We start from the raw sequence: 57671 nt of genomic DNA on the forward strand, positions 1-57671 counted from the left end.
CTTCCGGTTTTGAAAATAATCTGCCAGAAAGATAAGTTGAGCAACAGTTCTACTAATATTTACTTTTGCCATTTCCGGTTTGATAGCCTCTTCTAAAGGCATAGGACTGGGAACAATGGAATAAATCCCCTGAAAACCCGCTTGATTCAAGATTTCGGTATCTTTTACACTACCTGCCACTACAACTACGGGGATTGATTGTTTCCGAGCTTCTTCGAGAACACCCGAGGGTACTTTTCCCATCAAAGATTGTTGATCTACACATCCTTCTCCAGTGATAATTAAATCGGCTCCTTTAATTCTTTCACTGAAATTTAATGTTTGAAGTAATAACTCAATTCCGGGTTTCAATTCAGCATTCATAAATGCAAGAAAAGCTCCTCCCAAACCTCCGGCAGCTCCTGCACCCGGCACATGAACTATTTTTCTTCCGGTTGTCGATTCAATGATTTCAGACAAAGAGTGCATTCCCCTATCCAACTCTTCAATCATTGCATTATCCGCTCCTTTCTGACGGGCAAAGATATGTGCGGCTCCTTGTGGACCATAAAAAGGATTGCGAACATCACAGGCTATAGTAAAATGAGCATTTCTTAAAGCCGGGTGAAAAGAAGAGCAATCGATAGAGGCTACTTGGTTCATGATCTTCCCACCGGTTCCTAAAGCTTTTCCACAATCATTCACCAAACGAATCCCCAAAGCTTGTAACATACCAAGCCCGGCATCGTTAGTAGCACTCCCACCAATACCTATGATAAATTTCCTACATCCGTGATCCAAAGCATCTAAAATCAATTCTCCTGTTCCGAAAGTAGTGGTCAGCATAGGATTTCGTTCCGACTCCCTTAATAAAGGCAGTCCGTTTACAGCAGCCATTTCAATCAAAGCTGTCTCTCCATCTCCCGAAATTCCGTAATAAGTCTTTATTTGACGCATCAGAGGATCGTTTGCCAAAACCTCTCGATAAGTACCATGAGTAGCTTCAACTAAGATTTCCAAGATACCTTCACCTCCGTCGGCTATCGGAAAACGGATCACGTCACAATCCGGACAAATTTTCTTAATTCCTTCTTCGGCAGCTTGCTCTACCTCGGCAGATGACAGACAGCCTTTAAAAGAATCCATAGCAACTACTACTTTCTTCATATCTTTTCAAATTAACTGTGACAAATATATCGAGAAACAGGAAGTTTACCTACCTTTGCAGCCAATTTTTCAGGAACATTTCAAAAAGAAATAGGTATTATGGCACAAAATCAAGAACAACCTGTCGGAAAAATTACATTTTCCATTTTAATAGCGTTGAGTCTTTCACATTGTCTCAATGATTTGTTGCAATCCGTCCTCTCAGCGTCCTATCCATTATTCAAAGATGATTTGTCGCTTAGTTTTGCCCAGATCGGTCTGATTACATTGGTTTATCAGTTATCTGCATCCGTATTTCAGCCAATTACCGGGATCATTTTCGATAAACATCCTATAGCTTGGTCATTACCCATCGGAATGAGTTTCACTATGGTTGGATTAGTCAGTCTGGCTTTTGCTACTAATCTTCATTGGATATTACTTTCGGTGTTCTTAATTGGGATTGGCTCTTCAGTTCTGCATCCTGAAGCATCTCGTATTACCTTTTTGGCTTCGGGTGGAAAACGTGGACTTGCACAATCTTTGTTTCAGGTAGGCGGTAATTTTGGTGGCTCGTTAGGTCCTTTGTTAGTAGCCCTACTTGTCGCACCTTATGGAAGACAACATATTGCAATCTTTGCTTTTGTTGCGTTGGCTGCTATTGGAGTGATGTATCCCATTTGTAAATGGTACAAATCTTACCTGACGCGTATGAAGACACAAACTATCAGCGTCAGAAATACAATGAAACTTCCCTTGCCTATGGACAAGACAGCTATTTCCATTGGTATATTGCTGATATTGATCTTTTCGAAGTATATTTATATGGCAAGCTTGACGAGTTTTTATACTTTCTACCTGATTCACAAATTTAATGTAACCGTACAAGAGTCACAGCTATATTTATTTATATTTCTGTTCGCCACAGCTATCGGAACATTAGTAGGAGGACCTTTAGGAGACCGTATCGGTCGGAAATATGTTATTTGGGCTTCTATTTTAGGCGCAGCCCCATTTAGTTTACTAATGCCACACGCCGGTCTGGAATGGACCATTATTCTCAGTTTCTGTGTGGGATTAACTCTTTCTTCAGCTTTTCCTGCTATTCTGTTATATGCACAAGAGTTACTTCCCACAAAGCTCGGACTGATTTCAGGGCTTTTCTTTGGATTTGCCTTCGGAGTAGCCGGTGTTGCTTCGGCTGTATTGGGAAACATGGCGGATCATTATGGTATAGAAGCTGTTTATAATGTAGTTGCTTATATGCCATTATTAGGATTAGTCACTTGGTTCTTACCGAATTTAAAGAAAAAGCAAAAGATATAATCTATTTTCAATTAAGTACTTATTTATCAATATCTAATAAAACTTCATAAGTCATATTAGGTTTAAAATCCGGATTATAAATAATAAGGAAATTCTCATCCACCGCTGTTTTCCAGTTTTGGCCGGCGGCTAAACGAGGATTCTTCAAACGTTCAAGGAAGAAATAACTGAAGGGTAAATCCAGCACATGCTCTTCTTTAAACTTATCGCCTTTCATACGCTCCAAACTAAAATTTTCGTTTGTTTTAATCGTGACAATACACTTCTTACCTTTTACTTTAGACATCACAGTAAAATCAGTTTCACCCGGAACTTCCTGCAAGCGAACTTCCCACTTCGGATCACCATAATAAGCCAAAACATCCCGATCATGCCAGAACCCAATTTGATCTTGTGTCGGTTTTTGTCCGTTCATTGCCTCTGATATCCTCTTTCCTGCAACAGAAAATTCACTTCCGGAAAAAGTAGGATAGTTTTCCTTTATCAGAGAAGGATACCATTGGTATTGCTGGTACAAGAAATCCTGTTGATTCATGTATATAGCCTCTGCTAACGTATAACGCCCCGGATTGGTTACCCAATACTTCAAACCACCCCAACCGTTACGTCCATGCCAAGTGGTCACCACGTAGCCGATCATTGTGGCTGCATTAGCACTATTCATCCAGGCAATAGCCATACTCTCTTTAGTGTTGTTCACGTTTCCGATCAAGCAATTACCCACAGCAAAATACACTTTCCGTTTTCCACTCTCTTTCAAATCCCAAGTTGTATTGGTAAAATGATCCAAAGCGTACAATTTTCCATTTTTTGCCATAAGATTTCCCAATGAAAATGGCATTTCCAAGTTTCTCTCTGTTGCATGAGCAGCGGTCAAGATTAAATCCGGATTATATTCAGCATAAATATCCGTGAATTTTTTCAATACAGTCTTCGGGTCAATCTCATAAGTCTGTATCTCCGCATCTCTACCTTTCTTTTCTCCCCACAAACCGGAAGAATGATCGTCCACCCAAGCATAATTATTAAACCACTTGGCACTATTCAACTCCATAATAGTAGCCACCGCATCCTTAATAAACAAGGGTTCGGTACTATTATTTACCATCTTCATAGCCACATCGGCATCATAACCCGTGATAATTCCCCATATAAAATCAGCAAAAATGTCATCATCCACTTCACGACTCATTTGATGCATATCAATCACATAATCCCGTCCTAAGTTTTCTGGCTTCTCAACAATAGCCACGTAACGCGGGTGCACACGCTGAAGATTAGCTAAACTTTCCCGGGGAGCTTTCTCGTAAAACAAAACCTCTGCATGATGCTTTTTCTGTAAAGCATTTACTACTTGCATCCAAGCTATATCATTCTGTACATCTTTGGAGGCTAACACTACATACTCATTTCGGGTATTACCGTTTCCGTTCTTTTTTTTGGCACTCAACGGTATCACTGAAATCATTAAACACAATAAAATTGATAATCGGTAAACCTGTTTCATCTTACAATATATTATATAAAATACAAAAAGAGTCTAAGCGTAATTAACAACACAGTAAATTGCTATTTACATAATCAGACATCGGGAAATTCTACGCAATATAGGCAGAACTTTTGATACGTTCGTTACCAAGTTGAAGATTTGCTTCCTTTTCACCTTTTGGACGATAGATAGCAGGAAGGTTGATAGTCTTGCCCTAAGGTATAAGTTACTGAAGTAACATAAGGATTCCATGTCTTCCATCCATTAGTAGTTTGCCAACAAAGATATAAATATATCTTATACTTTACTCATTTTGATAGACAGTAATATGAAAAAATAGCCGGTATGCGTCATCCCGACGTATACCGGCCCACAAGTTAAGGTCAAAGTCAAAAAATCAAGAGAGCTATTTAAATATTCGGGTTAGCATTTGTTTCCTTATCCGGAATGGCATACAAATAGTAAGTGCTATTTGGAGTAAATGGTTTTTTGTTAGGGAACTTAAGGAACCAATGTCCCAACGGATTACGTTTAGCAAAAGTACCGTCTTCCTGCAAACAATCAACCTGGGTCTTTTGTACTTCTTCCGATAGAGCAGTACGTTCTACTGCTTGCTGTGTACGAAGTACATCAGTAATGCCAAATCCTTCTCCCCAAAGTTCACGACGACGTTCCATCAGAATTTCTTTGATCACATCGTTTTCGGATTTACCGGTCAGATCGTAATCACCTACTCCACGTGCTTGGCGCAATGCATTCAACGGTATGATAGCTTGCTGCAATGCTACTCCGTCACGAACTTTTGCTTCCGCTTCTATCAGATACATTTCAGCAGCACGCATCAGTACGATATCAGCTGTATCATCTGCGCGCATTTGAAATTTCTTATATCCCAAGTAACCTTCACGCATCCATTGAAACAGGGGTAGACGAATATCTCCCTCCGTAAATGTATCTTTCAAATGAGGATCTGCCATAAAACTACTATATCCACCAACATATATCGGATCTAAATACAAAAAGTTATAACTCGCATCCGATTGAGAAGGAATCTGCGGAAACCCCCATATCCATTCCTTATTGGATACGTTATTAAAACCTCCATATTCAGCCGTAGTTGTCATTAACGAATATCCTTCGCGGGCAGCTTCCGCCGCTTTTGCAGCTTCTCCCCATTGTCCGGTCAATAAATAAGCACGAGCTAAAAGCCCATTGATGACTGCCGTATTGGGTTTAAACTTCTGAATATCGCCACCACGAGCATAATTCTTGAGATAATCTTGCGCCAGATTCAAATCGTCAAAGATACGCTGATACACTTGTGCTACAGATGACTTTCCTTTTGGCACTGAGGTATAGGTATTAGGTTCTGTATAAATAGGAACGCAAGAAGCGTCTTTATCCTTCAGATAAGTAAACTGATAATGTTGCACCAAATGCAAATAACAAAATGCCCGCAAAACCAGTGCTTGTCCTTGTGACTGTCGGAGTTTTTCCGAGTCACCTTTTATAGAAATAGCTATATTACAGTTATCAATCGTCTTATACATCAGATACCAGGCAAATGCAGTTCTATTGTTGGAAGGAATTGCCACATCATTAAACTGGTATGAAGAATTGAAACCGTATTTCGGACGGGAAACAACATCACTCGCCATCATATCATCCTGACATTGAAGGGCGCGATAACCAACATTGGCAAGCGTACTGGTATATTCAAACAAGTTATACCATGCACCATTAAAAAGCGCTTCTGCATTTCCCGGAACAGGAACTTTATCAGAATCTACCGCATCTGTAGGGTCTGTATTCAAGAAACTACTGCTGCAACTCGTCACCAGAAAGAGTCCGGCAACCGCTGCCAAAATGGATTTTATTTTTATCTTTTTCATCATTTATATTGCATTTAAAAAGAAACATTAATACCACCGGAAATGGTTCGCATAGCCGGATAGCGGTAATAAGTGATACCTGTAATTCCCTGTTCAGGGTCTAATCCCTGATTCCGATGAATCGTGAATAGATTATCTCCTTGTACATATACCTGCACTTCTCCTAAAGCAAGTCTGTTAATCCATTGTTTGGGCAATGTATAAGAAAGTGTCAGATTCTTTAGACGCATATAGGAGTTATTCTGCAAGAAACGAGTAGAAGTCGAATTCCAATTGTTAGAAGTTGTACTCAAAGCCGGCACATCTGTATATTGGTTTTCAGGAGTCCACCGCCTTAGAATTTCTGTAGACCAATCACGTCCTTCCAAACTACCATTGTGTAGAATCATTGTTATATCACGATTGTAGATATATCCACCAATGCTATATGCAAAGACTGCCGAAAGATCAATACCTTTCCATGAAAGTGAAGTATTGAACCCACCATATACTTTTGGGAGCGAAGATTTATTAATGTAATAATCACTTGCTTTAGAATAATCGTTGGTAGTAGTACGACCTATTACATTATCATTGGCGTCTTTAAGATTTTGATACCACAATGGATCTCCGTTTTCGGGATTCACTCCCGCCCACTCTTTCATATAGAAGTCATAAACCGAACGACCTACTTGCAATTTATTCACTCCGCTTTGAGGCATATCCTTCAATGGAAGTTCAGTTACCTTGTTCTTATAGTGAGTCAAATTTATACCGAGCTTCCAAACCCAACCGTTTTGATTGATAATGGTTCCATTCAGTACCAATTCAATACCAGTATTTTTCAACGCTCCCACATTCTCATCAATCGTGTTATATCCCAGAGAAGGTGCTATCGGGCGGGCATATAACAAATCTTTCGAACGTCGTTGAAAAAAATCAAACGACCCTGAGAAACGGTTGTTGAACAGAGAAAAGTCAAGACCTAAATTAAAGTTCAGGTTAGTCTCCCATTTCAAGTTAGGAGTTGCCATACGACTTGAAACCAGCGCATTCTCACCCAGATTTGAAACAATTGCATAAAGTCCTTTGCTTGCATAATACGTACCCAGATTATCATTACCCTGTGCACCATAACTCATTTTTAAAGTTAATGCAGACAACCAGTCGGTAGTAGCTAACATAAAACTCTCACGGTCTATACGCCAGGATGCACCTAATGACCAGAAGTTACCCCAACGTGTTCCAGGGGCAAACCGGGAAGAACCGTCGCGGCGGTAAGAAGCCGAGAAGAAATATTTATTCTGATAATCATATAATAACTGTGACAGATAACCTACCAATGCGTAATCTATGCGATACCCCGACCCTCCTGTCAGTTGAGAACCAACTACCAATTCCGGCATATCAGGTTGTGACATTTTTGAACGGGAAGCTGTCAGTTCATCATAACGATAAGAATAGGCTTCCATTCCCGCCAGAATATTGAAATGATGATCACCAATCGTTTTATCGTAAGTGGCAATATTATTCCAAGTCCAGGAGAAAGTCCTCGAATTAAGGCGACTTGCTCCACCACCGTTTATGGCTGCGGGACCCAATTTGATATTCGTATAATCTAATGTATTATAGTTGATCAAATCGAAGTTGAAACTCGTCTTGAACTTCAGTCCTTCGATAATAGTTGCTTCCAGAAACGTACGACCGGAGAATTCATCTTTCATCCGTTCGGACTTATCCGTTGGTAATGTAGCTGGTAAGTTCCAGTTTGCCATGGATCCTGAAGGACGATATGAACCGAAATCATAAATATGATCACCTTTTTCATCCAACCGATAGCTTCCGTCAGCATTTCTTTCATAAATAGGATAAAAACCGGGCATCGTACGTCCCGCAGTAATCACATTACTGGTTTTGGAGTCTGAAGATACCGGATAATTTTGCATCGAATGGGCAAAACTTAAGTTAATACCCCCCTTCAACCAAGAAGTCATTTCACTTGTTACATTGGAACGCAAATTGAAACGTTGATAACCGGATTCGAGTGCAATACCTTTATCATTCAGATATCCTGCCGAGAAAAAGTATTGATTGGATTTACCACCACCGGACACGCTCAAATTCAGCTCCGTTCGAAGAGCCTGTTGCTCCATGGCATCACTCCAACTGGAATTCCACAACGGACGTGCACCATTCACTAGTTTACCATCTGTACCGACAGGTTGAGAATATTGCGGACCATAAGGATTCGGACCGTCTCCCATCAACTTGGTAACCAAATCTTTGGAAGCCTGTATAGCTGCAGTTGCAAGGGTATAATCGGAACTACTAGCATATTGATTTCTAAGTGCCTCCCAATATAGTTCAAAATATTGATTAGTACTGACACGGTCGTAATCACGGACAGCACGATTGGAACCTCCCAAAGTAGCTTTTATCTTTACTGTTGGTTTAGACTCCTGCTGACCTTGTTTCGTTGTGATAATAATTACACCGTTAGCACCACGCGAACCATACAAAGCAGCAGAGGCAGCATCTTTCAATACTGTCATAGAAGCTATATCATCGGGATTAATAGAATTGACACTACCATCGAACGGAACCCCATCTACTACATATAGCGGAGCACTGGAAGCATTGATAGAACCGATACCGCGAATACGGATCTCTGCGTCGGTACCCGGCTGACCGCTGGCTGCACTAGCCTGCACCCCGGATACTGTCCCCTCAAGTACACGTGAGATACTTGAAGTTTGGAGTTTTTCAATTTCTCCGGCTTTCATCATTGAAGCCGCTCCTGTAAAACTATACTTTTTGGCCGTAGCGTATGCTACCACCATCACTTCGTCCAGCTCTTTGCTTTCCGCTTCCATAGTAACATTAATCGTGTTTCGGCGGTCCACTGCTTGTTCAACAGTTCTCAAACCGACAAATCGAAATATCAATGTTCCATTCGCCGGAACTTCAATTGAATATTTTCCATCAATATTGGTGATTGTACCGGTAGAAGCACCTTTTACTTGCACAGAAACCCCCGGTAAAGGTTCACCGTCAGAGCTAACCGTACCCGTTACACGTCTTTCTTGCTGTACTCCCGCATATACTATATTTCCCGCACAGAGCAAAAGAAACACTATTAATAGACGTAAATAGATTCTCATAATTTTGTGGTTTAGGATTTATTTGCTTGCTGTAACTAACAGTGCAGTTAAGTTTTTTGTTTAGGAAACAAAACATTTTTTAGATGATTATTAGCATAAATCCAAGAAAGGTCGTACTTTCGTAAAACGAATTAAGCCCAACTGGCAAAAAGAATCACATGATAAAACGGTTTGTTCTTTATCTTTTTCTATTTATGTCGTTCTCCCTACAGGCTCAGACTGAGAGGAAGGATACACTTGTCTGCAACAGTGAACAAACAGATACCATCCCTGCCAAATTCGGAACTATTAAAAGAGTTATCAAGAAGTTCCTGAATTTGAGTGATTTTGATACAATTTATATCAGTCCTAATCGTTACAATTACGCACTAATGGTCACTCATTTCAGTAATTTCGAATATTATTCCGTCACCAGCAATCAGCCTCATCCGCAGAAACTGAGTTTCTCACCCAATCCTCACAATAAGATCGGACTTTACTTCGGTTGGCGATGGATTTTTCTTGGGTGGTCTTTCGACGTAGATGATATCTATCGGGAGACAAAGCGTAAGAATAAAGGGACTGAATTCGACCTGAGTCTTTATAGTTCCAAATTTGGTGTGGATATCTTCTACCGCCGTACGGGTAACAATTATAAAATTCATAAAATTAAAGGATTCCCGCAAGAAATTCCAACAAACTATACAGCCAACTTTAATGGAATGACAATGGATATAAAAGGATTGAATCTATACTATATATTTAATAATCGCAGATTCTCCTATCCGGCAGCTTTCAGTCAATCAACCAATCAACGTCTTAACGCTGGTTCATTCATTGCCGGTTTTTCAATCTCCAAGCACAATCTGGATTTTGAATATACACAACTGCCGGAAATTCTTCAAAAGTATATGAACTCCGGAATGAAAGTACAAAAAATTAAATATACAAATGCCAACATCAGTTTCGGCTACGCCTACAACTGGGTCTTTGCACGTAACTGCCTGGCTTGTCTTTCTCTCACTCCTGCCATTGCTTATAAAGCATCCGACGTAGATGCAGAAGTCCGCGAAGGAAAAAAATGGTATGGCAAATTTAATCTGGATTTTCTTATTCGCGCCGGTATTGTCTACAACAATGGAAAATACTTTGTAGGCACTTCATTTGTCGGAAAGAACTATAATTATCATCGTGACAATTTCTCTCTCGACAATGGTTTCGGGACACTTCAGATATATGCGGGATTCAATTTCAATCTACGCAAGCAGTATCGGAAAAATAAATAAAGATTTGCTTATCCGTAGATTCTTTGTACATTTGTCACGTTCTATTAAAAAAAGGACATGAACCTGATGAAGAAACAATATCCCATAAACACTACACGTACTCTTTCCCGTTTCCAATACTGGGGCAGAAAGAACTATGCTGCTTTTGCTAGTTTGGGACGTGAATTTCAGATTGGTCATCTACATACCAATGTGATAGATATTGCACTTCTGAAACAGGATGTCAAAGTAACTATCTCATCCCAAACATTTATGACACTTAAAGAAATCAAAGACCAGGTATTGGCAGGGATCGACATATCGCCCGAGCAAGCTGCCTGGCTTGCCAACATGGCGGATGGCGATGCGCTCTACGCTGCCGCACACGAGATTACTGTCGCACGTGCTTCACACGAATTCGACATGTGTTCCATCATTAATGCCAAGTCCGGCAAGTGCCCGGAAAACTGTAAATGGTGTGCACAATCCTCCCAGTATCAGACCAAGGCCGATATTTACGATCTCCTCCCCGCAGAAGAATGCCTCCGACAGGCAAAATACAACGAAAATCAAGACGTCAATCGTTTCTCTCTGGTCACGAGCGGACGAAAACCTTCTCCCAAACAGATTACTCAACTTTGTGATACAGTAAGTCATATTCGAAAACATTCGTCTATTCAACTTTGCGCTTCTTTAGGCTTACTCAATGAAGATGAATTAAAGGCACTTCATGACGCAGGTATTACCCGTTATCACTGTAATCTGGAAACAGCTCCCTCCTACTTTCCGCAACTTTGTTCCACTCATACGCAAGAACAGAAATTGGCAACTCTTGAGGCTGCACGCCGGGTAGGTATGGATATTTGCTGTGGAGGTATCATCGGTATGGGTGAAACGTTGGAACAACGTATTGAATTTGCTTTTGCTCTTGCAAAACTCAATGTTCAGTCTATTCCTATCAACCTGTTAAGTCCTATACCGGGTACTCCGCTCGAAGCAGAACAACCTTTACGTGAAGAAGAAATATTAAGGACTATTGCATTATTCCGGTTCATTAATCCCACGGCATTTCTGCGTTTTGCGGGAGGACGTTCGCAACTCAGCAAAGAAGCTATGCAAAAAGCATTGTATATAGGGATCAATTCGGCGATTGTCGGTGATTTGCTCACTACTCTAGGCTCTAAAGTATCGGATGATAAACAATTGATCCTGAAAGAAGGCTATCATTTTGCCGATTCACAATTCGATCGGGAACATTTGTGGCATCCTTATACTTCTACAACGGACCCGCTTCCTGTGTATAAAGTGAAACGGGCAGATGGTGCAACCATCACACTGGAAAGCGGACAGGAACTGATTGAAGGAATGTCTTCCTGGTGGTGTGCAGTGCATGGATATAACCATCCGGTACTCAATCAGGCAGCGAAAGATCAGTTAGATAAAATGTCTCATGTCATGTTCGGAGGATTGACACACAATCCGGCAATAGAATTAGGTAAGTTACTACTTCCCTTGGTTCCCCCTTCTATGCAGAAGATTTTCTATGCAGATTCGGGATCGGTAGCGGTTGAAGTCGCTATGAAAATGGCTGTTCAGTATTGGTATGCTGCAGGAAAATCCGAGAAAAACAATTTCGTAACAATCCGATCCGGTTATCATGGAGACACGTGGAATGCCATGTCCGTTTGTGATCCGGTCACCGGAATGCACAATCTATTCGGAACGTCTCTTCCGATTCGTTATTTTGTTCCTTCCCCTGTTTCTAAATTTGGGAAAGAGTGGCAGCCGGCAGATATTGAACCGTTACGAAAAGTGATTGAAGAGCATTCCAATGATTTGGCAGCACTGATTCTGGAACCGATTGTTCAAGGAGCAGGTGGTATGCGGTTCTATCATCCACAATATCTGAAAGAGGCCTCCCGCCTTTGCCGGAAACATAATATTCTGGTTATTTTCGATGAAATAGCTACGGGATTCGGACGTACCGGGAAACTCTTTGCGTGGGAACATGCTCAGGTAGAACCGGATATTATGTGTATCGGCAAGGCACTGACAGGAGGTTATATGACACTATCTGCTGTATTGGCTAGTAACCGGATAGCCGATACAATCTCTAATCATGCACCGGGAGCCTTTATGCACGGACCTACTTTTATGGGTAATCCGCTTGCTTGTGCCGTGGCTTGTGCTTCCGTACAGTTATTAATAGATTCCGGTTGGCAGGAGAATGTAAAACGAATAGAAGCACAATTGAACGAAGAATTAGCACCCGCTCGCAAACTTCAGCAAGTAGCCGATGTACGAGTATTGGGAGCTATCGGAGTCATTGAAACCAAACAGCCCGTAAATATGGCGTATATGCAACGTCGTTTTGTTGAAGAAGGAATCTGGGTACGTCCATTTGGAAAACTCGTTTATTTGATGCCTCCATTTATTATCACTGACTCTCAATTAAGTAAACTGACCTCCGGATTGCTTAAGATAGTAAAAGAGATGTAGGAGACGATAAAAGCTATGTGTATTAAAAACTATTTTAATCAATTGGTATCATTAACTCATAACCTCATAAATAAGTGTAGTCTATTTATTATGCCCCGGAGTGTAATATTTAGCCGACTTACTTCCTGTTACCTTCTTAACTTGTCCGGGAGGTATCGACTTCTCTTTATGAGGTTTTACTCTTACAGATACACACGATACAGTACTTAAGCACAGAGTTATAGCAAATAGAATTAAAAGCAACCTAGATTTCATAATTTTATGAGTTTAATAAAACGAATATAGTAAAATAACCCTGAATGAGCATGATTGTTCATGTTACAAGAAATGGTTCAGAAGTAATATAGATATGATTTTGAGATCAACTAATAACCAGAGTATAGAAAAAAACTAGTTATGCTAATGAATATTTATTAATTATGTAAAAAGCTATCATATGAGTGATTTTATCAATTCAATACAACTAGAATTACAAACCTTAAAAGAGAAAAGGAATTTCCGCTGCCTTCCTCAACTTATTCACGACAAGAGAGAAGTTGAAGTGAACGGACAGCGAATGCTGAACCTCTCTTCCAATGATTATTTGGGGCTAGCGAACGACTTATCTCTAAGAAATGACTTTTTAGGAACCTTAACTCCTCAAACATTTCTGCCAACTTCCTCTTCTTCACGTCTACTGACAGGCAATTTTACTGCCTATCAAGAATTGGAACAACAATTAGCAGATATGTTTGGTACAGAAAGTGCATTAGTATTCAATAGCGGTTATCATGCAAATACCGGAATTCTTCCGGCTATCAGTGATATCAATACATTGATTTTGGCAGATAAATTAGTTCACGCCAGCCTGATAGATGGTATCCGTCTATCAGCAGCAAAGTGTATTCGGTATCGGCACAATGACTTAACACAATTGAAAAGATTAATAGAAGGAAATCACAATCACTTTGATAAAATCATCATCGTTACCGAAAGCATCTTCAGTATGGACGGTGACGAAGCAGATCTTTCAACTTTAGTCAAGTTCAAACAGAACTATTCGAATGTCCTATTATATGTCGATGAAGCTCACGCTTTCGGTGTACGCGGAGAAAAAGGGTTAGGCTGTGCCGAAGAACAAAACTGTATAAACGATATAGATTTTCTGGTTGGAACTTTCGGAAAAGCAATCGCTTCTGTAGGTGCTTATGTCGCTTGTCGCAGTGTGATACGCGATTACCTCATCAACAAGATGAGGACATTTATTTTCACAACAGCCCTCCCTCCTGTCAATGTGCAATGGACTTCTTTTATTTTAGAACGCTTATCCGGTTTTCAGGAAAAGAGACAACATTTACTGCAAATTAGCCGAAAGCTTAAAGAAGCACTCACTTGCAGAGAATATGTTTGCCCTTCTGTCAGCCACATTGTACCTATGGTGGTAGGCGACAGCAAAGATGCTATACTCAAAGCAGAAGAACTTCAACGAAAAGGATTTTATGCTTTGCCTGTTCGCCCGCCGACAGTTCCTGAAGGGACTTCACGTATCCGTTTTTCATTAACAGCAGATATCACTGAGAAAGAAATGGATGAATTAACTAATTCTATTCTTAACAAATGATACAGAAGTTTTTAATCAAAAAAGACCAGCCACATCTGATTCTCTTCTTCGCAGGTTGGGGCATGGATGAAACGCCATTCCAACAGATTCATTCCAACGGTTGCGATTGGATGATTTGTTATGACTACCGTTCATTGGATTTTGACGATACTCTTATTCAGAAATACTCTCATATCACACTGGTTGCCTGGTCAATGGGTGTATGGGTAGCCTCACAAATGATGCAACGGCTTCCCCATCTACCAATTGTCCATAGTGTTGCTATCAACGGTACACTTTATCCAATAGACGACACACGAGGTATTGCACATTCAATCTTTGAAGGAACACTTCAAGGCTTGAATGAACAAACACTACTTAAATTTCAAAAAAGAATGTGTGGGTCGGTCATTGAATACAAAGAGTTTCTGATGGTAGCTCCCAAACGCACTGTGGAAGAATTAAAAGAAGAATTAGCTGCCATTCAGCATTCGTATTTAACTTTGCCACCTTCTTCCTTTACTTGGCAGAAAGCCATCATCGGAAAGAATGACCGGATTTTTTCTACGGAAAATCAACGGCAAGCTTGGAAAGACAAAGTGGATCTGATAGAAGAAACAGATGCCGCGCACTATCAGAAAGATTTTTTATTTTAATATCAAATAGCTTATTTTCAAACATTTAGTAGCAACAAAAAAGTTACTTAATTATCGAAATATTGGCTATTAATAGTTGAGAAATCAGCCATTAATAGCTGAGAAATAGAGTATTAATAGCTGATAAATTGACTATTAATACTCAACAAATGGATAAATAATAGCCTTCACAAGCCTAAAAAAACTAGTGGAAGTAAAGTATGATATTGCAAATCAAGTGTAAAACTTTAATTATTGCTCATGGATAAATCATTGATTGCCGAACGCTTCTCTAAAGCCATCACCACCTATTCTCAGGAAGCAAATGTGCAAAGGTTAATTGCTGACAAGATGATTCACCTTCTTCAGGAACATTTGTCCACTCCTTGTCCGAATGTCATCGAATTTGGCTGTGGAACCGGAATTTATTCCCGTATGTTGCTCCAAAATCTGCGTCCAAAGTCCCTGTTATTGAATGACCTTTGCGAAGATATGAAATATTGCTGCGAAGATTTATTAAAGGAACAGCAAGTAGCCTTTCTTCCGGGAGATGCAGAAACCATTTTTTTTCCTAATAGTAGTTCATTGATCACTTCCTGCTCAACACTGCAATGGTTTGAATCTCCCGAAAAGTTTTTTCAGAGATGCAACACTTTGCTCAACGAACAGGGTTACTTTGCCTTCAGCACATTTGGAAAAGACAATATGAAAGAGGTTAGAGAACTTACCGGAAATGGACTTCCTTACCGTTCCCGAAAAGAGTTGGAAGGAGCCTTATCACCACACTTCGATATCTTGCACTCGGAAGAAGAAATCATCCCCCTCCGCTTCGAGAATCCAATGAAAGTGCTTTATCATTTGAAACAAACCGGAGTAACCGGACTATCAATACCTGTACCCTTGCATACGGAACAAGATCATAAAATAAAAGAACATCTCTGGACACGTGGTGACCTGCATCACTTTTGCGAATGCTACACCCGGCAGTTTAGTCAAGGCAGTACTGTATCCCTAACATATCATCCAATTTATATTATAGCAAAGAAAAAAAAAGTATGAAACAGAATGTATATTTTGTAAGCGGTATCGACACCGATGCCGGTAAAAGTTATGCCACCGGTTTCCTGGCACGCGAATGGAACAATAGCGGAAAGAGAACCATCACACAAAAGTTTATCCAAACCGGAAATGTTGGTCATTCCGAAGACATCGATCTGCACCGACGTATTATGGGAATCCCTTTTACACAAGAAGACAAGGAAGGACTAACCATGCCGGAAATCTTTTCTTATCCGGCTTCTCCCCATCTTGCCGCCCGTCTGGACAACCGTCCCATCGACTTCGACAAAATCAAACGTTCCACACAGGAATTGAGTGAACGCTATGACTATGTACTACTTGAAGGAGCAGGCGGTCTTATGGTACCTCTGACAACAGAATTCCTGACTATCGACTACATTGCTCAAGAACAATATCCATTGATCTTTGTCACTTCCGGTAAATTGGGCAGTATCAATCACACCCTTCTAAGTTTGGAAGCTATACAAAAACGTGGTATCACACTAGATACGGTGCTTTATAATTTATATCCTACTGTAGAAGATAAAACGATTCAACATGATACCATGGAGTTCATTCGTACTTATCTGGAAAAGAATTTTCCGAGTACCAAATTTCTTTTAGTACCTGAGATTTCTAAGATTTAAATACTAAGCATATCAAAATTAGCTGTCAATATGAGAATACTCATTTTGTAAGTACAACCATTAGGAAGTTTAAAAAAAACTTCTCAATGGTTATTTTTAATCATTGGGAAGTTTTTTTTAAAGATTGAGAAGCTTTTATACTAAAAACATATCCAACTATAAATAAAAAAGTTCTTTGTCATCCCTCATATTTTTCATTATATCACTTATAATCATGATAATAAAAATAATCATGATAATAAAAAGAAGATAATGTTTTGTTACTTTCTTCATTTACCATCTGTTTTCAACCAGAAAAGCCAGAATACTTTCTTAACACCTTAACTAAGCTCTCTTCGGAAATAGGTTTAGTAACAAAATCATTGCAGCCTGCTTCTAATGCTTTTTCTTTATCAGCTTCAAATGCATAAGCTGTCAATGCTATAATCGGAACATCTTTAGAATACGAACGAATGATGTGTGTAGCATCCAATCCATTCATACGAGGCATTTTGATATCCATTAGAATCAAATCGGGCTGATATTCCTTATACATCTCCACAGCCTCCATTCCATCTTTAGCCCATAATAATGTATAGTCCTTCCCTATCAAGTTCTTTACAAGGATGAAATTGCTTTCTACATCCTCGGCTATCAAAATCTTCTTTATCCGTTGCGGTTTCTTTATAAAACTATCTTCCTGCTTTTCTTCCGACACTTCTGAAACTTTTATCCGCTCACGGTCTTTATCTTTAAAAGGTATAGTAAAATAGAAAGTAGAACCTTTGCCCAATTCAGAGGTAGCTCCGATTTCTCCACCTATCTTTTCTATAATCATTCGACAAATAGCAAGTCCAAGCCCTGTACCTTGAGCAAAAGAGTTTAGTTTAACAAAACGATCAAAAATATGGTTTATTTTATCCTGTGCCACTCCAATACCGGTATCCTTTACATAGAAATAAATATAATCCTTTCTTATTTCAAAACCATAACGAATTTCACCGGAATAAGTGAACTTGCTTGCATTCGTGATAAAGTTAGTTATGACCTGCATTATACGGTTATAGTCTCCTTCAATCAACAAGTTTTCCTCTTGATTATCTAAATATAATGTCACTCCTTCCTGTACTCGTCCTTTATGAACTTCAAATATCGTACGACACAATTCTCCCAAATTCATTGGACGCTTGGTATACTCCAGCGTACCTGCTTCAATCTTGGATAAATCTAAGATATCATTAATCAACTGTAGCAGTATATCAGAATTCTGATTGATAATGTCTGAGTAAGTTTGCTCATCCTCTGGTGTTTCTGCTGAAGGCAGTAATTTAGAAAAGCCAACAATGGCATTTAAGGGAGTACGTATTTCATGGCTCATGTTAGCAAGAAAAGCAGTTTTTAGCCTATCAGATTGCTCGGCTTTGAGTCGCGCCTTCACCAATTCCTGTTCAATATTCTGGAGACTCGTAATATCCCAGGAAATACCAATCAACAGAGGTTTGCGCCCTTCCATTGGGACCAATGTTTTCAATGTTTGTACAATGCGAGCTTCCCCCTTGGCAGAGATGTATGTTTCCTGCATTTCGAGGGGTTCATGCGTGCGAAGTACTTCCAAATCATCCTGATGAAATTTTACTGCATCTTCATGTTCGGGAAAAACTTCGGCATCAGTATGTCCGATGGCTTTAGATGCAGGTATTCCCGAATGCTCAGTAAATGCTCTGTTCCAATATAAATATCTGAATTCATCTTCCGGGTCCTTCACAAACAGATAAACAGGGATATTATTTAAAATACCTTCAAGCAAAGCATTCAGTTCGCGAAGTTCATCCTGTTTCTTGATAACATCTGTTATATCTTGAGTAAACAACCAGATTAGCTCTTCATTATCCTCCTCAATCAGAAAAGTGGAAACCTGATGCACTCCTATTTTCTCACCATTTTTTCGTATATAGCCGGCTCGATAAGAAAAGCTACCGCCATTATCACGTATGTCCTGAAGGCGGTCTTGCCAGGCTTCAGGAGTTTTCATAGAAATAGGTAAGTCGTATATCTTTTGTGTACCCAATTGTTCGGTGACACCATACTCTTCTATAAATTGCCTATTGGCATATATCAATGTACCATCAACTGACACAGCAAGAATACTATCACTTACTTTATCAAGCACTCTTTTAAAAATTTCTAACTGACGCTGAGTTGTAATTCGCTCGGTAATGTCACGACACATAATCAATACGTATTCCTCTTCCAAAGGAAAAATACGATTTTCATAATAATGACGTACGCCATCAATTTCCAGTTCGTGATGTGCTATCGAAACAGTTCCTGTAGAAATTACTTTTTGTAAATTGGAATGTATATTCTGATATGCTTCGGGAGGAACCATATCGCACATTCGCATTCCTTCAAAATCTTTATTTGATAGTCCTACATGATTGGTTTGCTCATTCGACACAACTTCCACACCGACCTCATCATGTGTGAAAACAGTCAACATATCCGGAAGTGAATCTAATATCTTAACCGCATATTTCTCTCTAAAAGTAATAGGAATCGACTCTTCCAGAAAGGAGAGTTTCTTCTTTAATTGTGCATTCTCCTCTCTAAGTGCTTCTAACTGCTCTTCGAGTGTTGTTTTCGTTTGTTCACTATCCATAAGATATCGAAATGATAATTATATTCTTAGTGGTCAAATATAGAGAAAAGTTTTAATAATAAATACATTATAAGATTTTTTTCATGAAAAATTTCCGTATGGACCGAATAAGTTACGGTTTTACATACGGAAACTTTAGCTAGAACTAATTCAGACTAATAAATACCCCAAAAAAGATCATTCAATTACCATAATCCGATCGTTCAATCCCACTTTCATATTACCTTCTACAAATACCTCTTTTACTATTCCGTCTGTCGTGGAACGAATCTCGTTTTCCATTTTCATGGCGACTAATACACAAAGAGGATCTCCTCGTTTCACGTCATCTCCTTTCTTGACGTATGTCTTCAGGATAACTCCCGGCATTGGCGCTTGCACTACCTGACGCCCCACAGTTTCAGTAGCAGCACGAGCATTATGTATTTTCTCCATTTCTCCTTGCAGTTCAATCTGGTAAAGTTCTCCCTTATTCATGATTGTATATGAATTATTGGAAGAAGGAGAAATTTGTACTCCATGTGAATGATGATCAATAATAATGGAATGAATGGAGTCACCTCCCACGTTATAATCAACCTCATAAACTTTGCCATTGACTGCAATCTTTTTGATCGGTCCGTCTTCCAGAATTTCTACCTTATATTCAGTATCGGGCATATCCAGAAGTTTGGCATAATATGTAGCTAATGTTGTACCCATATTCATATCATTTTAATACTCCAATTAGTAATTGTTGGCAGTCATTTGCAACTTACCGTAATACTTCCAAAGAGATTCACCTACTACCGGAAGCGTAGTTGCCCGGGAAGCAGCTTCTTTCTCTCTTTCGTAATGCCTCACTGCAGCCGCAATGACAGCCACTGTCGGATCGGTATTCTGGCGCCGTTTCAAGTCCTCTTTATCAAAACGGGTATCGATAAAAGTGGTATCATACTTTCCTTCCAAAAAAGCTGCGTTCTTCAAAACCCGTTGATGGAAAGGAATAGTAGTCTTAATGCCCAATATTTTATACTCCCGCAAAGCACGAGCCATATTCGAGATAGCCGAAGCACGGGTACGTCCCCAACAACAAAGCTTGGCAATCATCGGGTCGTAATGTAGGGAGACTTCAAATCCGGCATAAGCCGCACTATCCAAACGAAGATTACGGCCTTCGGGAGCTTCACGAACTGTTATTACTCCGGGCGAAGGCATAAAGTTATTCTCAGGGTCTTCTGCATAAATACGGCATTCGATAGCTGCTCCATTAAATTTGATGTCCTCTTGTTTATAAGGTAACGGATTGCCGGCAGCAACGGTTATCATATCGCGTACCAGATCCACTCCTGTACATTCTTCCGTTACAGGATGTTCCACCTGTAAGCGGGTATTCATTTCGAGGAAGTAGAAATTTTGATCTTTATCCATCATAAACTCCAATGTCCCTGCACTGTAATAGCCGATTCTCTTGCAAGCTTCGACTGCTACTTTCAGCATATTCTTCCTAGTTTCTTCTTTCACAAAAGGAGACGGTGATTCTTCGATCACTTTCTGATTACGACGTTGAATAGAACATTCACGCTCATAAAGATGGACTACATTACCATATTTATCACCCATTATCTGTACTTCAATATGATGCGGATTCTCGATATATTTTTCAATATAGACGGCATCATTACCAAAAGATGTTCCCGCTTCGGATTGCGACAGGCGAAGAGCTGTTTCCACTTCATCTTCCGAACGAACCAGTCGCATCCCTTTTCCTCCGCCTCCGGCAAGAGCTTTCAACATAATAGGATAACCAACCTCTTTAGCAACTTTCTTTACTTCATCTATACCTTGTACAGGAGTCTCCGTTCCAGGGACAATCGGCAGTCCGGCTTCACGCATGATTTTACGTGCCTCGGTCTTGATTCCCATTTTGGCAATAATATCAGCACTGGGACCAATAAAGATCACTCCTTCTTCTTCGCAACGACGGGCGAAATCTGCATTCTCCGACAAGAAACCATATCCCGGATGAATAGCCGCACCTGTTTTCTTCGCAATCGACAATATCAATTCCGGTTTCAAATAAGAAGTATCTTCCGGTGAATCGGAAATACAGTAAGCTTCTTCCGCATAACGAACGTGCAAAGCTCCACGATCTACATGAGTATAAACAGCTACCGTTGAAATATTCATCACCCTGCACGTACGAAAGATACGCATAGCTATTTCACCCCGGTTAGCAACTAATATTTTCTTGATCATATTTTTCTCCTTTCATCTCTTAAAGTGGAATATTGGAATGTTTCTTAGGTGGATTAGACTGACGTTTATTGGCAAGCATCTCGAAACTGCGAATCAATTGCAGGCGGGTGACTGCCGGATCAATAACTTCATCTATATAACCTAACTCTGCTGCCCGATAGGGATTAGCAAACTTCTCACGATACTCTTCCTGAAGTTCTTTCCGTTTCGTTTCGGGAGACTGGGCTTTATCTATTTCTTTCCTGAACAAAATATTAACAGCACCATCCGGTCCCATTACAGCAATTTCTGCTGTTGGGAAAGCCAGATTTACATCACCACGAATATGTTTGGAACTCATCACATCATAAGCACCTCCATAAGCTTTACGAGTGATTACTGTGACTTTTGGAACCGTAGCTTCACAATAAGCATAAAGCAGTTTGGCACCATTGCGAATAATGCCACCGTATTCCTGATCCACTCCCGGAAGAAATCCCGGTACATCGACCAATGTCAGTAATGGTATATTAAATGCATCGCAAAAGCGGACAAAACGGGCAGCTTTGATAGAAGCATTAATATCCAATGTTCCTGCCAACACCAATGGCTGATTAGCTACAACTCCCACCGTCTTCCCATTCAGGCGAATATAACCGGTAACAATATTCGGTGCAAACTCCGATTGAAGTTCAAAGAAGCTATTATCATCCGCTACAGATTCTATCATTTCCTTCATATTATAAGGTTGATTCGGATTGGTAGGAACCAAATTAGAAAGCTCAGGTGTCAAGCGCGTAGGCGAATCACTGGTAGCTACAAAAGGTGGTTCTTCCATATTATTTCCCGGAAGATAGGATATCAATTCCCTGATATAATTAATACATTCAATATCATTTTCTGCTGAAAGATGGGCAACACCCGATTTTGTCATATGAACGCCGACTCCACCCAGATCCTCTTTGCTAACCTCTTCTTGTGTCACACTCTTCACCACATCCGGACCGGTAATGAACATATAACCGGAATTCTTCACCATCAGAATAAAGTCTGTCAATGCAGGTGAATAAACAGCACCTCCTGCACAAGGACCCATAATCGCACTGATCTGTGGTATGACTCCTGAAGCCATAGAATTACGAAGAAAGATCTCAGCATATCCTGCCAAAGAACGTACTCCTTCCTGAATACGGGCACCTCCGGAATCGTTTAATCCAATGATAGGTGCTCCCATTTGCATAGCCATATCCATCACCTTGCAAATCTTCTTGGCGTGTGTTTCCGAAAGAGCTCCTCCAAATACGGTAAAGTCCTGCGCAAAAACATACACTAAGCGTTTTCCAATCATACCGTAACCGGTAACTACACCATCTCCTGCAAATTTTTGTTTTTCCATACCGAAATCGGTACAACGATGAGTCACCAATTTATCCAACTCAATAAACGAACCCTTCTCTAAAAGCAAATCAATACGTTCACGGGCCGTCAGTTTACCCACTGAATGTTGTTTCTCAATACGGGCATCTCCACCCCCTTTTTCAGCTTTTCTGTTTAGTTCTTCCAGGTTTTTGATAAGCTCTTTCATAGGCTGTGTATATTTAAAGTAACGTGTAAATGTAATCAGTAATAAATTGAATAGTTGTCATCTGGATTATACGATGATATTCTTAATATAAGAAACGTTTCTCCTTTATAATTTGTTAGCATTTATGCCCTTAAACATCTTTCTTCTTCCATTTAGAAATCTTTTTTGCGGGTTACCTCAACAAAGTCCCTTGGTCAGGTGTTTATCGCTTATCATTTTAATAAAACCAAGACCCTAACGAAAATGAGAACAATTAAATTCTTACTAGCAGTTGGTTTCCTGCTCGCTTTTGGTACAAGCATTCATGCACAAGTACAACGTAATGAAACCTATCTACCCAAATTTGCCATTAAGACAAACGCTTTGTATTGGGCGACTTCCACCCCCAACCTGGGAATTGAGATCGCACTTTCCAAAAAACTGACTCTTGATGTATCGGGTAATTACAATCCCTGGAAATTCGGAAACGACCGTCAAATCAAACATTGGCTGGTCCAACCGGAATTACGCTATTGGCTTTGTGAACGTTTCAACGGTAGTTTCTTTGGCCTGCACGGTCACTATGCAGATATGGATGTCAGTAACCTGAATATATTGGGCATGGGACATGACCGTTATGACGGAAACTTGTATGGAGCAGGTATTTCATACGGATATCAATGGATTATCAGCAAACGTTGGAGCATGGAAGCCACCATTGGAGTCGGCTATGCTCGCGTAGAGTATGATAAATACGCCCGAGGTGATGGAGGTGAAAAGATAGGACATAACACTCGTAACTATTTCGGTCCAACCAAAATCGGTCTAAGCTTTATTTATGTCATCAAATAATCAAAACTTTTAAAACTTACAATGATGAAAAAGAAACTTATTTATCTTATCATAGTTCTTGTAGCCGTCATAGCACCGGCTCATGCACAAAAATTCATGAATGATGCGCTCACTCTTTCGAATGTGACTTTATGGCAACAGGGTGAATCATTATACATAGGAATGACGATGGATATGAAAAACCTCACCGTAGGTTCGGCAAGAAGCTTAAGTCTCGTTCCCTTATTGACGGACGGACAACACAATGTTCCTTTGCAGGAAATTGTTATCAACGGAAAAAGACGTGAGAAAGCATATATCCGCGGGCTGGCTATCAGTAAACAGGAGCCAACGGCTATCATCGTCCCTTATAACAAACGGGAAACGTTCAACTATACTCAGGTTATTCCTTATCAACCTTGGATGGCAAACGCTTCTTTGCAATTGGTAGAGACATTATGCGGATGTGGTAATTATCAGGAAATGACAGCTCAGGAATTGATTACGAACGATGTTTCTACGGAAGCAAAACGATTGAGTGCCATGTCGCCATTGATTGCCTATATCCAACCGACAGTAGAAGTGGTAAAAACGCGTAGCGAACAGTATGAAGCTCATCTGGATTTCCCTGTCAATAAATATGTTATCTTGACAGATTTCATGAATAACCATACTGAACTAGTGAATATTCATTCTATGTTCGACAAAATTCAGAATGATAAGAACCTGACAGTAACAGGAATTAGTATTGAAGGTTTTGCTTCTCCGGAAGGTCCCTTGGCGTTCAATGAACAACTTTCCAAGAAACGTGCAGTCGCTTTGAAGGACTTTCTGGTAAAAAATGAAAAAGTTCCTGCCAATGTATATAATGTAACTTTTGGTGGTGAAAACTGGGATGGTCTGGTGAAAGCTCTTGAGGCTTCTTCTATGAAAGACAAAGAAACTTTCCTGAATATTATCAAGAATACTACTGACGACGTGAAGCGCAAACAGGAAATTATGCGTGTAGGTGGTGGCGTTCCTTATCGTACCATGTTGAAAGAAATCTATCCGGGATTGCGTAAAGTAAATTGCAAAATTGACTATACTGTTATCAATTTCGACGTAGAACAGGGACGCATCATCATCCGTGAGAATCCGAAATATTTGAGTTTAAATGAAATGTATCAGGTAGCAAACAGCTATCCGAAAGGTAGCAAGGACTTTGTAGATGTATTTGACATTGCCGTACGTATGTATCCGAATGATCCGGTTGCCAACCTGAATGCAGCAGCTGTCGCTTTATCTATGAAGGATTTAAATACAGCAGTGAAATTTATGGAAAAAGCAGATCATGCTACTGCTGAGTTCTTAAACAATACAGGTGTATATAATTTCCTGAACGGCGATATCCAACGTGCTAGAGCAGCTTTCGAACAAGCAGCTAAGATGGGCAATGAAGCAGCTCAGGCAAACTTGCAACAATTGCAACAAATCCTTAATATGAAAATGAAATAAATAGAAAAAACATTTTATTCAGCAGACCAAATGAGACGTTCGTTTGTTATACCTTTAACAAACGAACGTTTCACTTTTTTAAATCTGATAGTTATGACTCTAATCCTTGCTATGATTCCGGTACTTCTATTGATAGTCTTAATGGCATTCTTCAAAATGTCAGGTGATAAAAGTAGCATCATATCTCTTCTTGTTACTATACTTATCGCTCTTTTTGGCTTTTCTGTCACTGTAGACAATCTGTTGTTCTCATTTATCTATGGAGCATTGAAGGCCGTTTCACCTATCTTAATCATTATTCTGATGGCCATTTTCAGCTATAATGTCTTACTGAAAACACAGAAGATGGAAATTATCAAACAACAATTTTCATCCATATCTACAGATAAAAGTATTCAGGTATTGCTATTGACTTGGGGATTCGGTGGTTTATTGGAAGCAATGGCCGGATTCGGAACGGCGGTTGCTATTCCGGCAGCTATATTAATCAGTTTAGGATTTAAGCCTATTTTTTCGGCTACTGTCAGTTTGATTGCCAATAGCGTAGCTACTGCTTTCGGTGCCATTGGAACTCCTGTATTAGTATTGGCTAAAGAGACAAACTTGGATGTTCTGCAATTGAGCACGAACGTGGTGCTACAACTCTCTGTGCTCATGTTTCTGATTCCTTTTGTTTTACTTTTCCTCACTGATTCTAAGGTGAAATCACTTCCAAAAAATATATTCCTTGCTTTATTGGTGGGAGGTGTTTCTCTATTCGGACAATACGTGGCAGCGAAATATATGGGAGCAGAATCTCCGGCTATTATCGGCAGTATCTTATCGATCATCGTCATCGTTCTCTACGGAAAACTGACTGCATCCAAAGAAGAAAAGGAACGAAAGAGTACGCTTAAAACCAAAGACATCCTCAATGCCTGGAGTATCTACCTATTGATTCTATTCCTTATTATACTGACTAGTCCTCTTTTCCCCGAATTGAGGCATACACTTGAAAATAACTGGATTACCAGAATCAGCCTTCCTATCAATGCTTCTACCGTTAATTATACTATTTCCTGGCTTACGCATGCAGGAGTTTTACTATTCATTGGTACTTTCGCCGGAGGATTGATACAGGGGGCAAAAGTCAAAGAGCTGTTTGTCGTCCTTTGGAATACAGTGAAACAACTAAAGAAAACATTCATTACCGTCATTTGTCTGGTCGGACTTTCAACCATCATGGATACATCAGGAATGATTGCTGTTATCGCCACTGCACTAGCAACAGCTACCGGAAGTTTGTATCCGCTCTTCGCTCCGGTAATCGGATGTTTGGGAACATTTATCACCGGTAGTGATACTTCTTCCAATATTCTTTTTGGTAAACTGCAAGCCAGTGTAGCCGGACAGATTCATGTCAGCCCAGATTGGTTATCAGCTGCTAATACAGTCGGTGCTACCGGAGGAAAGATCATTTCTCCGCAAAGTATCGCTATTGCTACTTCTGCGGGAAATCAACAAGGTAAAGAAGGGGAAATACTGAAAGCGGCGATCCCATACGCATTGGTTTATGTTGTGATTACGGGAATTATTGTATATATATTTAGTTAATTGTTCCAACTGCAAGACTTCAATTCCAAGTACCGAAACATTTGGTTACAACCTATATTTTTTTTAGTTGCAACTGAGTGAAACCAAAAGTACATATTGATGAGTAAAAATTATATTGTATCTTAGAATTAAAAATAATTAAGTGACAATAATAAGACGTATCTTTTTCGTTTAACAAATGAATGCTTACACCATAACAAACATATAGTGTCACTATATCAACAGAATAGTGACACTATTTCAATTCATTAACTATCAATGGGAAATTTCGCTAAATGTTTCAGTCAAATCGCCATTTACAAACCCTTCTATTTAGTTTATCTTTGCATTATCAAAAAACAAAAACAATGAGTATGATGTTATTTAAAAGCTTATTAAGTGCCTTTGCCATGGTGGTAGCAACCACAGCTTGTGCAAGCAATAGCGGAGAAATTAAAAAGAGTGATAAACCAATAAAGGAGGAAAACAAAATGGAAATAGTAGCATTAAATAAAGCTGAATTCTTGAAGAAAGTATACAATTATGAAGCCAATCCCAATGAATGGAAGTTCGAAGGAAGTCGTCCGGCAATAGTCGATTTCTATGCAACATGGTGCGGACCATGTAAAGCTATGCATCCCATCTTAGAAGAAATTAGTAAAGAGTATAGTGGTAAAGTAGACGTTTATCAGATTGATGTAGACAAAGAAAAGGAGTTGGCAAGTGCATTCGGTATCCGGAGTATTCCTACTTTATTAATGATTCCGATGAACGGAGATCCGAGAACTATTCAAGGAGCTATGCCCAAAAACCAATTAAAGAAAGCCATCGATGACTTTCTTTTAATACAGAAGAACGAAACTAAATAATCATTCCATTTTTTCTCGTTATGATGTGACTCTCTATCAATTCTCTTGTGATTGATAGAGAGCTATTTTCGTTTATTCATCACAAACCCCTCAAAAAAATCATCCCGATAACTGTTACCGATAGCAATTTCATACGACTTAATAAATATATCATTATTATCGAATGAATCAATATAATCTGTATTGACAATATAGGATTTATTCACTCGTAAGAAAAGATGTTTGGGCAACAACTCGAATATCGATTTCAAGCTCATACGGGTAATGATACGCTGCTCGTCCAACTGCAAAATAACGTAGTCTTTCAAACCTTCAATAAACAAAATATCAGAATAATTGACTTTGAAATATCTACGCTCTGCTTTCACGAAAAAATATTCGGCAGCGGTAATCGTTTCAATGGCTTCCTTTTCTTCCTTCAATAACAGGGAATGGTAAGAGAATGCCTTATCGAGTGCTTTCTTAAAACGCTCCGAATCAACAGGCTTAATCAGATAGTCAATTGCATCTACCTCGTAACTATCCAATGCGTACTCCGCATAGGCGGTAGTAAAGATTACTAATGTTCTTTTGGAGATTGTCCGGGCAAATTCCAATCCTGTAATTCCAGGCATCTGTATATCCAGGAAAACCAGATCGACAATATGCTGTTCCATAAAATCAGAAGCAGTAGCCGCACTATTAAAACTTCCTACCAAATGAAGGTTTACCGATTCTTCTATCAATAATTGCATGGCTTCACGTGCCAACGGCTCATCATCTACAATGATACAATTCATAATATTATACTTAAAATTACAGTATACTGATTTTCATTCTCTTTCTGCTTCCATTCATAGCGATCGGGGTATAATAACTGCAGCCGACGTCGAATATTGGCAAGGCCGATTCCTCCAACTTTACTGTTACTGACAGAAACTGCGGGTATGGAATTTTCACAATAGAACTTCAGCATCCGATCATCTACTTTAAAAGAAAGATGCACATACGAAGGTTGCTCACTATCAAAACTATATTTCACTGCATTCTCTACAAAAGGAATAAACAATAATGGCTGAATCCAAATAGATTCGATATCCCCCTCCTGCTCCAAAGTAAACTGGAAATGATCCCGGCGTATCTTTTCAAGGTTCAGATAATCGTTTAGAAAACGAATATCGGAAGCCAACGAAACGATCTCTCGTGAACTATCATTGATTTGATATCTCAATAAGTCTTCTAGTTTGAAAAGCACTTTGGATGCTTCTTCCGGATTCCGTTTGATCAGTACATTCGCATTATTGAGCATATTAAAAAGGAAATGCGGATTGATCTGACGTTTGAGATATTTCAATTCTGACTCCAACGTAGTAGATTCAAGTTCATCAACACGCAGATTATAACGAAGCCAATGGCTGAATAACAACAAGGCAGTTGTCCCCATCGTAATAAAACCAATAGTAAGTATCCCCGAAAAAGTATTGATGAAAACAGCAAATCCGTCCGGATTCTTACCGGGTATAATCACTTCAAAAAGCAAACCTTGTGAAACTGACAGGTAGAAAATTACTACCATATTCACTGCAATAGCTCCTAAGAAATATTTTCCTAAACGGTTTTTTAACAGAAAACGGGGAACCAGTAGATAAAGATTAGCATAAATTACCATATTCAAAGAAGTAAAATATGCTAACCACCCCAAAAAACGCCTCCCAAAAGAAACGTTCTGTAATGGCTCGTACCAAAATATATTAACTGTGATCAGCAAAACTACAGCCTGCAATGCCAACTGTCTGTATATCCGATAACGAGGACTTAACAAGAAAGCAGTTATACTTCTATCAATCTGTTCCCTACTGTCTACAATTCTATGATTCATATATTCATTATCCACTGTCCTTATATCTACGTTTTTAGCATTCAGGTTTTCATCATTCGCCTCTCTTTTCATAACACACCTCCTTTCAATTCCAACCGTATTCCCTCTGCCTTCAACAACAATTCATGACGAGCATCATACAACAGGTTAAGTCTCTGCCGAATTCGGTTCAGTCCTTTATCTGCCGAAAGATTGACTCCCGGACAAAAACAAGTGAATATAATTGTATCTCTTTCTACCTTCAAATGTATTTTCAAAGCAACCGAATTTGTAGCCTGTTGTTGAGTGATCTGCTCTACAGCATATTGCACAAATGGAATAAAAAGTAAAGGTGAAACTAATACCCTATTTACTTCTCCTTCTGAAGTAAGTTCATAATCGAACCGGGATAGATAAATTTGTTTCAACTGCAAGTAATTAGTAAGAAAAGTAAGTTCACCACTCAACAAGACTTTCCCACGGCTACAATCATACAACTGATAACGAAGCAATTGACTTAATTGCATCAATATCTTCGACGTTTTTTCGGGTTCAGTCAATGTCAGTATTCCCGAATAGTGTAAGGTATTAAAAAGGAGTTCCGGACTTACCTGTTCCTTCAACTGCTCTACTTCTGAAAGAATATGTGCTTTTTCCAATTGGGAAACACGCTGATGTTCTATCATCCATTCTTTCAAAAGTACGGTCATTGTACCTCCTATCATACAAAGGGTAGACAATATAAAAGAAGAGAGATAATCTATCACTGTAGACGTTTTATAATAAATACCATTCGTATAAATTTCGAGCCAATGAACAAATATATTGTATTCAATGACCATCTGTATCGATAATGCCACTAACATTGCAGCAGAAAGTAATGACAAATAAGTCACATAACGTCTCTTCAACAGATACTTTGGAAACAACCAAAAGAGATTAAAGCAAACAATGATCATATAGGTAAGTAAATATATGAAGGTAAGTCCATAAATCCACCCTCCCATTTTATCCCGATAATCCAGATAAATAATAAAGACCTGATTGAAAGAGATGATCCCTAACACAATAATAAGAATCAGATATCTTGCCCATCGAAGTTGCGGACTAACAAGAAAACGGTATAAAAAATTGGAATCGTTACCTAGAGTTATTTTAGTGACCATATACTTTATTTTAAAGTACGAAGATAGATATTTTTTCGATTAGAATTCAAGTTTATAACTTACATTTGTCAATGCTGTAGCCCCATCAGACAGTTCTATCTTTCCGGTTTTCACATTATATTCATGTCCATAGTGCTCTTTTGCAGAAGTGAAATTAAGTCCTTTCACTGCAAATTCATGAGATACTTTTTTCTTATTGATACGATAACTTACTGTATAATTACCAATAAACATTGGTGCATATTGTTTAGTAAATGCTTTCGTTTCATCATACTGCACTTCCTTATCCGGATGCATCATGGTTGCTTCCGTGTTAATTGGCGAGTAACGGTCACCTCCTTGTAAGGTTAGTTTCAAGTTTACACTCAAAATATTCTGTTTACTTCGTCCCAACATCCATTCTTTACCGACAAGTCCATTGATGACATAGTTCCGGTTGAACCTTGTATTGTACCAGACACCATCGCCACCTCTGTAACGCGAATCGAACAAAGAACCTGAAATCATATAATAAAACCCTTTTTCCAAAAAGCGTTCAAGAGTAATATCCACTCCGACATTTCGCCCTCTGCCTTTATTTACCAATGCATCTTCTACATAGAAATCAGAACGATTAAGTACAGAATAAGAACTGTCTGCCATTACAGGCACATCGTGTAGGAACTGGATATAAGGTTCTATTTTCAAATTTATGCGATCTGATATCTTATAACCGAATGATAACATAATATGCTGTGCTTTTGTAAAATCGAGATCTTTATTAACGGAGTTATTTCCGGTATTCTTCATTTTCACAAAGAAAACATCCATCTTTTCCATACGGCTATACATTCCATAAGCTAAAGCAAAGGTAACTTTTGGAGCAGCTTGCCATTTCAGACCTACCCTTGGCTCAACCGACCATTTATTATTCAGTGTCAGCAATTGCCCGTAAATACCGGCATTGAGAGTCCAATGTTCACTCAATCCGACGGAAGAACTATTGTAAGCAGAAATCAAGCTCGTATTGCCTTCACCTTGGGATATAGTTTCCAACATTTCACCTTCATAAGGAGCTAAGGATAAATTCATATTATAAAACATAGCCGTATACGTAAAATCTGTTTTATTAGTGAACCGATTGCTAAATTTGCGGTTGAAAGTGGAAGATAGTATCAGATTGGTGTGTTTCGTATTAAGATCCATATATGGAGTGGATTCCAAGGATTGATTAAACATAGTTGCCCCTCCGTCTAATTGCGAATAAGTTGCAGCAATAGTAGTTTTCAGCGAAGCATCATTTTTGAAGAAATAACGGTGACTGATCCCTCCGGCTGCCATATATTGTTTATCCTTCGATTCACTACGGTCACTCAAATACTCCCATTTTTCTATGTTCCGGTCAAAATCACTCGTAAACTTGTCCATTAAACTAGTTCCCCAAACAGAGAATGTACCTGCTTTCTGCGTCGGAAAGTTCAATTTAAAATTCAAATCCTGATAGTCCATCTTCCCTCCTTCCAGATTTAATAACCCTGTAGTGGAATAGCGGTAATTGAAAATATAGGATGCTTTATGTTTTTTGCTCAAAGGACCTTCAGAAGCGACATCAATTCCCATAATACCTACCTGGAAAGTATTTTCATTCTTTTGATTATTACCGTTACGTAGCTTCATGTCAAATACACCAGATACAGCATTTCCATATTCGGCAGGGAAGGCACCTGTGAAGAAGTCAGAGTTTCCAAGCACCAGTGAACTGAGGGAAGAGAGTATTCCTCCTCCCAATGTGGCAATGTCTGCAAAATGATTCGGATTAGGAATTTCCACATCTTCCAATCTCCATTGCAATAAATGGGGAGCATTGCCATGGATAGAAATTCCATTGGAGGAAACACTGGGAGACACTCCGGCAAATGAAGCAACCAAACGTGCAGGATCATCAAAGCCACCTGCATAACGACTGGCTTCTTCCACACTCAACATACGGGCCCCGGTAGTGGCCATTTTATTAATTGCTTCTTCTTTATTCGTCCTGGCGCGAATGACTACTTCATTCAATTCATTCACACTTTCTTTCAGAGGTATTTCAAGATAGACTTCTTTAGCAGAGGTTACCAGTATTTCTCTGAAAAGACTGGTTTCATAGCCCATGAAAGAGGCTTCTACGGTATGCCGACCGACAGGAACTTGCAAAATCTGAAAACGACCGAGGCTATCTGTTGTCGTCCCAATTTGCTCATTCCCTGCCAATCTTACGGTTGCATAGGGTATGGGAGACTTGGAATCTCCATCGATCACAATTCCACGAATCGTTTGTACCGGACGTCCCTTTCGTTCTGTTTTTTGTCCATAAGCAACTACGGACACAAATAAAGTAATCAGCAAGAGAATCCACCCTCCATAACGATACATACTCCGTGTCAGTTTCTCACAAAGAACTTTTTCAAAAGTTTTAAGCACTGCACCACATTCTTCTTCAGAGATCCCCGAACGACTCGCAATTTCTTCTAGCAACATAGTTTTATTCATCTTCATGATTTATTCTGTTTTTTTTATTTCGCTACAAAAATAGGCGAAACAAAAAAACAGAATGACCAAATGAGACAAACGTACTTCGTTTATAGACCAAAAGTAAGATTAATGCGACATTACCAAACGTGCCATCAAATAGGAAACAGTAGACTCAGCTCCCTGATTTAAATTAATGTTAGTCTCCTCCAGTCCGTCGTAGCAACCTCCGGTAGCCGGATTATAAACAATCTGATGCAAATGATTATTCCCCAAGAACCAATTAAAAGCATCAGTTTGCATACGAAGATACTTTTCTTCTTTAAAAACCTGATAAAATGTTTCCAAAGCAATTACCATTCCTGCCACATCTACAGGTTGTTCACCAAATCTGGAACTACTCTTGCCTTTATGCATCCATCCCTGATTTGAAATCACCTGTATACGATTCCCTACAAATACTTTTTTCAATAAGAATTCGAAAGATTCATGCGCTATATCTTTATATTCCTCACTACCAATAGCCAAATGAGCCAACAACATAGCTTCCGATAAAATAGCGTTATCATAAGTAAGATACGTCTCGAACCACTGCCAATCCACTTCCGTTGTCCGACGATAATATTGAGCTAGTTTGTTGGCTAACAAACAAATAGTGGCATCCGTCTGAACTGAAGGACACTCATGGCTATAATAATAAAGCCCCTTAAGCATAAAAGCAATACTACGGGGAGATTCTATCCGATCGAATAGTTGAAAGGTTCGCTCGAAAATAGCTTCAGCTTCTTCTTTCCAAGAAAAGGGAAAATGCCCGGCACAGGAAATTAAATATCCCAAGGAACAAATAGCCCGCCCATTACTATCATCTAATTCTACTTCCTGATTTTGTGAAGTGAATACTCCATCCTTATCTACATAATTTAAAAAAGAACCATCCGACTGCTGGCAATAGCGGATAAAATTCAGATAAGTCCTGATATATCGTTCTTTCACCTTACCATGTCCAATTGTAACAACTTGACATATTGCCATTAAAGCACGTGCCGTATCATCTAACGTATATCCCGTGGAGCTATCCGGACGATTACCCTTTGAAAACTGAATAATTCCCCATTGACGGCTCATACGCCGAATATGGTAGGTATCTATCGGAGGTAAAGAGTAAATCAGCTCCTCCTCCGCTTTACCTATCTTCTGAAAAAGTAATGTGTAGGAAATAGCTACATTTTCCCAAGCCGTAGCCGCCGTCTTCTGTAAACCGATCAACTTCATCTTAGTCCGCAATTCTTTATCAACAAGCAAATGAAGTACAGATACTGCCAATTGAGTCGAATCTTTGAAGTTGAAGATAATACCGGAATCATCACTTAATAATTCCAATGCATGGGGAATAGGCGTAGCTATAATCGGACAGCCACAACTGATAGCATATACAAATGTCCCACTTACTGCTTGATTTGGATCACTCGAAGTGAAAAGATATACATCCGTTAGCTGTAAATAGTCCAATAAGACAGGAAGTTCAAGATATTGATTGATAAAGAGTACATGTTCTTGCAACTGCAACTCTTTCATTTTAGTCTCTAACAAATTGCGGTACTTCTCTCCTTCTACTTTCAATACTCCCGGATGTGTTTTTCCGATAATAAGAAATATTACAGAAGGATCTGCCTTTATAATTACCGGTAAAGCATCTAAAGTCGTCTCAATACTTTTACCGGGACTAAGTAAACCGAAAGTAGACAAAACACGTCTGCCAGAAAGATGATAGAAATCTTTCAATTTATTCTTATCCCTGAAAGATACCAGATGAGTACCATGAGGAATCACCACAATTTTATCTTCATCCGCATTATATTCTTCCAAAAGGATACGCCGGGAGTTTTGTGTCATAACTACTAGATACGTACAGGCAGCTATCATTTTGCATACACTTTCATACATAGTAAGAGTAGGCTGTGAGAGCACTGTATGAAAGATAAGAATTACTGGTTTACAAAGCTTCTCCAACATTTGCAAGAATGCTTTTTCTTGCTCCGCAAATAATCCGAATTCATGCTGCACAAGCACTATTTCCACTTCGGGATTTTCATTCAACTGCCGGGTCAGAGTAGTAAATGCAGAAATGTCAGAAGTATTGAGAATATATTCAACTTCCTGTTTGGAGGTATAATTATGTTTTTCAGTATCTGATTCTACTGCACATATTTTGATGGAGTAAGATTCTCCAAACTTTGACTGAATAGCCCGGACCAGATCTTGGGCAAAAGTAGCTATGCCACATTCACGAGGAGGATAAGTAGTGATACATATTATTTTTCTCATTTGATCTGTTTAATTAATTCATCTAATAACTCAGTCATTTGAACCGACACGCAAGCCACACGCTTGTCGGCTGCTCCATAATAGATATAAAGAGTGTCGCCAAACAAGGCTGTGCCGGTAGGAAAACAAACTCTATTAACGACACCGGATAATTCATATTCTATCTCAGGAGTGAACAATGGATAAGGTAAGCGAGATATTTCAATAGCCGGATTGTCTATATCCAACAAAGCTGCACAAGCGGAATATACATAACCGGAAGGAGTATCATAAACACTGTGATAAATCAACAACCAACCTACTCCTGTCTCTATCGGTGGACAACCAGCTCCAATATAACTTGATTCATGGTCATGATAAGGAGCTAACAGAATACGTTTTGCGAAATTCTGATAATACCTTTTCCAAAATTCTTTCGTCAGCATATCAAGCCGTTCCACTGCTACATATTGTATATCAGGACGAATGCGATGCATGAAATAAAATTTCCCATTGATCTTACGAGGGAAAAAGACCACATTTTTATCCATCAGATAAAGCAGATGCCCCTTCTCATTAGTTTCTTCACGCTTATTACTGGAACGAAAATACTTGCCGATAATAGCTTGCTGTGTACGAAGTAACTCTTTGAATTGCGGATAAGTAATTTTGGAAGTGAGGATGCCTTTCTTCTCGAAATTTTTCAAATCAGAAGACACAGCCAAAGCACCCATAGCATTATATCCATCATAAGCTGTATAAGTAAGATAGTAAAGACCTTCAATATTCACAATTCTCGGGTCTTCAACACCTTGACTTTCATAATCAAACTCTGAAACGAGTAAGGGGGTGTTAGCCCTATCCACAACTTTCAAAGGTCCCTCAAGGCGGCAATAACCGATAGATGAATAATTTCCTGACTTTACTGCACGATAAAACATATGCACCGTATTTCCTTCAGCTATCACTGCCGGATTCATCACTCCTTCGTTTTCAAAGTCAAGTGAAGTACTTTCCAATATAATACCTTCTCTTTTTACATGTATCATTATGTTTTAGGTATTATACTCATTCCTTTATCACTCTTACTTTGCTTTTCTCTCTGATATTCAGTCAATACTTTTGTTTTATTGTCCAATTTCTCTTTCTTTACTTCTTTTTTTCTCTCTTTACCTTTCATGATTCATTTCTTTTTTAGGATAGTTTATATGCGGGAATAAAATAGACAGGTTTCTCTTCTTTGCAAGTTACGGCATTAATCTGCAGAAACACGACAAATATCTGATTATTATTCTTTTATAACAGTATGATCCAATTATAGGAGGAAATAACGCTAAATTCAATTATTATACGAGTAGTTATATGACACATTATCAAAAAAAAGAGGCTATCTATCACAGACAGCCAATCTTTTTTATTAACCTTAAATCTAATACTATGAAAAACACACAACAAAGTTACGTTTTCTCTTCACATCTCCAAATTTCAGAAAGAAAATCAGTTATCTTATAACATGGTTTAATAAGAAGAGCACAGTCATTAACAAATTAACATAATTCAATTCAGTATTAACAAATATCAGATTCACTTATTAGAAGCTATTCGGTATCATTCCAAATCATCAAACAAGAACTATAACTACCATAGCAATCAGAATTAGTAAAAAGATTCTTCCTGGCTCTTTATAAATCAAACTTTTCTGGGAGTTCGAGTGTTTCTTAATTAGTATAAAACTACATATAGCCTCATATGAATATCAAAGAACAATATTGGAAATATTCCCTCATTGTCATCATACTGTTGATGGGAGTTATCATCTTCCGTCAAATAAGTCCTTTCCTGGGTGGATTGTTGGGAGCACTTACTATTTACATTCTCGTACGCAAACAGATGATTTATCTGACTGAAACAAAAAAAATGAAACGGAGTTTCAGTGCTTTTTTAATCACTTTAGAAACAGTTCTTGTTTTCTTGGTTCCCGTTGCTCTCACCATCTGGTTGCTAGTCAATAAACTACAGGATATTAATTTAGCTCCCCAAACCTTTATTGCCCCTATCCAGCAAACAGCAATCATGATCAAAGAAAAGACAGGATATGATGTATTGGGAAACGATACTATCTCGTTTATAGTATCATTAATCCCCCGAATTGGACAGGCAATAATGGGAGGAATTAGCAGCCTTGCCGTCAATCTATTTGTTATGATGTTTGTGTTATATTTCATGCTGATTGGGGGACAAAAAATGGAATCATATATCAATGATATTCTTCCTTTCAATGAAACGAATACTAAAGATGTTATTCACGAAATCAATATGATCGTACGTTCAAATGCTATCGGTATTCCTCTGCTGGCAATTATACAAGGCGGTGTAGCTATGATCGGTTATGTCATTTTTGGTGCTCCAAATATTTGGCTATTAGGATTCCTGACCTGCTTTGCGACAGTTATTCCAATGGTAGGAACTGCATTAGTATGGCTACCTGTCGCGGCTTATTTTGCTTTGAACGGAGAATGGTTCAACACAATCGGCCTCTTAGCCTACGGAGGATTAATCATTTCACAACTCGACAATCTGATACGCTTTATACTGCAAAAGAAGATGGCAAATATCCATCCATTAATTACAATCTTCGGAGTAGTGGTAGGATTACCATTATTCGGATTTATGGGTATTATATTTGGCCCTTTATTGCTATCATTATTCTTTCTTTTTGTAGACATGTTTAAGAAAGAATACTTGGATTCACGAAATAACCTTCCTGCAGAATAAAAAAGCTATCGAAAAAATACGTACTTTTGCAAGTACTAAAAACGACATATAAATTAATGGAAGCACTTACATTCAATACTATCGAACTGATATTATTATCAGCTGCAGGTATCCTTTTCATTATCCAACTCATTTATTATTTCGGTTTATACAACCGGATACATAGACATAATACATCCGTACGCAAGGAAGAGGTTCATTTCTCACGTGAGTTTCCTCCTCTATCAGTTATTCTTTGCGCACGTAACGATGCTGAAAACTTACGCAAACTACTTCCTGTCATCCTGGAACAAGATTATCCGCAATTCGAAGTGATTGTTATCAACGATGCTTCAACTGATGATACGGAAGATGTGTTAGGAATGCTTGAAGAAAAATATCCTCATCTTTACCATAGTTTTACTCCTGAAAGTGCGCGTTACATCAGTCATAAGAAATTGGCTCTGACCTTAGGTATCAAAGCAAGTAAACATGACTGGTTGGTATTCACTGAAACGAACTGTATTCCAGCAAGTAATCAATGGCTGAAACTAATGGCACGTAACTTTACCTCACAAACACAGATTGTTCTGGGCTATAGTGGTTATGACCGTACCAAAGGATGGTTTCATAAAAAGGTGGCTTTCGATATGTTTTTTCAATCATTGCGCTACCTTGGTTTTGCTTTAATAGGTAAACCTTATATGGGTATCGGACGTAATCTGGCTTACCGAAAAGAACTGTTTTTCAAACAAAAAGGATATTCATCTTACTTAAATCTGCAACGTGGAGAGGATGATTTGTTTATCAACCAGATAGCTACGCATGATAACACGAGAGTTGAAACAGATTATAATGCAACAATACGAATACAGCCGATTGAACGTCCGAAAGACTGGAAAGAAGAAAAAGTTAGTAATATAGCTACAGCTCGATACTTTCATGGTATACAACGTTATTTGCTCGGATTCGAAACTTTATCACGACTAATATTTTACGGGGTATGTATTACCGGAATTGTATTTGGTATTCTCAGTTTACATTGGTTGGCAGCAGGAATTGCATTATTTATCTGGATACTTCGCTATCTCGTACAAGCAATTGTTATCAATCAAACAGCTAAAGAAATGGGTGGAGGACGAAAATATTATTTTTCTTTACCTGTTTTCGATTTACTTCAACCAATTCAATCACTGAAATTCAAACTTTGTCGTCACTACCGCAGGAAAGGAGATTTCATGAGAAGGTAGTCAAGTACTATCTTAATGAAAGAGCCGGAGTTTATGAAAAACAGGGAGGGAAAATTAGACTCTATTCGTACCTCATCGAGGTAGCCGGATTAATTTTAGTAATCATGAAAGATGGACCTATGAGCATAAGTACAGATGAAAGCAATGTTCCAGCATTGATTAGCAATAAAAACCAGATATTAAAATAGACAGGAACGGAATCCATGTAATAATTCGTAGGGTCCAATTTAAATATTTGATAATAAGATTGGAGAAAACAGAAAGCAAGACCGATCGCATTCCCCAAAATCATGCCTTTACCAATCAAGAAAACAGAAAACCATAGGAAAGTTTTGCGGATAGTAAAGTTGTTAGCTCCTAATGCTTTCAGAATACCAATCATATTGGTTCGCTCAATAATAATAATCAGCAAACCCGAAATCATAGTGAAGCCAGCAACTCCCATCATAAGAACAAGAATTACCCAGATATTAGTATCCAGCAGCCCCAGCCATTCAAATATTTGAGGGTTCAATTCTTCAATATTACGAACATAATAAGTACCGCCAAAGAGATCATGCTGATTATCCGTATTTTCTGCAATTTTGTAAGTGATATCTTCTAAACGATCATAATCATGAACTTCTAATTCTACTCCGCTTACTTGCCCCGGTTGCCAACCATTGAGACGGTTTACCGTATAAATATCCGTAAGTAAAAAGAGATTATCATATTCAGAAAAGTTAGTCTGATAAATCCCTGTAATCGTCAGCCGACGAGCACGAATATCATCCTGTATATAATAGGTATAGATCTTATCTCCCAGTTTCAAATTGAGTTTGGTAGCCAGATCTTTAGAGATAAGTACTTTGTTACTAGAAACGGAATCACTGAAGAGAGGAATTTCTCCTTCTAACAAATATTCCTTCATAAAACGTGGATCAAACTCAGGACCGACTCCTTTCAGCACCATCCCCTGAAAGACATCGTCGGTCTTTATCATCCCCGGTTTTGTAGAGTAGCGTTGCACATGACTCACTTCCGGATAATGGGCAAGTGTCTTCATCATGCTATCTCCCACTACTATCGGATAAGTCTCATAAGAATTAACCGCATCCAGATTAGTAATCTGTATATGCGAACCAAAACCTACAACTTTATTCCTCACCTCACTTTTAAAACCAATAACTACTGCAACCGCAATAATCATCACTGCTAACCCGATAGCAATACCCGCCATTGCAATGAGGACAGCAGGACGAGAAACCTGCTTACCGCCATCGCTTTCACGATAAATACGCCGAGCTATAAAAAGTGAAAATGACATTTATTTGTTCGCAATTCTTTTATTCTATTCTTCCCGGATATGCTTCTAAAGCTTTCTGTAAAACAATAAGTGCACGCGTTAAATCTTCCTTCTTCAATACATAGGCGATCCGTACTTCATTGATTCCTGAACCCGGAGTTGTATAGAAACCAGAAGCAGGAGCCATAAATACCGTTTGCCCTTCATATTCAAAATCAGAAAGACACCAAGCACAAAATTTATCCGAATCGTCCACCGGAAGTTTTGCTACAGTATAGAAAGCCCCCATCGGAATCGGAGAATATACGCCCGGTATGCGATTCAATCCGTCAATCAAGCATTTACGACGTTCTACATATTCATCATACGTCTCACGCGAATACTCTTCGGGAGCATCCAAAGAAGCCTCAGCAGCAATCTGTCCAATCAAAGGAGGACTCAAACGTGCCTGGCACAATTTCATAACAGCATCGCGTATCTCTTTGTTCTTGGTAATCAATGCACCGATACGGATACCACACTCTGAATAACGCTTTGAAACAGAATCAATCAAAACGACATTATTTTCAATTCCTTCCAGATGACAGGCGGAGATATAAGGGGAACCGGTATAAATAAACTCACGATATACTTCATCGGAAAAAAGGAATAAGTCATATTTCTTCACCAGATCACGAATTTGATTCATCTCACGGCGACTATACAAATAACCGGTCGGATTATTCGGATTACAAATCAATATCGCTTTCGTTCGCTCGTTTATCAGTTCTTCAAACTTCTCCACTTTCGGAAGTGAGAAGCCTTCCTCAATGGTAGTGGCAATCGTACGAATCCTTGCTCCTGCAGAGATTGCAAAAGCCATATAATTGGCATAAGCTGGCTCCGGAACTATAATTTCATCCCCCGGATTCAGACAGGAAAGAAATGAGAAAAGCACGGCCTCCGAACCTCCTGATGTAATAATTATATCATCAGCAGTCAGATTGATATTGAATTTAGCATAATATCCTACTAGTTTTTCGCGATAGCTACGATAACCGGCACTCGGACTATATTCCAGCACCTTACGGTCGATATTGCGTATCGCATCAATCGCGACCTGAGGAGTGGGCAGATCAGGCTGTCCGATATTCAGGTGAAACACATGGACTCCCCGTTGTTTGGCAGCATCTGCCAAAGGAGCCAGTTTTCTGATAGGAGATGCAGGCATCTCATTTCCGCGAATGGAGATGGTTGGCATAATTTTAATTACAAATTACTAATTACTATTTACTTTTTCAACTTGGAACTGCAAATGTACGCAATAATTTGAATACAGAGACATAAAAACTTTAAAAACCTTAGCAAGGGTAAAAACGTTATGGAAATATGGAAAGAAAACAATACTTTTGTCATATGGAAAACTTAAAACAATACCATAATGACCATACATCTCGTCACATTCGCTTCGCTGCTTCACAAACAGACTTCACTACGTAGTTCACATGAAGCTATATTAAGTGAGCTCGAGAAATACTATACTGTCAAGCTTGTCGATTACCAGGATATGGACAAACTGAATAGTGATGATTTCAAAATTATCTTCATTGCCACGGGAGGGGTGGAAAGACTGGTCATCCAGCATTTCGAATGTCTCCCGCGTCCCACCATCTTATTAGCTGACGGTATGCAAAATTCTCTTGCTGCAGCATTAGAAATCTCTACTTGGTTACGGGGGCGTGGCATGAAAAGTGAAATATTACACGGAGAACTCCCGGCTATCATCCTGCGAATTCATACTTTATTCAATAACTTCTGTGCACAACGTTCTCTATTTGGAAAACGGATTGGTGTTATCGGTACTCCCTCTTCGTGGTTAATAGCCAGTAATGTAGATTATCTGTTAGCCAAACGACGTTGGGGAATTGAGTATGTAGATATTCCATTGGAAACTTTATATAAACATTTCAAACATATCACCGATGATGAAGTAGGTGCATCGTGTGCCGCTGTTGCTTCTCAAGCCCTTGCCTGTCGAGAAGGGAGTCCCGAGGATTTAATTAAAGCGATGAAATTATACAGAGCTATCAAGAAAGTCTGCGAAGAAGAAAAAATAGATGCTCTCACAGTCAGTTGCTTTAAAATATTGGAACAGCTAGACACTACAGGCTGCCTGGCCTTGTCTTTATTGAATGACGAAGGTATCATTACGGGATGTGAAGGTGATTTACAGTCTGTTTTTACTTTACTTGCTGTCAATACAGTTACACAGAAAGGAGGATTCATGGCAAACCCGTCTATAGTTACCGCCCGTACCAACGAAATAATATTAGCCCATTGTACCGTGGGACTCAAACAAACAGAAAGATATATCATCCGCAGTCATTTTGAATCAGATAAAAGTATAGGTATTCAAGGATTACTCCCTACAGGAGACGTAACTATCGTAAAATGTGGAGGAGAATGTTTAGACGAATACTATCTGTCTACAGGAACATTGACTGAGAATACAAATTATATCAATATGTGCCGTACCCAGGTACGTATTAGAATGAATACGCCCGTTGAATATTTCCTAAAAAATCCACTAGGTAATCATCATATCCTGATTCATGGTAATTATGAAGATGCATTGAATGAGTTCTTCCAAGCAAATGCCTGCAAAAAAATAGAATAATTTTGTTTCCGTTTCCTTGAAAAACAGAAAAAAACATCGAAAATTAAATTAAAAAAAAGAATTGAGAATATTGAAACGACGGATTCCATTACAGAATAATAAGCATATCTTCCCATTCTCCTTCATGCCATTCCACGACAGTCTTAAATCCTGCTTTTTTCAAGGCAGCCAAGGCTTCGTGACGGCTGTTATTTATTCGTTCCGGATAATGGGCATCACTGTTCACCTGTACCCGAATACCTAAATCCTTCAAAAAAGAGAAATAACGTTCATTAGGATAGAAAGTACCCAAATCACGGTAAGATTTGGTATTTATTTCAACGATATAACCATGACGGGCTATTTCTGTAAAATAACTACGTACTATCGCATCGTACCAAGCCTCATCCAACAAGCCAGGACGATAGCAGGAAGCATTATAGTGCATTTTATCCGCATGACCTACAACATCCAATCCACCTAATTCTACCATACGAAACAAGTTTTTATAGTATAAACGAACTACATGCTCTATGTCTCCTCCAAAATGTGTGTCTATCAACTGACGATAAGTATCTGCTGAAGTATCAATATCCACTACTTTCCCTTCCAGAGAATATAGCATATGTACAGAACCAATTCGATAATCGAGTGGCAAATTTTGAAAGCGAAGCAAACCCGGATGACTATCTTCGTTCAGATAATCAATTTCAAGTCCGATTGCCAGTTCTATTTGACCCGCATATTTCTTTTTGAGTCGGGAAAACTCGGCAAGATAATCATCCATACGATCCCATTCCATCGTCCATGCAGTAGAGAATGGCAGCGGAGCATGTGAAGAAATGCCATAAGAAGAAAAACCTTCACTAATGGCAAAACGGATAAAATCTTCCATATTGGCTCGTCCATCACAATAAAGGCAGTGACTATGGTAATTGGTCAAATTAGACATGGCAAAAATGTTATTAATTATAAATTACTAATTATCAATTCATTATTTATTCAAGTTTCGAAAGTGCAGTATTTTGCATGGATGGGGACTGACTAAAAAGCCACATAAGCTATCATAAATACGTTTTCTTGAACAGATGACACGGATTTAAGAATAAAAGATCCGCGTAATCTGTATCTAAAAAATATATTATCAAGCTTTTTAGTCATCTCCAAGTTATGTAGAACACTTCCGAAACTTCAAATATTTATTTGATAATAATTGGTATGGTCAGTATCTAAGGATACACAATGGTGGTGGATATATATGCCCTAGATGGTAAATTTATATAACCATCAACCCGATTAATTGGCTATCTCACTCAACTCTAACCAACGCATTGTTTTCTCATCAATCAAATCGTTTATTGCAGGCAAACGTTTTGACTTTTCTGTAAGTTCATCGACAGAAAGTGTACCGCTACAAAATAATTCCTCAATCTGAGCTTTCTCTGTTTCTAAGTCTGCAATTTCCTTTTCCAGAAGCTCAAACTCACGTTTTTCCTTAAAGCTCATCTTTCGTTTGTCATTCAAACGGACACGAGCAGTCTTTTCTTCCTGTGGTTTTTCAGCTTCTTTTTCCTTCTGAGCTTTTGCTTCTTTCCAATCACGGTAATCACTATAATTACCCGGAAAATCACGAATATCTCCCTGACCGTTGAACACTAATAAGTGATCGACTACTTTATCCATAAAGTAACGGTCGTGAGATACAACTATCACACAGCCTTTGAAACTTTGCAAATATTCCTCCAACACATTTAAAGTGATAATATCCAAATCATTGGTAGGCTCGTCCAACACGAGGAAGTTAGGATTACGCATTAACACCGTACAAAGGTAAAGCCTACGACGCTCCCCCCCACTCAATTTATAAACATAATTGTGCTGTGTTTCGGGAGTAAATAAGAAATGTTGTAAGAATTGTGAAGCAGTCAGTTTATTGCCGTTACCAAGTTCTATCACTTCGGCAATATCTTGCACTACATCAATCACTTTCATCTTTTCATCGAACTGAAGACCGTCCTGGGAATAATAACCGAAACGAACCGTTTCGCCAATATCCAATATTCCGCTATCAGGCTGTACCAATCCTATCAGTATTTTTATAAAAGTAGATTTTCCTGTTCCGTTGTTTCCAACAATTCCCATCTTTTCGTAACGGGAAAAGATGTAAGAGAAATCTTCCAAAATCTTTAAGTCACCGAAACTTTTGGAAAGATGATCGGCTTCAAATATTTTGCTACCAATATAAGAAGCTTTCACTTCTAACTTCACATTATCATTGCGAAGATGTTGCTTAGCAACCTTTTCTAATTCGTAAAAGGCATCTTCCCGATAACGGGCTTTATGTCCACGTGCCTGAGGCATCCGCCGCATCCAGTCGAGTTCCGTCCGGTAAAGATTGTTCGCACGCTCTATTTCCACGCCTTTAGCTTCAATACGTTCTTCACGTTTTTCCAGATAATAACTGTAATTTCCTTTATACTGATAAATTTTCCGATTATCTATCTCCATAATCTCCGAACATACACGATCAAGAAAATAGCGGTCATGTGTCACCATTAGCAGACTCAGATTGGTACGACGAAGATATTCCTCCAACCATTCGGTCATATCAAGATCTAAGTGATTGGTAGGCTCATCAAGAATTAATAAATCAGGTTCAGTGATCAATGCGTTGGCTAATGCAATACGCTTCAACTGACCACCTGAAAGTTGTTTCACCTGCTGATCAAAGTTGCGAATTTTCAATTGAGAAAGAATTTGTTTGGCTTTCTGTTCATATTCCCATGCTTTTTCATGGTCCATACGTACCAACAGATCTTCCAATCCGGGATGACCAACTGTCTCCATACAACGTTCGTACTCTTTAATAAGTTCTACGGTACTATTTCCATGATGAAAACAAGCTTCAAGTACAGTTAGTTCTTCGGGATATTGAGGATCTTGTTCCAGATAATCTACACGGAGATCACGCCGAAACACAATGTTACCATTATCATATCCTTCCTTTCCGGCAATAATATTGAGTAAAGTCGTTTTACCGCTACCGTTCTTGGCGATAAGTCCGACACGTTGCCCTTCGGCAATGCCAAAAGATATATTTTCCATCAAGACCAAATCACCGAAGGACTTGGTAAGATTGTCTACTTGTAAATAAGGTACTGCCACTTAGGTTAGTGATTAGTTAGTTTATGATGATTAAATTAATTAAGTATCGATTTATATTCTTCAACGACATTACAAGGCTGACCTGCTTTTATCTTGCTCCAAACCAATTTCATAGGATCAATCACTTGATCATGATACTGAAGGACAGGTACTTCACGGTTACCATCAATTAAAGTCTTCCATTCCGCTCCCTCTACCTCATTGGCAAAAATAGTGCAAACCGTTATGCCGATTGCCAGCCATTCATCTTTCTTTTTCAACCCTATCTTACCACTATTAATCACTTGCTGAAGCTTCTGCAAGTCTTCTTCGATACCTTGAAAGTCCTTTTTCAACTCCTGCTTCACAATAGAAACCACCCATTCAAATCCTTCATTAATCTGATAAATCTCCGACAAACGGACAGGGATGAGTTCGGCAGGGTATTTTTGCCCATCCTTACGGATTTCCAATGTAGCAATAACAGCTTCTGCCTCCTTTACATCTTCACCTTTAGGCACAGTAAATGAACATTCAAAAGCCAAATCATCTATTCCGGTAATCCATAGGTGAGAAGTATAGTAAGTCCCTTCTTCCTGAAACATTTCTTTGCTATATGCACATTCCAACATACCAATCTTTACCAAAGAAGCGGTCTCGTTCTCTTTCAATTCCTGCCGAACAGCTTTTTTACCATAGTCTGTTTCCCCTTTATAAGCAGATATACGAAAGTTTCCCGTCCACACATCGGGATTATAAAAAAGAAAGGAGCCTTCACCATCCTCGAACTCGTTCCAGTACGACGGATAAATCATGGAGAACCATGCCCCCGGAGAGATAAATTTCTTGCCTTGCATTCTCTTTCATTTTAAGAATTATGAATGCAAAGATAAAAATAAAAAGTGGAAAGTAATTTCAATCACTCAAAGAAAGGCTGATAAACAATATGAAAAGCAGTACTATTTTCCTATCGGCTGTATTTTTCGACGTACATCTTTGGAGATTTCCAGAAACATATAATTCAGTTTGGCAGAATGAATTCCTTTTTCATTCTCCTTATATTTCTTATTCGCATATTCTTTGGATTTCTCGAAAGTCAGCAATGACATCTCATTTTGAGATTTACCTACCATGGTAGAATCCAATTGTTCATCCGGGAAAAAGTCATCCATATCTACGTCACCAATCATTGTAGTCTCCAAGAAATTCATATTTTTATGAGAATTGTCTGTATAATAACCAACAAACATATGTCCCGGCGTACGTACCAGAATTGGTTCAATATTAATGGCACGAAGTAACGAAGCAAACAGTACACTACCGTCTACACAGTTAATCTGTGAAGACTCTAAAGCATCATCAAATGTACGGACACGCTGAGAAAATACTACATTACTGGACAAACTCGTATTGGACACAGAGCTATAACGGAATTTACGTTTCTGCAATACATTCCAAAGTGCATATACCTGTTTGTCTACAGCATCTTTTGCCGTACTCTGATATCCAAGAAAACGATTCACAATACGAGTATTTAATGCTTCACGAAGCAGTTGGTCAATCATCGGATTCTCCTCATTGACATACGCAGCAAAAAAAATACTCGTGTCATGAAACTTAGTTCCATTTGCCACATATCCCAACAAACATTCATTAATACTACGTACTGAGAATGTACGAACCCGCTGTCCCAAATTCTCCCCATTTATCTCCACTTCTACTGCTACACTAATAGGTTCTGCCTGCGCATTATTCTTTAATGCTTCATAATTCCAGATAATATCCGGATAAATGGTATATTCCGTCCGTGGTTTATTTAAAATAAATTCTGATACGGAACGGGAAAAGAAAGGGGTCTCCGCCACCTCTATCCGCACACGGCTATAGGCAGTTCTTGATTTTACCCGAACAGCAATACAAGATTTCGGATTCCCCAGATACATAGAATCCGAAGGAGTGATGACCTGTGCATCTGTAGTAGCTACCGACAGGATAGCCGACGGAAAAATATTTCCTCCCAAATTATCTACAATCTCAAAATCCGTATTAAAAGAAGCGTATTTAAAAACAGACATCCCTCCGATTAATAGCAAGATAGCAATAACGATGCCTATTATTTCGCGTCGATGCTGTTTAAAGTCAAATTTTATCATTATCAGTTAGCATATATTATAATCTATTATCGTATATCTCTAACAAAGATAACAAATAGCAATCATTAATTCCTTCCTTACCCCATAAAAACTTTCAAAATATCTGCCGAAAGGGTCTTTTGTTCAATGTAACACGAATGTAATATTTGTTTCATCTGCCCGTAACAAAGTCTCCCCATCTTTGTGGCAAAATAAAATAAAAATGTAACTTTGTCATATTAATACATAATACATTATGAATGATTACCGCATTTTAGTTGTCGATGATGAAGAAGACCTCTGCGAGATCTTGAAATTCAATCTGGAAAATGAAGGATATGAAGTCGATACTGCCAATTCTGCCGAAGAAGCATTGAAAATGGATATCAGCAGCTACAACCTGCTGCTTCTGGATGTAATGATGGGAGAAATCTCTGGATTTAAAATGGCAAATATGTTGAAGAAGGATAAGAAGACAGACAAGGTACCTATCATCTTTATCACAGCCAAAGACACTGAAAACGATACTGTCACAGGTTTCAATCTTGGAGCGGACGATTATATCTCGAAACCTTTTTCATTGCGTGAAGTTATTGCCCGCGTGAAAGCTGTTTTACGTCGCACAACGACTATAGAAGAAGAAAAGGCTCCCGAACGCCTCGTATACCAATCACTCGTAATCGACATCACCAAAAAGAAAGTAAGTATCGACGGCGAAGAAATACCACTCACTAAAAAAGAATTTGAAATACTACTTCTGTTAGTGCAAAACAAGGGACGTGTCTTTTCGCGCGAAGATATCCTTGCACGTATTTGGAGCGATGAAGTATATGTGCTCGATCGTACAATCGATGTTAATATCACCCGTTTGCGCAAAAAGATAGGCGAATATGGTAAATGTATTGTTACCCGCCTAGGATATGGATATTGCTTTGAAGCTGAATAATTAAAGACCATGAACCTACCTGTCACTCAAAAACATTTCCTTTCTTTCAGCCGGAAGTTATTCCTTTCGGTTATATCGCTATTTCTGGTATTTGCCGTATGTTTTATTGCCTATCAATATCAACGTGAAAAAGAATATAAAATCGAACTGCTAAATATGCAGTTGCAAGATTATAACAGCCGTTTGTATGAACAATTGAATGTAACTCCGCCCATCGAAAAAGCAACCAATGAATACATCCGTAATCACTCTTTAAATGATTTGCGTGTAACATTGATCGATTTGCAGGGAAATGTAATATATGACACTTATCAAACTCCTAATAACAAAATTGAAAATCACCTAAATCGTCCGGAAGTACAGAAGGCTTTGAAAAACGGTAACGGATTTGACGTACGACGTACTTCGGAGACAACAGGAGTACCCTATTTTTATTCGGCCACACGTTATGGAGATTATATCATCCGTTCGGCATTACCTTATAACGTCAGCCTGATCAATAATCTGAAAGCTGACCCACATTATTTGTGGTTTACTGTTATCGTATCCTTGCTACTAATTATCATCTTTTATAAATTTACCAAAAAACTGGGAACTTCCATCAGCCAGCTCCGTGAGTTTGCCATGCGTGCCGACCGGAACGAGCCTATCGAAATGGAGATAAATTCCGCCTTTCCACACAATGAACTTGGAGAGATATCTCAGCATATTATACAGATTTACAAACGTCTACACGAAACCAAGGAAGCTCTTTATATTGAGCGTGAAAAACTGATTACCCACTTACAGACTTCTCATGAAGGACTGGGCGTGTTCACAAAAGACAAAAAAGAAATTCTGGTGAATAATCTATTCACTCAATACAGTAATCTGATCTCGGACTCTAATCTGGAAACAACGGAGGAAGTGTTTGCTATTGAGGAACTGAAAGAAATTACTCATTTCATTAACAAGAACCAACAACAACGTTCCAGAGGAAAAGATGAGAAAAGAATGTCGGTAACGATCAACAAAAACGGACGGACATTTATTGTAGAGTGCATCATCTTTCAGGATGCAAGTTTCGAAATTTCTATCAATGATGTCACCCAAGAAGAAGAACAGGTAAGACTAAAACGACAATTAACGCAAAATATTGCTCATGAACTAAAAACACCTGTAAGTAGTATTCAAGGATACTTAGAGACAATTGTCAATAACGAGACAATACCAAGAGATAAAATGAATACTTTCCTCGAACGTTGTTATGCACAGAGTAATCGATTAAGTCGTCTGCTTCGTGATATCTCCGTCCTTACCCGTATGGACGAAGCCACAAATATGATCGATATGGAACGGATAGATATTAGTCAATTGGTTGGCAATATCATCAATGAGGTGTCTTTGGAACTTGAAGAAAAGCATATCACTGTAGTCAATTCTCTCAAAAAAAGTATTCAAATCAAAGGCAATTATTCATTGCTTTATTCCATCTTCCGTAATCTGACGGATAATGCCATTGCATATGCCGGAACCAACATACAAATCAATATCAATTGTTTCCGCGAAGACGAAAACTTCTATTATTTCAGTTTTGCCGACACAGGTATCGGTGTATCGCCTGAACACCTGAACCGTCTTTTCGAACGTTTCTATCGCGTAGATAAAGGACGTTCGCGGAAGTTGGGTGGAACAGGACTGGGGTTGGCTATTGTAAAAAATGCGGTGATTATTCATGGGGGAAGTATTTCCGCCAAAAATAATCAAGGAGGTGGGCTTGAATTTGTGTTTACATTGGCAAAAGAGAAATAATCCCTTTATTACATTATATCATCAATATATAATAATTACCGCCATTTTACTTCTATCATAAACTCCACCCATATATTCGCATCATCCGATCACTCCAGGCAGAGAATTGAGCAGTATATCATAGGGGGCTTTCATCTACACTATCCATCTATGGTGTTTTCATCGCTTTGCATTAAACTTTTTCTTTGACAAAAAAGTTTAATGCAAAGTTTCCTTAGAAGTATAGTTCACTTGCTGAAGCATAAATATTTTAAAAGATATTATTAAAAGCAGAACACTTTTATTCTTGTTTTCAGGAATTTTCTTTCAGGAAACACTTTGAAGAAAATAAAAAGGGAGTTATCTTTGCCTCAACAAATACGAAGAAATGTTTAACATAAAAGCAGTAAGTTATGAAAACAAATATAAACCTCCTTTCAGCCCTTTGTTTTATTCTTATTTGCATCTCTTGCAAAAGCGGAAACGTTTCTAGCCAAAACAAAAATGAAGTACCACAAGATAGCATCAAAGCCTTCATTTTGCCTTCAATTCCGCAAATGATGACAACTCCTGAACAGCGTGCTGACTTTCTCGTAAAGCACTATTGGGATAACGTAAACTTTGCTGATACAAACTATATTCATCATCCCGACATCACCGAACAAGCATGGGCGGATTATTGCGATATTCTCAATCATGTACCTTTGGAAACTGCCCATGAGGCTATAAAGAAGACTATCAAACAAACCAATGTAGATAAAAAAGTATTTTCTTATATTACTAATTTAGCCGATAAATATTTATATGATCCTAACTCGCCGCTACGTAACGAAGAGTTTTACATTCCTGTGTTGGAAGCGATGATTACCTCTACCGTACTGGATGAAACCGAAAAGATACGTCCTAAAGCTCGTCTAAAACTAGCTCATAAAAACCGTATCGGGACAAAAGCATTGGATTTCACATACACTTTAGCTTCCGGGGCACAAGGTTCCCTCTATCAGCTAAAAGCTGATAATATACTTTTATTCCTTAATAATCCGGGTTGCCACGCTTGCACCGAAACTATAGAACAACTGAAAAATGCTCCTATCATCAACAAACTTTTAAAAGAAAATAAGTTGATCGTTCTCTCTGTGTATCCGGATGAAGAATTGGATGAGTGGAAAAAACACTTGAGTGAATTTCCGAAAGAATGGATTAACGGTTACGACAAAAAGTTTACCATTAAAGAACAACAAGTTTACGACCTGAAGGCAATACCGACTTTATATCTTTTGAACAAGGAGAAAATCGTATTACTCAAGGATGCCACTGCACAAGCTGTTGAGGAGTATCTGACGATACATTAAAAGGAAAATCCGAAGCCTTATCTTCAAAGATTAATTTCCTTTCTCTCCTTTCTTGCACAAGACAAATAAACTACCTATCTTTGCAACGCATTGGTTCTCAATCCTCATATACGAGGAAGCGATTAAAAGGGAATCAGGTGTAAATCCTGAACAGTCCCGCTGCTGTAAGTTCCAGATAATATGTTGTGAACAATCTACTTCACGAGCCACTGGGAAGAAATTTCCGGGAAGGCGTTCGCAACAGGAACAAGTCAGAAGACCTGCCATGCAAACCTATTCACTGCTTTCGAGGAAAAAGCGTAGAGTCTAATGAACCGGACAAATCGTCTATCATTTCATTCAACACTCTGATTCAGAGAAAGTGTGTATATAATAAACTCTGCCAAGTTTATTGTGTGTCCGGTCGAAGAGATTTCGCCCGGACACTTTTTAAAACAAATTAAATGGAGAGAATAAAAGAGTTACTCTATCAAAGCCAACGGACTGGCGTAGTTATCTTCTGCCAAATCCTACTAATTCCCCTTTTCGCACAACAGCAAAAGGTAGACACTACACATACTTATTATCTACCCGAAATTACCGTTTCAGATATTTACCAAACTCGTGAAATACGCTCTACATCTCCTTTACAGATCTTTTCAAAGAATAGATTAAATAATCTGCAAGCCCTGCAAGTTTCTGATGCAGTTAAGCATTTTGCCGGAGTAACTGTAAAAGATTATGGTGGAATTGGTGGTTTGAAAACAGTATCTATCCGCAGCCTGGGAGCACAACATACCGCTGTGGGATATGACGGAATCACTATTACCGATTGTCAGACAGGACAAATAGACATCGGCCGCTTTTCACTAACCAATGTAGACCGACTTTCACTTAGCAACGGACAAAGTGATAATATCTTTCAACCTGCCCGCTTCTTCGCTTCCGCCGGAATATTGAACATACAGACACTAACTCCGCATTTCGATGATGGGAAACAGACAAACATTGTCGCCGCATTCAAAACCGGTTCATGGGGACTAATAAATCCTTCTATCTTATTAGAACAACAACTTAACTCAAAATGGAGCATATCGGCGAATGGAGAATGGATGTCGTCGGACGGACATTATCCGTTTACGCTACGTTATGGCAACGATACAAACATCCAAGTCAGCAAAGAAAAACGTCGGAATACAGATGTTGAATCCCTTCGTGCAGAAGCCGGAATCTATGGAAACTTCTCCGAAAAAGAACAATGGAGGCTGAAAGCATATTATTATCAGTCCTCCCGGGGATTGCCCAATGCAACTACCTGGTATTATGATTTCTCTTCACAACATTTATGGGACAAGAATACGTTTATCCAAAGCCAATATAAAAAAGAATTCAATCGCAAGTGTGTGTTGCAAACTTCTGCTAAATGGAACTGGAGTTACCAACATTATCTGGACCCGGACTATAAAGGTTCGACAGGGAAATCGGAAAACAGTTATTACCAGCAGGAATATTACCTGTCCACCTCCGCCCTATACCGAATGTTAGAAAATCTTTCTTTCTCTTTGTCTACGGATGGTAGTATCAATACAATGAATGCAGATTTAAACAACTTCGCCTCTCCTACCCGCTATTCGTGGCTGACAGCCTTTGCCGGTAAATATGTGAACAACTGGCTGACATTATCAGCTTCTACCTTAACAACCGTCATTCGTGAAGAAGCCAAATTGGGAGGTAGTGCAGGTAATCATCACAAACTATCTCCATATATCAGCGCCTCTTTCAAACCTTTTCAAAATGAAGAATTGCGTATCCGTTTCTTCTATAAAGACATATTCCGGTTACCTAGTTTCAACGATTTGTACTATGGTCAGACAGGAAATATCGAATTAAAGCCAGAAAATGCACAGCAATATAATTTAGGTATTGCCTATAATAAGTCTATCAGTACTTTCATGCCTTACTTCTCAGCTACAATAGATGCTTATTACAACAAAGTGACTGATAAGATTGTGGCTATTCCTACTAAAAATTTATTTATTTGGAGTATGGTCAATCTTGGAGAAGTCGAAATAAAAGGAGTAGATGCAAGTGCTAACCTCAGTATGCAACCTTGCGAGAAATTCCACATTAACCTCTCCGGCAACTATACTTATCAACGGGCATTGGATGTCACTAATCCCAATCCCAAGACGATAGAGGGAAAGACTTATAAACACCAGATACCTTATACGCCCCGAATTTCCGGATCCGGACAGGTAGATATAGAAACACCATGGATTAACTTATCCTACTCTTTCTTATTCTCAGGCAAACGGTATATGCTGGGACAAAACATAAGTGAAAACCGATTGGATAGTTACAGCGATCATAGTCTTTCTGCTAACCGTAACTTTAAAATACATAATATAACTGCATCGCTGACTCTGGAAGTACTGAACTTGATGAACAGAAATTACGAAATCGTGAAGAACTTCCCAATGCCGGGACGGTCAGTGAGGGCGACAGTAAAAATTAAATACTAAATAGGCACATGAAGAAAAACATTAATTATACTATCTATAAATGGGGGAAGTATTTTTCACTTCTTTTACTGCTTCTCATGGCTTGCGATGACTTGGAGGATATGCCAGGCAGAGTCCCCGAAGAAAGTGGAGATATATTTGAAACGGGTACAGCCGAAATGTATATATTGAGTGAAGGTTTATATACTCAAAACAATAGTTCGTTGGCATATTATTCTTTCGCCGGGCACAAACGTATCAATAACTACTTCAACGGAAATAATCAGCGTGGACTGGGTGATACAGCTAATGACATGGCTATCTACGGTAATAAAATATATGTTGTAGTGAATGCATCGAGTACTGTAGAGGTGATTGATTTTCTCACAGGAAAGTCCATCCGACAGATACGTATGCTAAGTGAAAATGGAAGTTCGCGCCAACCTCGTGCCATTACATTTGATAAAGATAAAGCTTATGTATGCTCTTTCGATGGAACTGTTGCCAAAATCGATACTACTTCATTAGAGATAGAAGCTATCACTACGGCAGGAAGAAACTCCGACGACCTCTGTGTGCAAAACGGAAAGTTATATGTTTCCAATTCGGGTGGTTTAGACTATTCCGGTCCGGGAGTAGACAATACAGTTTCTGTCATTGATATAGCCACTTTCAAAGAGATTAAGAAAATTGAAGTCGGACCGAATCCGGGAAAGATCCTGCCTAGAACGGATAAAGCGGAAAAATATGTATATCTGGTTACCCGTGGAGTAGACATTGAAGCGGGAGATTACCACTTAGTCAAGATTGACTGTTACACGGATAAGGTCGCGAACACCTATGACGAGAAAGTGCTGAGTTTTGCAATCGACGGTCCTATTGCCTATTTATATACATATGATTATCGTACAAAAGATACCGCTATTAAGGTATTTAACCTTACCGAAGGAAAAGTCATACGAGAGAATTTTCTTACGGACGGTACAACAATTCATACTCCATATAGTATCCAGGTTAATCCTTACAGCAATAATATTTATATCACAGAAGCATACAACTATACTGTAAAAGGTGATATTTTATGCTTTAACCAACAGGGACAACTCCAATTCCGTTTGAATGAAATAGGGCTAAACCCAAATACTATTGTATTCAGCGACAGAGCCTCACAAAACAATTCGGAAGAGACTCCGGAAGATCCGGATGCTCCTACTGCTTTCGCCAACAAAGTATATGAGTATATACCAGCTCCGGGACAATTTATTAACACTACCACTTCCGCATACAAAGAAGGTTTTTCAGCGCAAAAAGTATTAGAGTATGCTACAGAGAGACTACAGAATAAATATACTATTTCATTGGGTGGATTTGGAGGAAGTATCACCGTAGGATTTCATCAGTCAATACAAAACGTCAAAAATGAATACGATTTCAAGATATGGGGAAATGCTGCATATAATCTGCATACAGCTACAGGTGCTTTGGGAGGAAGTGCAGAACCGGGTATTGTATTCGTATCCAAGGATGTAAATGGCAATGGATTGCCCGATGATGAATGGTATGAACTAGCAGGAAGCGAATATGGTAAAGATACGGAAACACGTGGTTATGAAATCACTTATTATCGCCCTCAACCTGCCGGCGGTGATGTCCGCTGGAAAGATAATCAAGGAAAAGAAGGTCATATTTACCGCAATGGTTATCATCAGCAAGATTCTTATTATCCTAACTGGATTGAAGAAGACGAAATAATTTTCCATGGGACAAGGTTAAAAGATAATGCTGTGAATGAAGGAGGAACATGGGTTGGTTATTGTTATCCTTGGGGGTATGCTGATAATCATCCTTACAATACGGAATTTTGCCAATTTAAGATAGATTGGGCAGTAGATAAGAATGGACAATCAGTGAAACTGGACAAAATTGATTTCATAAGAATATATACTGCTGTCAATCAGAATGTAGGCTGGACAGGAGAAATATCAACCGAAATAATGACGGTTGAAAATTTACATTTCGAGAATTAATCAACAAGGCTATTAATAATTTAAAATCAAGTAAAAACATGAAAAAGTATTCTTTATTATTATTCTTATTTCTATCTGTATTTGCTTTTAGCGGATGCGGTGATGATGATAAATTTAAAGACGATAACGGTTCAATTGACAATGGTGGCACAGGCGACAAAGATGATGACGATGATACAAAAAAGGAGTATGTACTTAGTTTACCTGTTTATGAAACACACAAGCTCGACTTAGGTGATACGGAAAACCCAATTGACAACTGGTCTACTAGTTTCG

At 38.8% G+C, this 57671-nt stretch carries 41 protein-coding genes and 1 riboswitch (2 of these 42 cut by a window edge); of the genes, 20 read left to right on the forward strand and 21 right to left on the reverse strand.

The features are described from left to right. Positions 1–1146, reverse strand: the 5' portion of a protein-coding gene (locus PHO71_RS08095; protein ID WP_300201472.1) for a glycerate kinase. The gene continues 9 nt to the left of window position 1, outside the view; the window shows 1146 of its 1155 coding nt (coding positions 1–1146); it begins with the start codon at positions 1144–1146; its stop codon lies off the left edge, out of view. A 99-nt stretch (positions 1147–1245) separates the two neighbouring features. Between PHO71_RS08095 and PHO71_RS08100 the strand changes: the two genes are divergently transcribed. After that, positions 1246–2451 (forward strand): MFS transporter, encoded by a 1206-nt coding sequence (locus PHO71_RS08100; RefSeq protein WP_300201475.1) that lies wholly within the window; start codon positions 1246–1248, stop codon positions 2449–2451. Positions 2452–2470: 19 nt separating this feature from the next. Here the strand turns inward: PHO71_RS08100 and PHO71_RS08105 are convergent, their stop codons facing one another. The 3 genes from PHO71_RS08105 to PHO71_RS08115 form a co-directional block, all read right to left on the reverse strand. After that, positions 2471–3919: a hypothetical protein gene (locus PHO71_RS08105; protein WP_300201478.1), complete on the reverse strand. Its 1449-nt coding sequence runs from the start codon at positions 3917–3919 to the stop codon at positions 2471–2473. A 431-nt stretch (positions 3920–4350) separates the two neighbouring features. Continuing rightward, the gene (locus PHO71_RS08110; protein WP_300201642.1) at positions 4351–5832 is read right to left on the reverse strand and encodes a RagB/SusD family nutrient uptake outer membrane protein; all 1482 of its coding nucleotides are present in this window, start codon (positions 5830–5832) and stop codon (positions 4351–4353) included. Positions 5833–5846: 14 nt separating this feature from the next. Continuing rightward, a complete protein-coding gene (locus PHO71_RS08115) occupies positions 5847–8972 on the reverse strand; it encodes a TonB-dependent receptor (RefSeq protein WP_300201481.1) in 3126 nt (1041 codons plus the stop codon). 158 nt (positions 8973–9130) lie between these two features. Here PHO71_RS08115 and PHO71_RS08120 point away from each other — a divergent pair, with 158 nt between their 5' ends. The 6 genes from PHO71_RS08120 (at position 9131) to bioD (ending at position 16635) form a co-directional block, all read left to right on the forward strand. Then, a complete protein-coding gene (locus PHO71_RS08120) occupies positions 9131–10237 on the forward strand; it encodes a DUF4421 domain-containing protein (RefSeq protein WP_300201484.1) in 1107 nt (368 codons plus the stop codon). Positions 10238–10303: 66 nt separating this feature from the next. Next, positions 10304–12715 (forward strand): adenosylmethionine--8-amino-7-oxononanoate transaminase, encoded by a 2412-nt coding sequence (bioA, locus tag PHO71_RS08125; RefSeq protein ID WP_300201487.1) that lies wholly within the window; start codon positions 10304–10306, stop codon positions 12713–12715. A gap of 436 nt (positions 12716–13151) precedes the next feature. Further along, complete coding sequence (locus PHO71_RS08130) at positions 13152–14315, forward strand: 8-amino-7-oxononanoate synthase (RefSeq protein ID WP_300201490.1); 1164 nt, start codon at positions 13152–13154, stop codon at positions 14313–14315. Then, positions 14312–14950: a pimeloyl-ACP methyl esterase BioG family protein gene (locus tag PHO71_RS08135; RefSeq protein ID WP_300201493.1), complete on the forward strand. Its 639-nt coding sequence runs from the start codon at positions 14312–14314 to the stop codon at positions 14948–14950. Before PHO71_RS08130 ends, PHO71_RS08135 begins: the two co-directional genes overlap by 4 nt. A gap of 240 nt (positions 14951–15190) precedes the next feature. After that, the gene (gene bioC, locus PHO71_RS08140) at positions 15191–15988 is read left to right on the forward strand and encodes a malonyl-ACP O-methyltransferase BioC (protein ID WP_300201496.1); all 798 of its coding nucleotides are present in this window, start codon (positions 15191–15193) and stop codon (positions 15986–15988) included. Then, positions 15985–16635: a dethiobiotin synthase gene (gene bioD, locus PHO71_RS08145; RefSeq protein ID WP_300201499.1), complete on the forward strand. Its 651-nt coding sequence runs from the start codon at positions 15985–15987 to the stop codon at positions 16633–16635. Before bioC ends, bioD begins: the two co-directional genes overlap by 4 nt. 286 nt (positions 16636–16921) lie before the next feature. On the opposite strand, the gene PHO71_RS08150 is transcribed toward bioD, so the two are convergent. The 4 genes from PHO71_RS08150 to PHO71_RS08165 form a co-directional block, all read right to left on the reverse strand. Next, on the reverse strand, positions 16922–19273 hold the full coding sequence (locus tag PHO71_RS08150) for a PAS domain-containing protein (protein WP_300201502.1): 2352 nt from the start codon (positions 19271–19273) through the stop codon (positions 16922–16924). Positions 19274–19450: 177 nt separating this feature from the next. Beyond that, positions 19451–19975 carry a biotin/lipoyl-containing protein gene (locus tag PHO71_RS08155; protein WP_300201505.1) on the reverse strand — a complete coding sequence of 175 codons (525 nt, stop codon included), beginning with the start codon at positions 19973–19975 and terminating at the stop codon, positions 19451–19453. Between the two features lie 24 nt (positions 19976–19999). Then, complete coding sequence (gene accC, locus PHO71_RS08160; protein WP_300201507.1) at positions 20000–21511, reverse strand: acetyl-CoA carboxylase biotin carboxylase subunit; 1512 nt, start codon at positions 21509–21511, stop codon at positions 20000–20002. A 19-nt stretch (positions 21512–21530) separates the two neighbouring features. After that, entirely contained in the window at positions 21531–23075 is a 1545-nt protein-coding gene (locus PHO71_RS08165; RefSeq protein ID WP_300201510.1) for an acyl-CoA carboxylase subunit beta, read from the reverse strand. Between the two features lie 243 nt (positions 23076–23318). Between PHO71_RS08165 and PHO71_RS08170 the strand changes: the two genes are divergently transcribed. The 4 genes from PHO71_RS08170 to trxA all read left to right on the forward strand — a co-directional run bounded on the left by PHO71_RS08170 (position 23319) and on the right by trxA (position 27823). Further along, complete coding sequence (locus tag PHO71_RS08170; protein ID WP_300201513.1) at positions 23319–23906, forward strand: DUF3575 domain-containing protein; 588 nt, start codon at positions 23319–23321, stop codon at positions 23904–23906. A 24-nt stretch (positions 23907–23930) separates the two neighbouring features. Next, positions 23931–25382: a DUF3868 domain-containing protein gene (locus tag PHO71_RS08175; RefSeq protein ID WP_300201644.1), complete on the forward strand. Its 1452-nt coding sequence runs from the start codon at positions 23931–23933 to the stop codon at positions 25380–25382. Between the two features lie 93 nt (positions 25383–25475). Beyond that, positions 25476–26975, forward strand: a complete 1500-nt coding sequence (locus PHO71_RS08180; protein ID WP_300201516.1) for an L-lactate permease — start codon at positions 25476–25478, stop codon at positions 26973–26975. A gap of 353 nt (positions 26976–27328) precedes the next feature. Then, the gene (gene trxA, locus PHO71_RS08185; RefSeq protein WP_300201519.1) at positions 27329–27823 is read left to right on the forward strand and encodes a thioredoxin; all 495 of its coding nucleotides are present in this window, start codon (positions 27329–27331) and stop codon (positions 27821–27823) included. Between the two features lie 62 nt (positions 27824–27885). Here trxA and PHO71_RS08190 read toward each other — a convergent pair whose 3' ends face one another. From PHO71_RS08190 to PHO71_RS08220, 7 genes are all read right to left on the reverse strand, one after another. Continuing rightward, a complete protein-coding gene (locus tag PHO71_RS08190) occupies positions 27886–28602 on the reverse strand; it encodes a LytTR family DNA-binding domain-containing protein (protein ID WP_300201522.1) in 717 nt (238 codons plus the stop codon). Continuing rightward, positions 28599–29681: a sensor histidine kinase gene (locus PHO71_RS08195; protein ID WP_300201647.1), complete on the reverse strand. Its 1083-nt coding sequence runs from the start codon at positions 29679–29681 to the stop codon at positions 28599–28601. The genes PHO71_RS08190 and PHO71_RS08195 overlap by 4 nt, the downstream gene beginning before the upstream one ends. A 68-nt stretch (positions 29682–29749) precedes the next feature. Beyond that, the gene (locus PHO71_RS08200; protein ID WP_300201525.1) at positions 29750–30826 is read right to left on the reverse strand and encodes a sensor histidine kinase; all 1077 of its coding nucleotides are present in this window, start codon (positions 30824–30826) and stop codon (positions 29750–29752) included. 39 nt (positions 30827–30865) lie between these two features. Next, positions 30866–33343 (reverse strand): TonB-dependent receptor, encoded by a 2478-nt coding sequence (locus PHO71_RS08205; RefSeq protein WP_300201527.1) that lies wholly within the window; start codon positions 33341–33343, stop codon positions 30866–30868. A gap of 102 nt (positions 33344–33445) precedes the next feature. Further along, positions 33446–35641 (reverse strand): glycosyltransferase, encoded by a 2196-nt coding sequence (locus PHO71_RS08210; RefSeq protein ID WP_300201530.1) that lies wholly within the window; start codon positions 35639–35641, stop codon positions 33446–33448. Beyond that, on the reverse strand, positions 35638–36669 hold the full coding sequence (locus PHO71_RS08215) for a pesticidal protein Cry7Aa (protein ID WP_300201533.1): 1032 nt from the start codon (positions 36667–36669) through the stop codon (positions 35638–35640). The genes PHO71_RS08210 and PHO71_RS08215 overlap by 4 nt, the downstream gene beginning before the upstream one ends. Next, a complete protein-coding gene (locus PHO71_RS08220; RefSeq protein WP_300201536.1) occupies positions 36669–36800 on the reverse strand; it encodes a hypothetical protein in 132 nt (43 codons plus the stop codon). Before PHO71_RS08220 ends, PHO71_RS08215 begins: the two co-directional genes overlap by 1 nt. A 569-nt stretch (positions 36801–37369) precedes the next feature. On the opposite strand from PHO71_RS08220, the gene PHO71_RS08225 reads away from it, so the two are divergent. Together PHO71_RS08225 and PHO71_RS08230 are read left to right on the forward strand one after the other, a co-directional pair. Beyond that, positions 37370–38395, forward strand: coding sequence for an AI-2E family transporter (locus tag PHO71_RS08225; RefSeq protein WP_300201539.1), 1026 nt, complete (start codon positions 37370–37372; stop codon positions 38393–38395). 56 nt (positions 38396–38451) lie between these two features. Further along, entirely contained in the window at positions 38452–39624 is a 1173-nt protein-coding gene (locus PHO71_RS08230; protein ID WP_300201541.1) for a glycosyltransferase, read from the forward strand. A gap of 61 nt (positions 39625–39685) precedes the next feature. On the opposite strand, the gene PHO71_RS08235 is transcribed toward PHO71_RS08230, so the two are convergent. Next, positions 39686–40930 carry an ABC transporter permease gene (locus PHO71_RS08235; RefSeq protein ID WP_300201544.1) on the reverse strand — a complete coding sequence of 415 codons (1245 nt, stop codon included), beginning with the start codon at positions 40928–40930 and terminating at the stop codon, positions 39686–39688. Between the two features lie 19 nt (positions 40931–40949). Continuing rightward, a complete protein-coding gene (locus PHO71_RS08240) occupies positions 40950–42149 on the reverse strand; it encodes a pyridoxal phosphate-dependent aminotransferase (RefSeq protein ID WP_300201546.1) in 1200 nt (399 codons plus the stop codon). Between the two features lie 180 nt (positions 42150–42329). Here PHO71_RS08240 and PHO71_RS08245 point away from each other — a divergent pair, with 180 nt between their 5' ends. Further along, positions 42330–43565, forward strand: coding sequence for a fucose isomerase (locus PHO71_RS08245; protein ID WP_300201549.1), 1236 nt, complete (start codon positions 42330–42332; stop codon positions 43563–43565). A gap of 88 nt (positions 43566–43653) precedes the next feature. On the opposite strand, the gene PHO71_RS08250 is transcribed toward PHO71_RS08245, so the two are convergent. The 4 genes from PHO71_RS08250 to PHO71_RS08265 form a co-directional block, all read right to left on the reverse strand. Continuing rightward, complete coding sequence (locus PHO71_RS08250) at positions 43654–44496, reverse strand: histidinol-phosphatase (RefSeq protein ID WP_300201552.1); 843 nt, start codon at positions 44494–44496, stop codon at positions 43654–43656. Positions 44497–44840: 344 nt separating this feature from the next. Next, on the reverse strand, positions 44841–46709 hold the full coding sequence (locus PHO71_RS08255) for an ABC-F family ATP-binding cassette domain-containing protein (RefSeq protein ID WP_300201554.1): 1869 nt from the start codon (positions 46707–46709) through the stop codon (positions 44841–44843). A gap of 35 nt (positions 46710–46744) precedes the next feature. Beyond that, the gene (locus PHO71_RS08260; protein ID WP_300201557.1) at positions 46745–47545 is read right to left on the reverse strand and encodes a DUF3805 domain-containing protein; all 801 of its coding nucleotides are present in this window, start codon (positions 47543–47545) and stop codon (positions 46745–46747) included. A 102-nt stretch (positions 47546–47647) separates the two neighbouring features. Next, complete coding sequence (locus PHO71_RS08265) at positions 47648–48841, reverse strand: hypothetical protein (protein ID WP_300201559.1); 1194 nt, start codon at positions 48839–48841, stop codon at positions 47648–47650. Between the two features lie 235 nt (positions 48842–49076). Between PHO71_RS08265 and PHO71_RS08270 the strand changes: the two genes are divergently transcribed. The 6 genes from PHO71_RS08270 to PHO71_RS08295 form a co-directional block, all read left to right on the forward strand. Continuing rightward, positions 49077–49766: a response regulator transcription factor gene (locus tag PHO71_RS08270; RefSeq protein ID WP_300201562.1), complete on the forward strand. Its 690-nt coding sequence runs from the start codon at positions 49077–49079 to the stop codon at positions 49764–49766. A 9-nt stretch (positions 49767–49775) separates the two neighbouring features. Next, positions 49776–51557 (forward strand): ATP-binding protein, encoded by a 1782-nt coding sequence (locus PHO71_RS08275; protein ID WP_300201565.1) that lies wholly within the window; start codon positions 49776–49778, stop codon positions 51555–51557. 392 nt (positions 51558–51949) lie between these two features. Further along, entirely contained in the window at positions 51950–52888 is a 939-nt protein-coding gene (locus PHO71_RS08280) for a DUF5106 domain-containing protein (protein ID WP_300201568.1), read from the forward strand. 74 nt (positions 52889–52962) lie between these two features. Further along, positions 52963–53171: riboswitch (cobalamin riboswitch) on the forward strand. A 160-nt stretch (positions 53172–53331) separates the two neighbouring features. Beyond that, positions 53332–55389: a TonB-dependent siderophore receptor gene (locus tag PHO71_RS08285; RefSeq protein ID WP_300201571.1), complete on the forward strand. Its 2058-nt coding sequence runs from the start codon at positions 53332–53334 to the stop codon at positions 55387–55389. Between the two features lie 8 nt (positions 55390–55397). After that, on the forward strand, positions 55398–57395 hold the full coding sequence (locus tag PHO71_RS08290) for a DUF5074 domain-containing protein (RefSeq protein WP_300201573.1): 1998 nt from the start codon (positions 55398–55400) through the stop codon (positions 57393–57395). Positions 57396–57433: 38 nt separating this feature from the next. Then, on the forward strand, positions 57434–57671 hold the 5' portion of the coding sequence (locus PHO71_RS08295) for a DUF4465 domain-containing protein (protein ID WP_300201576.1). 638 nt of this gene lie beyond the right edge of the window; 238 of the gene's 876 nt are visible here — the first part of the coding sequence; its start codon is at positions 57434–57436; the stop codon falls past the right edge of the window.

The organism is Bacteroides sp. (genome assembly GCF_028690125.1).
In the GTDB taxonomy this organism is placed as follows: domain Bacteria; phylum Bacteroidota; class Bacteroidia; order Bacteroidales; family Bacteroidaceae; genus Bacteroides.

Excerpts from the sequence above, each read along its gene's own strand:
- PHO71_RS08100 (WP_300201475.1), top strand. The coding sequence starts at position 1,246 with ATGGCACAAAATCAAGAACAACCTGTCGGAAAAATTACATTTTCCATT.
- PHO71_RS08105 (WP_300201478.1), bottom strand. The coding sequence starts at position 3,919 with ATGATTTCAGTGATACCGTTGAGTGCCAAAAAAAAGAACGGAAACGGT.
- PHO71_RS08110 (WP_300201642.1), bottom strand. The coding sequence starts at position 5,832 with ATGAAAAAGATAAAAATAAAATCCATTTTGGCAGCGGTTGCCGGACTC.
- PHO71_RS08115 (WP_300201481.1), bottom strand. The coding sequence starts at position 8,972 with ATGAGAATCTATTTACGTCTATTAATAGTGTTTCTTTTGCTCTGTGCG.
- PHO71_RS08120 (WP_300201484.1), top strand. The coding sequence starts at position 9,131 with ATGATAAAACGGTTTGTTCTTTATCTTTTTCTATTTATGTCGTTCTCC.
- bioA (WP_300201487.1), top strand. The coding sequence starts at position 10,304 with ATGAAGAAACAATATCCCATAAACACTACACGTACTCTTTCCCGTTTC.
- PHO71_RS08130 (WP_300201490.1), top strand. The coding sequence starts at position 13,152 with ATGAGTGATTTTATCAATTCAATACAACTAGAATTACAAACCTTAAAA.
- PHO71_RS08135 (WP_300201493.1), top strand. The coding sequence starts at position 14,312 with ATGATACAGAAGTTTTTAATCAAAAAAGACCAGCCACATCTGATTCTC.
- bioC (WP_300201496.1), top strand. The coding sequence starts at position 15,191 with ATGGATAAATCATTGATTGCCGAACGCTTCTCTAAAGCCATCACCACC.
- bioD (WP_300201499.1), top strand. The coding sequence starts at position 15,985 with ATGAAACAGAATGTATATTTTGTAAGCGGTATCGACACCGATGCCGGT.
- PHO71_RS08150 (WP_300201502.1), bottom strand. The coding sequence starts at position 19,273 with ATGGATAGTGAACAAACGAAAACAACACTCGAAGAGCAGTTAGAAGCA.
- PHO71_RS08155 (WP_300201505.1), bottom strand. The coding sequence starts at position 19,975 with ATGGGTACAACATTAGCTACATATTATGCCAAACTTCTGGATATGCCC.
- accC (WP_300201507.1), bottom strand. The coding sequence starts at position 21,511 with ATGATCAAGAAAATATTAGTTGCTAACCGGGGTGAAATAGCTATGCGT.
- PHO71_RS08165 (WP_300201510.1), bottom strand. The coding sequence starts at position 23,075 with ATGAAAGAGCTTATCAAAAACCTGGAAGAACTAAACAGAAAAGCTGAA.
- PHO71_RS08170 (WP_300201513.1), top strand. The coding sequence starts at position 23,319 with ATGAGAACAATTAAATTCTTACTAGCAGTTGGTTTCCTGCTCGCTTTT.
- PHO71_RS08175 (WP_300201644.1), top strand. The coding sequence starts at position 23,931 with ATGAAAAAGAAACTTATTTATCTTATCATAGTTCTTGTAGCCGTCATA.
- PHO71_RS08180 (WP_300201516.1), top strand. The coding sequence starts at position 25,476 with ATGACTCTAATCCTTGCTATGATTCCGGTACTTCTATTGATAGTCTTA.
- trxA (WP_300201519.1), top strand. The coding sequence starts at position 27,329 with ATGATGTTATTTAAAAGCTTATTAAGTGCCTTTGCCATGGTGGTAGCA.
- PHO71_RS08190 (WP_300201522.1), bottom strand. The coding sequence starts at position 28,602 with ATGAATTGTATCATTGTAGATGATGAGCCGTTGGCACGTGAAGCCATG.
- PHO71_RS08195 (WP_300201647.1), bottom strand. The coding sequence starts at position 29,681 with ATGAATCATAGAATTGTAGACAGTAGGGAACAGATTGATAGAAGTATA.
- PHO71_RS08200 (WP_300201525.1), bottom strand. The coding sequence starts at position 30,826 with ATGGTCACTAAAATAACTCTAGGTAACGATTCCAATTTTTTATACCGT.
- PHO71_RS08205 (WP_300201527.1), bottom strand. The coding sequence starts at position 33,343 with ATGAAGATGAATAAAACTATGTTGCTAGAAGAAATTGCGAGTCGTTCG.
- PHO71_RS08210 (WP_300201530.1), bottom strand. The coding sequence starts at position 35,641 with ATGAGAAAAATAATATGTATCACTACTTATCCTCCTCGTGAATGTGGC.
- PHO71_RS08215 (WP_300201533.1), bottom strand. The coding sequence starts at position 36,669 with ATGATACATGTAAAAAGAGAAGGTATTATATTGGAAAGTACTTCACTT.
- PHO71_RS08220 (WP_300201536.1), bottom strand. The coding sequence starts at position 36,800 with ATGAAAGGTAAAGAGAGAAAAAAAGAAGTAAAGAAAGAGAAATTGGAC.
- PHO71_RS08225 (WP_300201539.1), top strand. The coding sequence starts at position 37,370 with ATGAATATCAAAGAACAATATTGGAAATATTCCCTCATTGTCATCATA.
- PHO71_RS08230 (WP_300201541.1), top strand. The coding sequence starts at position 38,452 with ATGGAAGCACTTACATTCAATACTATCGAACTGATATTATTATCAGCT.
- PHO71_RS08235 (WP_300201544.1), bottom strand. The coding sequence starts at position 40,930 with ATGTCATTTTCACTTTTTATAGCTCGGCGTATTTATCGTGAAAGCGAT.
- PHO71_RS08240 (WP_300201546.1), bottom strand. The coding sequence starts at position 42,149 with ATGCCAACCATCTCCATTCGCGGAAATGAGATGCCTGCATCTCCTATC.
- PHO71_RS08245 (WP_300201549.1), top strand. The coding sequence starts at position 42,330 with ATGACCATACATCTCGTCACATTCGCTTCGCTGCTTCACAAACAGACT.
- PHO71_RS08250 (WP_300201552.1), bottom strand. The coding sequence starts at position 44,496 with ATGTCTAATTTGACCAATTACCATAGTCACTGCCTTTATTGTGATGGA.
- PHO71_RS08260 (WP_300201557.1), bottom strand. The coding sequence starts at position 47,545 with ATGCAAGGCAAGAAATTTATCTCTCCGGGGGCATGGTTCTCCATGATT.
- PHO71_RS08265 (WP_300201559.1), bottom strand. The coding sequence starts at position 48,841 with ATGATAAAATTTGACTTTAAACAGCATCGACGCGAAATAATAGGCATC.
- PHO71_RS08270 (WP_300201562.1), top strand. The coding sequence starts at position 49,077 with ATGAATGATTACCGCATTTTAGTTGTCGATGATGAAGAAGACCTCTGC.
- PHO71_RS08275 (WP_300201565.1), top strand. The coding sequence starts at position 49,776 with ATGAACCTACCTGTCACTCAAAAACATTTCCTTTCTTTCAGCCGGAAG.
- PHO71_RS08280 (WP_300201568.1), top strand. The coding sequence starts at position 51,950 with ATGAAAACAAATATAAACCTCCTTTCAGCCCTTTGTTTTATTCTTATT.
- PHO71_RS08285 (WP_300201571.1), top strand. The coding sequence starts at position 53,332 with ATGGAGAGAATAAAAGAGTTACTCTATCAAAGCCAACGGACTGGCGTA.
- PHO71_RS08290 (WP_300201573.1), top strand. The coding sequence starts at position 55,398 with ATGAAGAAAAACATTAATTATACTATCTATAAATGGGGGAAGTATTTT.